Origin of the sequence: Parasaccharibacter apium, assembly GCF_002917995.1 — a bacterium.
Lineage (GTDB): Bacteria > Pseudomonadota > Alphaproteobacteria > Acetobacterales > Acetobacteraceae > Bombella > Bombella apis.
On the sequence record NZ_LMYH01000012.1, the window covers coordinates 115344 to 173014 of the forward strand.

The following is a 57671-nucleotide window of genomic DNA, read 5'->3' on the forward strand; positions in this document are numbered from 1 at the left end:
ACGACCACACGTTTTCTGTCCGTTCCAGAGCCGCTCATCGCCGCCTTACCTCACAATTCGTAAATACGCATAAAGCGAAACGGACTTGCTCCGCTTCGCTCTTTCAGAACGGAGCGGACTGATCCCCGACCAGCCCGTCCCGTCATCCAATCCCTACACCGGGAATCAGGCAGCTTTCTGCTTGGTGATATACTCGATGGCATCATTCACAGTAGCAATCTTCTCGGCGGCATCTTCCGGAATCTCGACGGAGAATGCTTCCTCGAAAGCCATGACCAGCTCGACCGTGTCCAGACTGTCAGCGCCCAGATCGTCGATGAAGGAAGCATCCGGCTTCACCTGGCTTTCTTCGACGCCCAAATGCTCGACGACGATCTTCTTCACCTTGTCAGCGATTTCGTTGCTCATCTGCCTTAAATCCTTGCTACCCCTACCGGGTGTTTCTAAGAAAAAAACCTGCCTGCCTGTCAGCTTCGGGACATCGGAATGCCCGGCAATGAAGCCATACTCTGAGCCTTTGCCAGGCCAAGCAGGCCGCGCTTAGCATGTTTTCCTGCAAACGCCAACTTTTTCAGACCATGGCCATCCCACCATTAACATGAAGCGTCGTGCCCGTCACCCATGCGGCCTCGTCCGAAGCAAGATAGACAACGGCTGCAGCAACATCCTCCGGGCGCCCCATACGGCCAAGCGGAATGTTACCCAGCAGCTTCTCCCGTACAGCTTCCGGCAGAACATCGGTCATCGCAGTCTCCACGAAGCCCGGTGCCACAACATTGACCGTCACACCACGGCGGCCTGCTTCCTGGGCCAGAGACTTGCTCATGCCCACCAGACCGGCCTTTGCAGCTGCATAATTGGCCTGCCCCGGATTGCCCGTTGTCCCCACAATGGAAGAAATGGAGATGATACGCCCGGTACGGCGCCGCTGCATCCCTTTCAGCGCAGCACGGGCCAGACGGAACGGACTTTCCAGATCGACTTTGAGCACCTGTGCCCAATCATCATCCTTCATCCGCACGGCCAACGTATCCCGTGTCAGCCCCGCATTGTTGACAAGAATATCCAGAGGCTGCCCTGCCACTTCCTCTGCACGGGCCACCAGAGCATCAGCCTGTGCATCATCCGACAGATTGGCCGTGACGACATGCACACGCTCACCACCCAGAGCCGCTGCCACATCCTGGAGGGCTCCCTCCCGTGTTCCGCTCAGCACGACAGTCGCACCACACTCATGCAGCTGACGGGCAATGGCCGCACCAATACCACCAGAAGCGCCGGTCACCAGAGCCAGCTTACCAGAAAGAGAAAACATCAGGACTACCCCCTTACAGGCTTTTCAGCATTGTTTCGATCTCTGCCGGAGTTCCAGCATGATCAGCCGCCAGATCAGGCACGATGCGACGCGCCAGCCCTGTCAGCACCTTCCCGGCACCCAGCTCATGCTGGCAGGTAACATCCTTGCCCGGCATGGAAAGTACAGTCTCCCGCCAGCGCACACGCCCGGTGATCTGCTGGCCCAGCAAGGTACGGATGTCATCAGGCTGAGAGACTGGTTCTGCCGTCACGTTGGCAATGACAGGAATGGCGGCAGGCCGGAACGCTGCCCCTGCCAGAGCCTCTTCCATCTCGGCGGCAGCCGGTGCCATCAGAGAAGAATGGAACGGGGCTGATACGGGCAGCTTCACCACACGGCGGATGCCTCTGTCCTTTGCCGCTGCCATGGCACGGTCCACCGCTGCCATATGCCCCGAAATGACGATCTGCCCACCACCATTGTCATTGGCGATTTCCAGAACATCACCTTCCGCACAGTCTGCACAGATCTCCTGCGCCACATCCGGCTCAACACCCAGAATGGCCGCCATGCCTCCCTGCCCTGCAGGCACGGCACGCTGCATCGCCTGGCCCCGCAGGCGGAGAAGGCGGGCACCCTCGGCAATCCCCATGACACCAGCTGCTGTCAGGGCAGCATATTCTCCCAGGGAATGGCCTGCCAGAAGCATGGCTTTCTCTTTCAGGGCAAAGCCCCCTTCATGTTCCAGCACCCGCACGGTCGCCATGGAAACTGCAAAAAGAGCCGGCTGGGTGTTCTCCGTTGCCGTCAGCTCGGCGGGATCCCCCTCAAAAATCAGCCGGGAAAGATTGGCCCCAAGAGCTTCATCCACCTCTTCAAACACGGCACGGGCAACAGGGAATGCCTTGTACAACTCCAGCCCCATCCCGACAGACTGGCTGCCCTGACCAGGAAACACAAACGCATGACGAGCCATGCAAACACCTCCAGCTTTCAGTTTATCAACGGTGATGACAAAAGAACGTCAGCGGGGAATCAACCGCCCGCGCTGCCATGATTCCGCAGCGTCTCCGGGGCCCATTCCATCAATGCTTACGGCGTAGTCAAGAGCGCTCATGACCTTGTTGCTCAGCATCATGATGGAGAGCTCATCCAGCATGTCTTCATCCACCTCCGCACGAAGCCCCTTGCGCAGAACAAGCCGGGCCGTCTGCACCTCGCCAGCAAGCAGGTCTCCATCAGGAAGACCCTCCAGCATCTCGACATGGAAAACGGCATGAGGCTGCCAGACAGCAACCAGAGGACAATCCCCTGCCTCTTCCGCCTGCTTCAACCGCGGGAAGACCTCTTCCGGCGCAACAACTTCAAGAGGGAGCTCCTTGAGGGCAGGACGCTGCTCAAAAGCTTTCTCCACAAACGGGCGTGCCTCGGCCGTGGTGAGAAGGGAGGTAAAGTCTGCAGCCTTCCAGCCAGCACCCTTCCCTGATTTTTTAAGGGCGGAAAACTGAAGTTCAGGATGATACAGGCTACCAATGGCTTCATGCCCATGAGACAGGATGACTTCATCCTGCGGGAACCATGCCGACACGAGAATATCGACCTCGCCATCGTCCAAAGCCTGTAAACGTTCATCCCGGCTCAGATCAGCATAGGCGACTTCCTCACCATTCGCCTCGATGACACGGGCCACGCCACTGGCACAGGCGGCATGCAACGCCGTGTAAAGATGACCAATAGTGAGATATGACATGAAACAGCCCCGCATGATGAAGAAACAGACCCGGGATAGCCATAGCCCGGCCGTTTGTGAAGCCCCGCCCCCATTTTTCCCTCAGGCAGGGGCTGGCTTCGCAGGACGATGGTCTGCTCCTGTTACCATATCTTGACCCGCTGCTCCGGCGGCAGATACAGCCTGTCTCCCGCTTTCACACCGAACACCTGATACCAGAGATCGATATTGTGAACCGGCATGTTCACCCGGCTGGCAGCTGGAGCATGCTCGTTGGAAAGAACCTGCCGTTTCAGGGCATCTGGCCTGTCCTTCTCACGCCAGACCTGCGCCCAGCCGAGAAACACTCTCTGGTCTCCCGTCCAGCCATGAAGAGGTGCCTCCGTCCGACCATGAAGGCTGTCATGATAGGCCTGCACCGCCAGATTCAGCCCCCCAAGGTCAGCAATATTTTCCCCCATGGTCATCCTGCCATTCACATGCAGGCCGGGAAAAACTTCCTCGGCATCATACTGGGCACCGAGTCTTTTCGCTCTTTCCTCAAAAGCCTGGGAAGACCGGCTGCTCCACCAGTCATGCAGGCGACCATGCTCGTCATAATGACGGCCCTGATCATCAAAACCATGGCTCATCTCATGACCAATGACCCCGCCAATGCCGCCATAATTGACGGCCATATCACCCGTGGGGTCAAAGAATGGCGGCTGGAGAATGGCCGCAGGGAAAACGATCTCGTTCTTTACCGGGTCATTATAGGCATTCACTGTCTGAGGCGTCATGTCCCATTCGTCCCGGTCCACGGGACGGTCGAGCTGGTCCAGACGATGATGCCAGTTGAAAGCGATGCCACGTGAGGCATTGCCATAGACATCGCCCGGGCGAATATCCAGTGCGGAGTAATCCCACCATTTGTGGGGATAGCCCACCTGCATGACAAAATGATCCAGCTTGACGAGCGCCGCCTGACGGGTCGGAGCATCCATCCATTCATTATGCTCCAGCCGCCAGCGGAAGGCCTTCTTCAGCTCCTGGACCAGCCCGGTGATCCGATCCTTCGCCTCAGGCGGGAAATAATGTTCTACATAGAGGCGCCCCAGCGCCCAGCCCATGGCCGTATTCGTAGCACGGACAGCACGCTTCCAGCGGTCGGGCTGGCGCTTCATGCCCATCAGAACCCGACCATTGAAATCAAAAGACGCATCTGAAAACTCACGAGAGAGATATGGCGCTGCATTGTCGGCCAGATGGAAAGACAGCCAGGCCTTGACCGTCCTCCCGTCAGCCCCGGCAATGATCCGGGCCATCTCCGCAATGGATTCCGGTTCACGCACATCGATCACACGCTCCATCAGACCTGCCTCTGGCACCCCCATGGTCCGCAGGTAAGTGACCCAATCCACATCGGGCGCCAGACCAACCAGCTCTTTTACCATCATCGGATTGAACATCTTCACGGGGTCCCGTGTCTGATCACGGGGAGTTTCCACCTTCGCCAGTGCCGTTTCCAGAGCCACAACAGCTGAGGCGTCATTGTCCGGATCAGGCCAGTCCAGCAGTTCCAACATTCTGGCAACATGAGCCCGGTAGGCATTTTTCTGCGGGGCCAGGGCAGGATTGCTGTAATAGCTGATGTCAGGCAGCCCAAGACCCCCACTGATGCCAATACTCATGCCCTGATCCAGCATCAGCATGTACTGTGTCGGATCCTTCTGGTTCTGTTCAATATCCAGAGCAAAAGGGCTGTACATGAGGGAGCTGGCCGAAAGACCGAACAGACGGGCCAAGGATGCCCTGTCATTCATCTCCCGTATCTGGCCCAGCTCCACCTCAAGCGGATCGCCACCTTTGGCATTAACAGTCTTCTGATCGAGAAAGCTGCTATAAAAGGTTGCCAGCTTGCTGCGTTCGTCTCCCACCTCCGCATACGGTAGCAAGGCCTCCAGAAGCGCTTTTTGCCTTACCTGAGACAGTTCAGCGAGAATATGGAAAGGCCCGTAACTGCTCATGTCGTCAGGAATCTTCAGCTGACCGATATAATGGCCGTTGGCATAGGTAAAGAAATCCTGCCCTGGCGGAGTGGCCGGATCCATTCCTGCCTGATCAAACCCCCAGCCATTCCTGTAGGCCTGAGGCGTCTGGGTCTGTGCGTGGCCAGCTGCCCCTGCGGCAAGCCCGGCCCCGATCACCATGAGCATGCTGCACTGTTTCAAGACGGTACGGAATGATGGAATTTTCATGAAAACATCCATTGTTGAAAAAAGGGTATGAAACAGCTCAGGCCTGCTGAAGCTGACGGGCGAACGACCTCTGCTTCCAAGAGATCAGGGCATGCATCCCCTTCGCAAGCCACCGCTGCATGCGGGAATGGGGTGTCAGGCCCGATGTCTTCAAAATCATGGCCGTGACACGGTCCAGATGCTTCTGCTGGTAGAAGGACAGGGCCCGGGCCATGTAGGCAGCAATACAGTTCTTGTGATCATAAAAACGGAATTTCTCACTGTTCGTGATGTAAAAGGCTGTTGCAAGTTCGTCATCCTCACTTTCCATCACACGGCTCAGGGCAATCCGCAGACGGAACCAGCGCCCCAGCTTCTCACGTTCCAGATAACGATGCATATTGTCATAAAACAGTTTGAAATGACGGTATTCATCAGCAGCGATCTGCTTGCAGACTGCCTTCAGAACGGGCTCATCCGTAGCGTCAGCCAGTGCCGTATAGAAAGAGGATGTTCCCGTTTCCACCATGCAGCGGGCAATCAGCTCCCCCGTACGAGACCCCCTGATGGATGAGGACACGTCCGTATCTATCCTGTAAGCGTCCCGATATCGCTCAAAAGCTTTGGCGTAATCCCAGTCCGGGTCTGCCAGCATGGCCCATTTCCCAAGGGCATCTCCATGCTGGACCTCTTCTTCCGCCCAGTTCTGTGCGGCATCCCGGAAACCGGAATCGTCATGGAAAACATTCCTGAGGTAACAGGTATAGTCCCGTGCATTCCGCTCCACCACAGAAGCTGCCTTCACAAGAGCAAGGATATCAGGGTTCACCTTCGTCGCGTCAAAGGCGGCCCAGTCCATCTGATCAATCTGCCAATGTTTCATAAAGACACCCTGCATTTTCCGAAATGACGTTAACCCTTCATGCATCTATCATACTTTTCGGATGGCATAGCGTCCATCTTTTGGGTAGGTGTATGCAGCCAACTCTGGAGACAAAAGCTAGATGACTGAACAGACCTGCCCCTCGCCTCAGAAGGTCACGCTCCGGCACGACTGGGCTCGCGAAGAAGCAGAAGCCCTTCTTGCGCTGCCCTTCCCGGAGCTGATCTTTCAGGCACAGCTGGCACACCGGCAATTTTTTGACCCCACAAAGGTACAGATATCAACCCTGCTCTCCATAAAGAGCGGCGGTTGCCCGGAAGACTGCTCCTACTGTCCGCAGAGCGCCCACCACGACAAGCGCATGGCCGCTGAAAAGCTCATGCCGCTGGAGCGTGTCATCGCCGATGCCAGACGCTCGAAGGAAGCCGGTGCCGGGCGGTTCTGCATGGGCGCTGCATGGCGTGCCCCGAAGGACCGTGACCTGGATGCTGTCTGCCGCATGGTTGAGGAGGTCAAGGCTCTCGGACTGGAGACCTGCCTGACCATAGGGATGCTCACGCCCAGCCAGTCTGCCCGCCTGAAAGAGGCCGGTCTGGACTATTACAATCATAATCTTGATACGTCAGAAGATTTCTACGGCAAGATCATCACCACACGGACCTATCAGGAACGTCTGGATACTCTGGCCAATGTGCGTGATGCCGGCATCAAGGTCTGCTGCGGCGGGATCATCGGCATGGGTGAAGACACGCAGGACCGTGCCGGCCTGCTGACGACACTGGCCAATCTGCCGACCCACCCGGAAAGTGTTCCCATCAACCTGCTCGTCCGCGTGGAGGGCACTCCGCTGGCTGATGAAGAGGCCGTGGATCCGATCACCTTCGCCCGCGTGATTGCAACAGCCCGCATCATGATGCCAGCCAGTCACGTCCGTCTGGCAGCGGGACGTGAAAACATGTCCGAATCAACACATGCACTCTGTTTTCTGGCAGGAGCCAACTCCATTTTCTGGGGGGAAAAGCTGCTCACGACGCCCAATCCGGCACAGAACAGGGACACAGAGCTTCTGGCCATGCTGGGCATGAGCCCCATGATGCAGAAAACGGCAACAGCCTGATCTGACCCCACCATGGATGCGCTCCAGAACGGTTTCCGGAGCGCATCCACCTGACCAGACAGGCAGCGAGCTTACAGGCTGGTCTGCTGCTTCCGGGCACTATCCCTGAAACGCTGCATGACACGCCCAGCAGCCTGCTCCTTCCCCATGGCACGAAGAGCTTTGGCCTCCAGCAGCAGAGCCCGACGCATGGCTTCGTAATCCATGTCTTCCCTGCGTATTTTCACCAGCCCCTCGGCAGACTCTGCCGCTGGCTGCCAATCCCTGTTCAGGATCAGACGCAGGGTAAGAAGTTCTTTCAGGTTGGCCTGGTCCTTGTCATTCCTGCTGGGAGCAAGAGCGGTGATGGCCTCCTCCAGCCCAGCCCGATCAAACTGCGCAGCTGCTGCCAGACCACCCAACGCATAAGCGCTGAAACGTATCCGATCATCCGGACTGGTCCTGGCCAGCTTCGCCTCATCACCCGCATGCTGCCAATATGTCTGGGCATAAAAGACAGATGCCCGTACGAGATGCAGATCAGCCTGCCGTCCGCCAGTCCAGCCCCTCACCATCAATGCTTCAGACACCCGGCGTAATGTCTCCAGACTCGCCTGATAGTCTTTCAGACGCAGCTCGCTGGTAGCCAGGTTGAAACCGGCATCATGGATGGCCTGAACATCATCAATCAGAAACGCCCGCTCCAGAGCATCTGCGTAATGCTGCCTCGCCTGTTGGATATAGCCAAGACTGAACACACTGTCGGCAGCATCCATTCTTGTGGCGTAGCGCTGGTCTTCCCACTCACCGGGACCGCTGGAACAACCTGAGAGAAGCCCGGCGGAGAGGGAAAGAGAGATGATGACATTGCAAAATTTCATGGTCTCACCTCACGGGCCGGGAGCCTACGGTCAGGCCGGTGCCTGTTTTTGCCGCCACCACCGCCCAGCAACCACAAACCCCGCAGCTGATCACTCAGCTTGCGCAGGCTGTCTGCCGTAGCCTCAGCTTCAGCCAGAACGGCGGGAAGCTGCTCCGTGGCATCAGCCACATTACGGACGCTCCGCTGCACTTCCGGGCCGGAATCTTTCAACCCCTTGGTCAGGCCGTGCACATTCTGCATCACGCCATTGGCTTCATTCAGCGTAATCTGCAACTTCTGTTCCAGTGGCTGCACAGCCTCAATGGCCTTGTTCAATGAAACCAGGATCGTATTTACACGCTGGGCCGTTTCCTCATTGGTCAGCAGGGCACCAGCTGTCCCCTTACCTGCATGAAGGTCCACCATGATGTCCTTGGCCTGCTTCGTGATCTCTTCCACATTATCCATGGCAGGAAGCAATCTGGCCCGCAGATCTATCAGGGTCTGGACAATCATATCCGCAGGGTTGGGTTCCACGCTGGTATTCAACACGGCATAGTCCCAGTTGAGCGGCTCTCCCTGCCCACGGGTGATTTCAATATATCCCGCACCCGCCACGACAAGGCGACGTTTGATGGTAGCAATGCTGTCACTGCGAATATAGCGCTCGAAATGGGGTTCGATCGTTCCTTCCGCATACATACGGCCTGATTCATTGAGGTCCAGCCGCCGGATTTCCCCTACACGGACCCCCATGACTTCAATGTCATTATTGACAGCCAACCCCGCCACACCACTTTCCGGCAGCACGAAATGCAGACGCCCTGCCGGTGTCAGCCACTGCTTGAGAAAACCGGCCTCGACCAGAACAGCTGTCAGGATGACAAGAGCCAGCAGAACAAGCAGCCCGACCCACTCATCCACGAAAGAGCTCCTGAACAGAGGAGCTGCCAGACCGGAACGCCGACGTAAACGTAAAGGACGCATCACATATCTCTCACTTTACGAGACCATTACTACCGAGGCGAAAACGCTGCATGCCGGGCCCGGCATAACCAGCCCAGGCGGAACGCTCCGAACCGATCCACACGACCGCACAGCCCCGCTCCCGTGCAGCTGTCAGTTCTGTCAGAAAAGCATTGTACAGCTCGACCGGTCCCCCAAGACTGATAGGATTTTCCAACAGAAGCAAGGACGGCCTGTTCATGAAGGTTCGCACATATTCCGAGCGTTTCCTGTCCAGCGGGGAGAGTTTTTCAGGCAGCTGCGTTGGCAGGCCGGGCATGCCGAATGACTGGGCCAGCTGGACGGCCTCCACCACCAGTCTGTCATAAGAGGCACGACTGTGATGCAGGCTAGGCCAGAGAATGTTCATATGCATCTCGTACAGGTCAATCCAGCCACTGTCCTCGGTAATGCGACCGATACGCCCCCGCAGTGCCTGCGCCCGTCTTTCATCCAGCTCCGCCCAGTTCAGCCCCATGCAGCTGACCGTTCCCTGTCCCCTGCCTGTCCTCGCATCCTGCCTGACGGGCAGAAGCCCTGCGCAGAAATCCGTAAACTGCGACGCCCTGAAACTGTCACGACACTCCACGAACACACATTCACCGGGTGCCAGTGCCAGATTGTATTTTACTGAAGGCAACCCTGTGGAATCAGACACCGGAACAGCATCATCCAGCTTCAGGACAAAACCATAATCCCCTTCTGAAAGAGTTGTGCCTTCCACCGTCAGAAGCTCCCCAGAATGACGTCGATCACCACATTGATGACCAGAATGGACATGATGCCACGCGCAAAGCCCCGTGGCATGAAGGTTGTCAGATTGTCCTCTGCCGTCACATCCATGCCAGACAGACAGCAGCACAGACCGACACAGGCCCCGCTCAGAAGAAATTTCAGAGGAATCCCGATATAATCACCCGGCTGCATGCTGTTGATCACATCGAAAATGAAAGACCAGATGGATGACGTGACGATCCCTTTCATCCAGCAGGCCACATACCCCATGCCCAAAGCGATGACGCTGAAAAAGGTACCCAGCGTGACCCCGCCCACCGTCGTCGCAATGGTTCGTGGCACGACAAGTGCCAGAAACGGATCAATGCCCATGCCATTCAGGGTCTTGAGCCGCCCGCTGGTTGTCAGAGTGCCCATTTCCGTCAGCATCAACATGCCAGAACGTCCCAGAAGAATGACGCCGACGAGAATGGGCGCAATTTCCCGCAGCAGGACGCTGGAGAGAAGGCTTCCGGTCATCTGCGACATGCCAGCAAAACCCAGCCAGTAAACAGCCTGCGAAACCAGCCCCAACCCCGTGATGACGGCCACCACCACTACGCTGAAAAAACCGCTACCTACCAGCTGACGCAGATTGCGACGAAACTCGATGATGACCGTCCGACGCCATGAGCTGGGGTGCAGCATCTCATAGACGACCCCCCATGCAGCCCCGATCATGATGAGAAAGAACCGGGGCTGGGACCGGGCAAAACGGCCCAGCATGGCCAGGCCACTATTAATGACGGCAAAGCGCTCGGAGAAATTCATGATCCCCCTGCCGCCGTGTTCTCACTCCTGCCTGCCAGAATGTAGCTGTTGGAGATCCCATTGTTGGGCAGGAAAAACTCTCCCCTCAGACGGAACAGGAAAATGCCCTGCAGGGCCTGATAGGCTCGCTCTGAGACCTGTATCTGCCCCCCATCAGGAGCATTGTGGGCCAAGGCTTCTGCCATGGTGAGCCCCTCTCCCCACAGATTGAAGATGTCCCGTCTCTCCCCAAAATAGGCAACAAGGACAGGCCCGACGTCAATCCCGATACGGAACATGAGCTGCGTGTTCATCTGGGCAATGACCATCAGGCAGGCTTCCCTGATTCCGATGGCTGCCTCTGCAAGATGGACGGCCCCCTCCGCATCAACGTTCTGGGAACAGCTGCCCAGGAAAATGAACCGATTCCCCGCCACCTGGGCCGAAAACAGACCACGCTCCCTGGCAATGCCTTCGATCTTCCCGCCAAGTTCGGCCACCAGTTCCAGCATGGCCTGGGCAGCATCGCGGTTGGAAGAATAAGCCTCGGAAAATTCCAGAACCATGATGGGCACCGTCGGATACAGGCCGGGCATGGGCGGTGTCCTGTCGGTTTCCTCTTCCGGATGAATGAGAAAGCCCTCGACAATACGCATCTGGGGTCTGGGGGACCGGCCAGCAGAATCGGCCATGGTGACAGGCCCGCCCTGAGCCTGCGCCGCCTTTTTCTCTTCCTCCTGAACATGACCGAAACGGACAGCCAGAATCGAAGCGATCAGACCAATAACACGGTCCGCCTCACCCAGCTGGTAGGGGTCCTCCAGCATAATGGCGCCCACCGGCCGGTGCTCTTCCATCACAGGCATGAAGAAGAGATGTCTGGCTCCGATCATCCGCATGACCACACGCTGAAGGCTCTGGAAACGCTGATCCTCCTCCGCATCTGGCAGATCAACGGCATGGCCGCTTTCCAGACATTCAAAGACGCCAGAGTGACCGTTTCTGGTCAGCTCCATGCCCGAACCGTGAGCATCCCTGCCACGGTCGAACATGTCCTCACACAGCAGCCTGTCCCCATCAGCCAGCAGCCGCCAGATGCTGGCCCGGCGTGCTACGGCACGTTCGGCCAGAGCCTCGCAGAAATAAGGCTGTTCCTGCTCTGGATCGAGCAGACCTTCCATGTTGGTGATCTTCAGAAGGACCGCATTGTCTTCCTTCTTTTTTTCATCAAGCACATTCAGGCCGGTCTGCAACCGTTCAACCCGCCGTCCCTGATAGATCAGCCCCATGGCGAGAATCAGCGCCAGCCCGACAATCACAACAGAAAAATAAACCGCCTGTTTCTGCACGGCATGTGTAAAACTGGCAAAGTCACTTTCAGGTGCATTCAGCAGCAGCACCCACGACCTCTTGGCCAGCGGCATGGCAGAGGCAATGGTAACATAGTTCTGTCCCCTAGCATGGACCATGCCCGTACCATCTCCCATGACACGAAACACATTGAGCGCCCGGACGAACACCGGCTGTGTCTTGGGGTCCAGATGGACATTCTCCGCATCGAAACCTGGCTTGCCGACATCCAGCATGTTATGGCCCGCAATCACATGACCACTCAGATCCACGATCACAGCCTGTCCGCTCTTGCCGACCTTGAGGCTGTTCACGAAGCGTGTCAGCTGATTCAATGAAATGCTGATGGCAAAAACGACGTGCCGTCCATCCAGTGTCCTGAAGGCCATGGAGGCCGTGACGATGAACTGATGCGTCGAGAGATAAGGATAAGGGTCGGTCCAGAACAGGCGCCGGTCCGGTGTCCTGTCCTCAAACCGGAGAGCCCCCTTGTACCAGGGACGCAGCCGTGGATCATACCCTTCGGCAGAAAGCCTGTCCGTAGAGATGAAGCGCCCATCCTTGTCGGTGACCCTATGGCGGTAATAAGGGGCCCCGTCTTCTTCCTGAAGAGTCGTTTCCTCGTACTGCCCTTCCCGCCGGGCAGACATCCAGAAATGCCCCTGATCATCAGCCAGATAGAAACTGTCCACATGCGGAATGCCCCGCAGGACAGAGCGCCCCAACGACATGAAGGCACTGGCATTCGCCTTCATGTCATCACTGGCCAGCATTCCACTAGCCATGAAGGAAATACCCGTCGCCGGAGAGAGATAATGGCTGACTTCTTCCGTAATATAACGCTGCTGGCTTTTGAGCAGATTCCGCGAAAGGGTGATCGCCCCCTCCCGCATGGTCCTGTACGTGTAGAGCGTGACAACTCCGATGGTCATGATGACCAGGATCACGCCAAGGATTGGCCCTATGAACTGAAAAAGCTGCCAGCGCCGCCCTGTCGTATCAATGGCGGGATCTATGATCTCATCTGTCGGCAAGGCTCTAGAATCCCCCTCGGTCATCCGGTATCCCGAAATGATACCTTTTATGCCATGCTGGAATAGGGCGAAGGTCCCTTTTCTTTTGCCACCACTATCATGCGGACACTGATGAAGCGCAACCATCTTTCACGCCGTTCTGTCATTTCACTCACAGGAAATGAACGGACCAGCTTTCTGAACGGCCTCATAACCAATGATGTACAGTCCCTTTCACAAAACGGGACCGCATGGGCCGCCATGCTCAATGCTCAGGGACGCATACAGACGCTCTTCTTCCTATGGAAAACTGAAGAGGCTCTCCTTCTCGACCTCCCGGAGACTGAAACGGACTCCCTCCTGAAAACCCTGCGTCGCTTCAGACTGAGAGCAGACGTACACATGGAACGGATGGACGCCACCATCCTGACAGGAGCGCCGGAAACCCCACGGCCGGACGGGGCACTCATCCATGCTGCAGACCCCCGGCATCCAGCACTGGGCTGGCGGGCCATCATTCCAGGCTCTCCCGCCAATGATGAAGCCGTCCAGCAGAGAGAAGCCGACGCCCTGCTTGCCCGGCGCCTTCAAACCGGTATTCCGGGAGATGAGGATATCGTCCCCGGCCAGACACTGGTGCTGGAGGCCAACATGGACCACCTCCATGGCGTATCATGGACCAAAGGCTGCTACCTGGGGCAGGAGGTCACCGCTCGGACCCATTATCGGGGGCTCATCAAGAAACGGCTGCTGCCGGTACGGTCTACCGATGGCCAGCCCCTACCCAATGAGGGCGCTGTGACACTGGACGGACAGGAGGTCGGTGAGCTCAGGTCACATGCCGGTCAGCACGGGCTTGCCCTGCTGCACCGTCGGGCCTGGAACACCAGCGGGCTACAGCTGGACGACCACCCCATCACGCTGGACTGGCCTGACTGGCTCCCCAGAGATACGGAACAGACCCAAGAAAAGGACTCCTGACATGCCTTGGCAGCCTATCACCGATCCTACCCTGACAACCCTGCTGGATGAAGTTCATTTCAACAGCCGGGGCCTCATCAGCGCCATCGCACAGGATGAAAACGGCGAAGTTCTCATGCTGGCCTGGATGAACCGGGAGGCCCTGGCCGAAACATTGGCAACAGGGCGGGTCTGCTACTATTCCCGCAGCCGGAACACACTCTGGCGCAAAGGAGAAAGCTCCGGGCAGGAACAGCACCTTCTTGCCGCCGCTCTGGACTGTGATGCGGACTGTCTGCTCCTGACCGTCCAGCAGAAAGGCGTTGCCTGCCATACGGGTCGCCGCAGCTGCTTTTATCAGTCCCTCACCCCTGTCGGCTGTGTAGAGCTGACCAGCCCGGCCATTGCTCCTGAAGAACTTTACAGCACGAAAAAATCATCCTGATACAGAAAAGCCCTTTCCGACCCGAAGGTGGAAAGGGCTTCAGCCATGCCATAATCATGAATGATCAGAGCAGGCCTTCGGCATGATGTTTGAGATGGTCCTGTATGAAACTCTGCACGAACCAGTAAGAATGGTCATACCCCTCATGCCGCCGCAGTGTCAGGGACTGCCCAGCCGCCTTTGCCGCCTGTTCCAGCCGCTCCGGCTGCAAACGGGACAGGAATTCGTCATCCAGTCCCTGATCGACCAGCAGCGTGCCCGGATGGGTCATGCCGGCCTCCAGAAGAAGGCAAGGATCGTACTGCGCCCACTCGGCCTCGTGCCCGCCAAAATAGGCATCCGTCACCTTATGCCCCCAATCCACCTGCGAGGGTGAAGAAATGGGAGCAAAAGCTGACACAGTCTGCCACGCTCCAGCATCACCAAGCGCCACAGCCAGAGCCCCCATGCCTCCCATGGAATGACCCATGATTCCACGGCGTCCGGCCATGATGGGAAAATGCTCTTCCACCAGAGCAGGCAGCTCCCGGCGCACATAGGAGCCCATGCGATAATGGGCCGCCCATGGGTCTGTCGTGGCATCGACATAATAGCCGGCACCCGTGCCCAGATCATAGGCATCATCTTCCCCGGCCACGTCTGCACCCCGTGGGGATGTATCCGGCGCCACCAGGGCAAGGCCATGGTCCGCCGCATGACGGATGGCGTTGCTCTTGATGAGGAACGTCTCCTGCGTGCAGGTCAGGCCCGCCAGAACATGAATGGCAGGCACACGATCACCAGCAAGCGCCTTTGCCGGAAGGAAAATGCTGACACGGGCCGGTAACCCAAGTTCCTGCGACTGGTGGGAGAGGAAGTGTACCTCCCCTCCACAGCAGGGATGACGCTCAATCAGTGTGAATGGATTCCTGCCCATCATAGCCCGTAATTCACAATGTTGCGGATGCCTTCGCCACGCTCCATCATCTCGAAGCCCTGGTTGATGTCATCCAGTTTCATCTCATGGGTGATGAGATCATCAATGTTGATGCGCCCTTCCATGTACCAGTCCACGATCTTCGGAACGTCAGTCCGGCCACGGGCCCCCCCGAAGGCAGAGCCGATCCAGCGGCGACCTGTCACGAGCTGGAAAGGCCGCGTGCTGATTTCCTGCCCTGCACCGGCCACGCCAATCACGCAGGACACACCCCAGCCGCGATGGGCACTTTCCAGCGCCTGACGCATCAGGCTGACATTACCCACACACTCGAACGTATAGTCGGCGCCGCCCCCCGTCAGTTCGATGAGATGACCAACAAGATCACCATTCTCTCCCAGATCCTTGGGATTGACGAAATCCGTCATGCCGAATTTACGGGCAATGGCCTCACGCTCGGGGTTGATGTCGACGCCGATGATGCGGTTTGCCCCGACCATTTTGGCTCCCTGAATGACATTCAGGCCGATTCCGCCCAGACCGAACACCGCCACGGTGGAGCCGGCCTCGACCTTGGCCGTGAACAGCACGGCACCAATGCCGGTCGTCACGCCGCAGCCGATGTAGCAGACCTTGTCGAACGGAGCATCAGAACGGATCTTTGCCAGAGCAATTTCCGGCATGACCGTGAAATTGGCGAATGTGGAACAGCCCATATAATGGTGGACCGGCTTTCCCCTGTAAGAGAACCGTGTCGTGCCATCCGGCATCAGGCCTCTGCCCTGCGTACTGCGGATGGACGTGCACAGGTTGGTCTTGCGGGAAAGGCATGACGGACACTCACGACATTCCGGGGTGTAAAGGGGAATGACATGATCACCAGGCTTGAGGTGCTTCACCCCGGCACCGACCTCACGGACAATCCCGGCTCCCTCATGCCCCAGAATGGACGGAAACAGACCTTCAGGATCCTTGCCGGAAAGCGTGTATTTATCCGTATGACACAGCCCCGTGGCCATGATCTCCACCAGCACTTCCCCATCCCGGGGACCTTCCAGCTGGACGGTATCAACAACCAGCGGTTTGCCTGCTTCAAGAGCGATTGCGGCGCGAACGTCCATTTTCATTACCCCTTATTAATTCTGTCTGTCGCTGTTTCTGCGGCCCGAATTGTGCCACAGAATGAACGGGCTTCAAGCCCTGACATATTCACCACTCGCCATGTGAGGAATCTGCCACCTTGATCATCAAACGCCGCTACGGACTTTCCATACTCTTCCGGGAGATACTCCCCCCTCTGGTCATCCTCACAGGATGGGACTGCGTGGTGGTCATCCTGTTCCAGATATTCCATCAGGAATGGATGGAACAGCCCGCCCTTCCCTTTTCTCTCATGGGGTCAGCCCTGGCCATTTTTCTGGGAATCCGCAACAACGCCGCCTATGCCCGCTGGTGGGAAGCCCGCACCCTGTGGGGCGCCATCACCAACAACTGCCGCTCTTTCGGGCGAGAACTGGAGTCCCTGCTCGGAGGGCAGCCCAGCCTGGCCCGGGCCATGGCAGCCTATCCCTATATCCTGAAATCCTCACTGAGCGGCAACGAGCCGGACAGCGCCATCCAGGGCCTGCTGGATGCGGACACCTACCGATTTGTCTTCTCCTGCACAAATCCGGCCAATGCCCTGCTTTACAGAATCGGCCAGAAGGTCCGTACCCTGGTTGAGGAACGGCACATAGACGGAGCCGTACATGGTACGGTGGACCGTATCCTCTCCGACCTCGCCAATGCCCAGGGCGGACTGGAACGCATCCGCAACACGCCCCTGCCCGTGCAGTATTCACTTCTGCCAAAAGTCATCACGCATCTCTTCTGCATCCTGCTGCCCCTGTCCGCCGTGCAGACCCTGGGCTGGATCACCCCGCTGGGCTCCAGCATCATTGGCGTGCTCTTCCAGATGCTGGACCGAAGCGGGCAGAACCTTCAGGAGCCTTTCAAGATCAGCCCCCATTCCCTGCCCATGCTGACAATGAGCCGCACGATCGAGCGGGACCTGCTCCAGCCACTGGGCATGGAATATCATCCATTGCCACAGCCCCGCTTCGGGCAGATGCCATGACAGACACCCATGGAAGACCAGTTTCAGGTTCTGCAAGACATATTCCCGTTTTTCTGCTATCCTCCCCGCCATGAACAACAGCTTCAGAATGTCCCAGAAGGGTGGTGTTACTGACGAGATGGCCCGCGCCGCCGCCGAGCACACTGCCCGTCAGAAAGACCCAGAGCAGGAAAAGAATCCTTTCCGCGAGGGTGATGCCATCGTTTACGCCGCCCACGGCGTAGGCCGGGTTGACCGTATCGGCGAAGAAGAGATCGCCGACACGAAGATCGAAATGATCCAGATTTCTTTCCCCGGCAACCAGATGACACTGCGTATCCCGCTTGCCAAGGCCCGCAAATCCGGCCTGCGCAAGATCGCCACGCGCGAGATCGTGGACAAGGCCATGTCCGTCATCAAGGGCAAGCCGCATGTCAGCCGTGGCATGTGGGCTCGCCGCGCCGTAGCCTACCAGGAAAAGATCAACTCCGGTGATCTTGTCCAGATTGCGGAGGTTCTGCGTGACCTGCGCCGCAATGTGGACAGCCTTGACGGCAGCTTTTCCGAACGTAAACTTTTCGAAGCCGCTCAGGAACGTTTCGTCGCCGAGCTGGCTGTACTTGAGAACAAGGATCCGGCCAAGGTTCTTGAAGATCTGACCCAGACCATGAAGAACGCCTGATCCCTCATCCCCTCCCTCAGACCTGTCTCTCCGGGAGGGGTGCTTCCTCCAGAACCCTGACGGGAAAGGTTAGAGGTTATGTCCACAACTTCATCAAAGCGTTTTGCAGGGCAGAAGGTCCTGATTACCGGCGCCTCCCAGGGAATCGGTGAGGCTGCTGCGCAGTATTTCGCCAGACACGGGGCACAGGTAGCCATTAACGGACGCAAGGAAGACAAGCTGCGGACCGTTCTGGAAACCCTCCCAAAAGTGGCTGGCGGCGAGCATGTCATCGCTGCCGGTGACATCTCCAGTGAAGAAGCTGTCGAAAGTGTTTTCCAAAAGAGCATTGAAGGCATGGGGGGCCTTGATATCCTCATCTGCAATGCAGGCTATCAGATTCCCTCTCCCTCCGAAGACGTGAAACTGGCCGATTTTGAAGGTGTCATGGCCGTGAACGTGACAGGCGTCATGCTCTGTTGCCGTGCGGCCCTGCGCTATTGGCTGAAAACCGGCGTGAAGGGGCGAACCGTTGTTAACTCCTCCGTCCACCAGCTGATCCCCAAGCCTCATTATCTGGGCTATTCAGCTTCCAAAGGTGCCGTGGGCAACATCGTCCGTACCCTGGCTCTGGAATATGCCTCCCGTGGAATACGGTTCAACATCGTCGCACCCGGCGCCATCGTTACGCCGATCAACGATGCCTGGGTGAACGATCCCAAGCAGTATGAAGCAGTTGCCAGCCACATCCCTATGAAACGTCCCGGCAACAGCGACGAAATCGCTACGGCCATGGGCTTCCTTGCCTCTGAGGAAAGCAGCTACATCACGGGCCAGACACTCTATGTCGATGGTGGCCTGACCCTTTATGGAGATTTTGAACACAACTGGTCATCATAAGACCAGAGACGGCTCCGGCGCAGATGTTCCGCCGGGGCCGTCTGCCTTTCACCTGTCATCCGATCCTGCTGGAACGGCCACGTCCTGCCGTTCAAAAGCGGCAGCGATCCTCAACTCAACTTCATCGCTGACATACGGAATGAACATCCTGACGCCAAAATCGCTGCGTCTGATGGTCGCTGTCGCATCAAAACCGACCGTATATTTCTTGTCGAGCATATTGACGCCCGCCCCAAGGAAATGAACACGCAGCGTCTCAGGATGCGTGATGCCGTGCAGTGTCAGGTTGCCCGATACTAGGGCGTCATTCGGTCCCGTCTGTTTGACACTGACAGAAACAAACTCAGCCTTGGGAAACTGGCCCGCCGCCAGCCATTCGCTCCCTTTCAGCTCCTCCATCAGTTTGCTGTTTGTCGTCAGGACAGAAGACACCGGCACGGAAACGGAAAGGCTGGAGGCTTCCGGCTGGCGGGGATCCAGCCGAAGCACACCAGAAGCCCCGGAGAAAAGCCCTTCAAACACGGAAAAACCGAAATGCAGCACGGTAAAGCTGACCTGCGTATGCTGGGGCTCGACCCTGTAATATCCCGGCTGGATCTGGGATGCATCCGTCACGACCTGTGCAGACGCCACTGCCGGAACCGAGCAGGAAAGAGCAATGGCCGTAAAAACAGACCGTAATGAGAAACGCATGGCAGGTCCTTCCCCTGTAAAAACGTGTGGCAGACTGAAGCCTCTGCCTCTTTTCTCTACAGGAGCAGGCTCTAATAATCTATCCCATAGGAGAGCCCGACGCTGGAGCCCGGATCATTCTCCGGAGTTGTAAAGCCTGTCACCTGTCCACCAGTGCCGACTGTCGTGTTCAGCTGCAACCGTTTTGTCAGATCAACCTTGACCTGCGCCTGCGCCCCCTTGCCGGACAGACCTTCCTTGGCACCGACATAGACACCCTTCATCACATATTTGCCTGCCTCCACACTGGCAGCCCCCTTGCCCACGCTGTTGCCCCCACCAATGGCCAGATGGTCCAGCCCCAGCGTACTGCGGACCTTGCCCATCGGGTCAAAAGCAGAGCCACCACCAATCTGCACGATCGCCAACCCCAGAGATGCCAGCTGAGTTGAAGAAAGAGAGTTTCTGTCCGTCCCGAAAAGCAGGATGGAGAGGACCTCATCACGCGGACGGCTCGGATTGGAGACAAAATCAATCTTCGGATCACTCGCATAACCACGCACGAGCAGGCTTGCCAGAGTCCCATTGGCGTTGCGGTCCGCTCTGAAATCGATTGTCGGATCAAGCCGGTGGGCCGCACCACCGCCAGTAAAGCCAACCTGCCCATGTGTGAAATTGAGATTGATCCCCGCCAGGTTGAAATTGCCCCTCTTCAGATTGATCCCGCCTGTCAGCAGGGGTGCCGTACTCACACCACCTATGTGCAGCTTGCCCTGCATCTCGGCAAACAGGCCATGCCCCCTGACGAACAGTCTGCCAGGAGAGATGAAATCAATATTCAGCCCCACGACCAGTTTCGGCTCCGGTCGGGGAGCCTCCCTGGCCTCTTCCGGTGTGATGATCTCCAGTTGCGGCACCGAAGCCGGCATGGAATCAGGCAGGGTGATCGAAGCCTCCGGCACCGTGATGTCACCCTCGACATCAAGCCTGGTCGTAGCCTGACCATGAATATGCAGATGACTGTTGATAAGCTCCGTCAACATGTCACTCTGTATCGGCTGGGCCTTCTCCATGAGGAACTCCAGGTCAACCGGCAGACCAGGCCGCAGGACACCCACCTGCCCTTTCATCCCCAATGTTCCCCGCCCCGCCCGGGCCGTGACATGATCCAGAACCAGCGTATCCCCATGAGCCATGAGCACGGCATCAATGGCCTGAAGATGCACCCCCTGAGCATAATGGTCGAACGAACCGCCATGCAGCTGCACACTCCCATCGATGCTGGGCTGCTTCATGGGACCTCTGATGCCAAGGTCGAGGCTCATCTGCCCACCGGCCGCCATGCCATCTGTCCCCAGAAACGCATTGGCAACCGACAGGACCAGCCGCCCTTTTGCAGCAAGGTCCATATCCCCTGCTGGCGACAGCGGCACACGGCCTGTCACCAGCAGGGCCATCGGCTCACCGGCACGCAGCTCCGTCCGCAGCTGGGCCTGTTTCCCATTCAGATCAGCCTGAACATGCAGTCGTCCCGCCGGGAAGGACGCCGTCGGCTCACTCATCAGGCGCAGGTCTGTCCCATCCAGCGTAATCCGGCCCGCTGGAGCTGCCAGACTGCCCTTCAATCTCGCTGAAGCAGCGAATTCACCTGCGGCATGAAGAGACGGAACAAATGGCTCTGCCAGGGCAGGTGTGACATGCTCCAGGCTGGCTTCAAGAGCCATCTCTGGCTTGAGACTACCATTCAGCATTACCCGTGCGGCAACACCATGAGGAGGCTGGACTTCAAGAGTCAGGTGGTCAACCGCCATGGCTGGCCCGTAATGCACAGTCACCGGCCGCAGGAGACGAAGGGTTTCACCTTTCAGAACAGCAGACAATCTGCCCAGCTTCACGGCCTGCCCCGGAATGTCAGCCTGCGCCAGAAGCCCAAAACGGGCCGGAGCTTGCATGACATGCTCAAAAAGACCATCAGCCTGAATCCCCAAGGCTGTCTGTGGTCCTTTCACCCGCATCTTCAGGCTACCCGTCATGTCATTGACCTGCAGACCAGAAAGCTGGAAAGACATGTCCGCCACCGGGTCTTCCTGAAGATGCTGAAGCTCACCCTTCAGGCTCGCCATTTTCACGGCATAGCCATTCGTATGAAACTGGCCATCCAGCGCCAGAGTCAGGCGGTCAGGCGCTGGAGCTCCCGCAAGCCCTTTCTCCACCCCCGGTACCGTATGCAGACCCAGCTGGAGATGCCCGGCCATTGGCCGCCCCAGAAGACGGCTGAAACCATCCAGCCGGGCGATCCTCAACTCCACATCACCCCACGGGATGCGCTGCCCGGTCGGCAGAGCCAGGGCGGCCCGCCCCTGAAGATCCTTCCACGCCAGAGTATCAAGGTCGGCCACGACCTCGCCATCATCCTTGCGGGCAAACGTCATGTGCAGCTTCAGGGGCGCACGGTCCAGCGTGCCCTGCATCTGCACTGTCCCCTGCGGCCGGGAGGGAAGATGGGCCAGGTCCAGATGGATATCCACCGGCGCCACGGGCAGGGAAACACCAGGATGCACAACCCCCAGCATTCCTGCCAGATGGGCCTGTGTGGCAAGGTCCGTCACCGATCCTTCCACTCTGGTCTCCAGCGTGGCCTGCCCTCGCAGGGCCTCATGCAATGCGGACAGATCAGACAGGGCCAACCTGAGCGAGGCAGACACTACCTGCTGTGGGTCCAGCTGGCCTTTCCCTTCCAGCCGGAACGCTTTCCCTCCCAGAAAGAGCTGGTCCAGCTGGAGCAGACCCGCCCTGTCCCGCTTCGCCTGAAGACGCAAGGCTCCCTGATCTCCGACCAGGGCCACTGCCTGTGCCGGGCCTTCCTTCAGGCCAAAATGCCCCTCCAGACGGGCCGTCATGTTGCCCGGTGCCCCCAGAGGAACGCTGAAGGCCCCACCAGCATGGAACGATCCGGCCATCTTCTGGCCGAGCAGAGCAGCAAGTTCCGGCAACCGACCCACATCCAGCTGCATGTGTCCGTCCAGAACCGAAGTCATCGTTCCCGTAACATTCAGCCGTACCGCATCATGTTCCAGATGCACCTCATAGGGCCTGTCCACCCGATAGGGCTGCACTGTTGCTGCAAGAACCAGCGGAGCCTCCGCCAGCATGGCCGGGGCTTTTCCAGGTACCCGGACACCATCAAAACGTGCGGACAGGGAAAGCCTGCTTTCCCTGTTCTGCCCTCTGATGACCTTCCTGAACGTCATGGCATCCCGTGCCAGAAGGGCCTGCAGGCCACCTCCCTGCCCATCAAGCTGGAGATGCAGATGCCCTGCCCCGGCCCCTGCTGCCATCAGATTCACGCCATCAAGCCGGATAGTGCCATGAGGGTCCAGCATGGCGCCATCCAGAGCGGCAGCCAGATCAAGCTTCTCCCACCCCATACCGGGCAGAACCGTCATGGACGGCGCATGGACATCCAGTGTCAGGTCATTCTTCAGATGGACAAGGTCGAGACGACCTTTCAGCAGGGCCGTCAGGGGGCTGTCCTGCTGGGTAGCAGCCCGGACATCCAGCTTTACGGCCAGTGCCCTGTAAGGCCCATGCAGGGAGAGATCAACCGAAAGAGGATCAAACACGGCCAGCCCGCCCGGCGAGGCTGCAAATCCCTGAGCATCTTCATCATAATGCAGCTGGCCATGTGTCCTGTGCCGCCAGGTTTGCAGATCAACCAGAAGATGGGCCGGCCTGTCGAGACGCTCTGCCTTCACCCAGAGCCGTAGGGCCGGCATTTTCTTGAATGAAGGCATACGGGCCAGCGCACTGAGGCTTTCCAGCCGGGCCTTGCCTTCAATCTTCAGACTGGCCGCCTGCCCGAACACAGTCGGCCCGACTGTCAGCAGGGAAAGGCCCAGATGATCGACCCGCACCCCCCAGTCTGGCAGACCAGTTGAAGGTTTTTCCTGCGCCTTCGGGGCCGGTGGGAAAGCAGGATTGCGGACATAGGCCAGCTGCTCCGCAGAGAGGTGCCGCACATGGACCTGCTTGTGCAGCAGGGACAACAGGCCGAGCCGGAGGTCCGCATTCCGCCCTTCCAGCCATATGCCCTGCGGGTCCCGCAGAACCACATGAGACAGCGCCAGATGCCAGGGCAGAATCCCTTCCATCCCCTCGACCTGAACCATGCCGCCTGACCACTCTGGCAATTTCTGCTCCACGAACCGTTTTGCCGGTGGCAGATTGATACCCACCAGCAGCACGGCCACCAGCAGGCACACACATCCCAGAAAGACGACGGCGTAACGGAGAATCCTGCGTCCCAGCGCCAGCATCAGAAAGTCTCCCCAAGGCCCAGATAGAGTTCCCACTTGTCACCACGGTTCGGCCGGTTGATCGGCATGGCCACATCCACACGAACAGGGCCGATCGGCGTGAAGTACCGGACACCCCCGCCACAACCGACACGCAGTCTCCCATGACCAGGCATGGACTTGCCACTGACCTGGCCTGCATCCACAAAGGCCGCCAGACCGAAATTCTTTGGCAGACGCTGCCGGAACTCCACTGTCCCGGCATCCATGCTCGTCCCGCCTATGGCATATTTGGTCGTTCCATACTGAGGCCCGACCCCCTGATAGCGGAAACCACGGATGGACCCCGGCCCTCCCGCATACAGACGCTGATCCGGCGGAAGATTCCAGGTGGAAGCCCCCTGGATCGACCCTATCATGACACGCATGGCAATGACGCTGGAGCCGGGCCTGGTCAGCCCCAGACGGGCCAGATCGAAATAGGTGGAAGCCTGCATGTTCATGGGAATGAAGAACGAGGTCTTGTGCTCCAGGGAAACAGATGGCGTCACACCCAGCGAAACACGGAAACCATGCGTCGCCGGTTCAATGGGGCTTGAGCGATGCGTCCCGTCATAATCCAGCTTGATGGGAACAGAAGCAATGAAATACTCCGCCTTCCTGCCAAACTGGCGGATATGTTCCTGCTCCAGCGTCATGCCTACACTGCCGGAAAAATCCTTCCACAAGGGGCGTTCCACACGCCCCTGAACCAGAAAAGCCGTCTGCCGGTAGGAATAAAGAAGCTGACGTATGGCTTCGATCCGGAGGTCAAGCGACTGGCTGCGCTGAAGGAAATCCGGCTTCATGAAATCCACATACCCGTCATAGCCAAGGCCCTGCTGGGCTGTTCCACCCAGCCCCGTGGCCATGGCAGCAACACGCAGCTGCTCACCACGGCCCAGCAGGTTCCTGTGCAGCCATGAAACGCCGGCACGCCCGCCAAGATCGGTCGAATAACCGACATCACCTGTCAGACGGTGTCGTTTGCCTTCGCTGAAATCAAAATCGATTGGCAGCGCCCCCTCCACTCCAGGAGGCAGAGGCTGTTCCGCCATTTTCTTCCCAGCCGACTTTTTCCCACCGGGGGCAGGTTTCTGACTGGGTAGGGGCAATACCTTGTCCCCATTCTTCTGTATGACCGAAGCAAACAGCCCCGTACTCCCCAGATCGAGACGTGCCTGCTCCAGCACGGACGGTTGATACAGCTGCCCCTCCCTGAGCAACATGCGGCGTCGGACATAATCCGGCTTCACACGCTCCAGCCCCTTCAGCGTCATGGGGCCAATGACCAGTTTGGGGCCCCGCTTCATCCTGATCTGCACATCGATCTGCTTCCGCTCCGGATGCAGGATGGCCTGAGGCGCCTGCACGTCGGAAAGCCCGTAGCCTTCTTCCTGAAGATATGTCAGCAGGCGGCCCTGTATGGCCAGCACATCCTCTGCAACAGCAGGGGCTCCCTCCTTCAGCCCCAGGCTGCTGCGCTCCCCCTCCGAGAGAGAAAGAACCTGCCGTACGGAAGGCTGGTCCGCCTTTTCCTGTTTCCCATCCGCAGCCTTGCCAGCCGCCCCCTGGCCATCACCATCTTCCCCGACAATGATGATCCGCCCAACCGTGAACTGCTCTCCCAATACAGCTCCCAGATGGATCGTGACCGCCTCTCCCGGCTGCACGGACGCCAGAAAACCAGCCAGATCCGGCGCACGGCCATCCACGGTCCTGCCTCCTCCGGCCTCCACACTGATCCTCACATGCCCGCCATAATAACCACGCGACTGCAACGCCCCCTGCACCCGCTCATAATCAGCCCTTATCCGGCCAGCGAGAGCATATGGACCAACACTGCGTGTAGCCTGAAGACTGACCAGCTGGGACGCTGCCGCCATGCCATCCGTGACGGCCTTGTCATCAACCGGTTCAATCTTTGTCGTGTAAGGCAGGGCGTGCCGCACCAGTTCGTGCACGACAGGCATACTGTCCTCACCCCATACCGGCATGGTCTCCCACCCCAGCACCACCACACACAACAGTAGCGTTGCAATACGCTCCGACCGTTTCCCCATCCTGCCTGCCAAATGATGACTCGTCATTTTTCCCGCTGATTCAACCAGTTCCGGCATATATTCCAGAACACTGGCTGTTCCGGCCCCTTATGACAGACAGTTCTGTTCTAAAAAAGTTTCTGTTCTGTCATATGAAGCATTCTTCACTGTCACGACAGGAAGATCGCCCTATCCTGCTGATAAAGATTGTCTCTCTTCCATAAAATGCCTATCTAGACGACTATGTCTGTTGCAGAGCCTCACCCAACAAAAAAACGAAAGAGCCATCGGCCGGTTTTCGACCCGGACCGTCTTTTTACCGAGCAGAACCGTGCCTTGCAGGATACATTCACGGACCGTCTGCGGGCCCGCCTGCGGGCTGGTGCCCTGCTGGCCTGGGCTGCTGCCGGGTGCGTCGGGCAGGGGTCGTGCCTGCTCATGCCCGGCAAAATGTTCCGCCGGTTCCCTCTCTTTTTCTGGAGCGTGGCCTGCCGCATCCTCAACCTGAAAGTCCGCACGATCGGAGAGCGGGCGGGGTCCCTCACGCCACGGGCTGATGGACGACGGGTCATCTACGTGGCCAACCACTGCTCATGGCTGGACGTGCTGGTGTTGGGGAAAGTTCTTCCGGCCTTCTTCATCGCCAAACAGGAAGTCCGCCACTGGCCCGTCATCGGCTATCTGACCTTCCTTGGCCGGACAATTTACATCAACCGCAACCGGCAGGAAGCCGGACAGGATGTCGAAAACGTCATCAACCAACTGCGCAAAGGGTATGACATCGCCTTTTTCCCGGAGGGTACGACCTCCAAAGGCAATGGTCTGCTGCCTTTCATGTCGTCACTCTTTGCCATTGCGAAACCAGTCCGCCGCCCCAGTGACCCGGCCACTGACGATCACCCCTCCTGCATCATCCAGCCCGTCACGGTGGCTTATGACCAGCTGGAGGGCCTGCCCGTAGGGCGGCACAGACGGTCTTTCGTCTTTTCGTGGTTCGGAGACATGGATTTTGGCCCCCATCTGATGGGCCTTGGCAAGTGGCGCTCCATGCGGGCCACTGTCGTGTTCCACCCTCCCATCAAGCCGGAGGATTACCCGTCCCGCAAGGCCCTCTCCAATGCTGCACGGGCCGCCATCGAACAGGGCAGCGAAGACCTGCGGCAGAACCGTCTGCAGGATATCACCCCTTCCACCCGCTCATGACCTGCTTCTTTCTTTCATAGCCCGCTGATTCACGGACAGACTGCGATCATCATGCAAGAACAGATTTCCACCTCCCCATCACGGGGCCTGCACATCATCACATGGGGCTGTCAGATGAATGTCTATGACAGCGCCCGTATGGCGGATGTTCTGCGTCCGTTGGGTTACAGCCCGGTGGACCTGCCCGACAATGCGGACATGATCATCCTCAATACCTGCCATATCCGTGAGCGGGCGGCCGAGAAGGTCTTCTCGGAACTGGGGCGGCTGCGCCAGATCCGTGAGGCCCGCAAGCTGGAGGGGAAAGAGACCCTCATCGCTGTCGCAGGATGCGTGGCACAGGCAGAAGGCAAGGAGCTTCTGGCCCGGGCCCCCTATGTGGACCTCGTGCTTGGCCCGCAGACATACCATCGCCTCCCGGAGATGGTCGCCCGCATCGCCCGTGCCGGTGGCAGCGTGATTGATACGGATTTCCCCGTTGAATCCAAATTCGACCTCCTTCCGGAGGAAGCCGCCCCGCAGAATGAAGGCAACCTGACCGCTTTTCTCACAATCCAGGAAGGCTGTGACAAATTCTGCTCCTTCTGCGTGGTCCCCTACACCCGCGGGGCCGAGACAAGCCGCCCTGTCGCCTCCATCCTGGCCGAAGCCGAACGGCTCGTCGCCAGTGGTGTCAAGGAAATCACCCTGCTGGGACAGAACGTGAATGCCTTCCATGGCGACTGGAACGGCGGCACGGCCTCCCTGCCGGAACTGGCCGCCCTCCTGCATGAAAAGATTCCAGCGCTCAAACGTCTGCGTTACATAACGTCCCATCCCAGGGATATGGAGCAGGCACTGATAGATGCCCACCGGAGCAATCCCATTTTCATGCCGTACCTCCACCTGCCAGTCCAGAGCGGGTCCGACAAGGTGCTGAAAGCCATGAACCGTGGCCATACGGCTGATGAATACCGGGAGATCATCAGACGTCTGAGAGAGGCCCGTCCTGACATAGCCCTGACATCCGACTTCATCGTCGGTCACCCCGGCGAAACAGATGAGGATTTTGAAGCCACCATGCAGCTGGTGCGAGATGTACGATTCGCCAGTGCCTACAGCTTCAAATACTCCCAGCGCCCCGGCACGCCTGCTGCTGGACAGCCTTTCCAGGTAGCTGAAAATGTGAAGGAAAAACGGCTTGCAGCCCTTCAGGCTCTTCTGCGAGAACAGCAGGATGCATTCAATGCTTCCCTTGTCGGTACGGTTCAGGATGTTCTCGTCACAGGCCACGGTCGCAAGCCGGGGCAACTCAACGGACGATCACCCTATCTTCAGCCTGTCCATTTTGAGGGCTCCCCCTCCCTGATCGGCGAGATCGTCAAGGTTCGCATTACAGCGCCCTTCACCAATTCCCTTGGTGGCCACCTTCATGAACAGGAAAGCACAGCCATTTGAGCCGCTCCGCCCCAGCGTCCTTTTCCTCCGGTCAGGAAGGACACCGCACGACGACACTCCGCTTCGAGGACAATCATCGCCTGCAGAAAGTCCTCGGGGACCATGACCGTCACCTCATCCGGCTGGAACAGGGAACCGGCACGAGACTGGTCTGCCGCGGCAACCGTGTGGCCATTTCCGGAGAGACGGATGCCGTCAATCGGGCGCAGGCCGTCCTCCAGGCGCTCTACCAGCAGGCTGGCAAAGGCGTGACACTGGATGGAGACCAGGTTGATGGCGTCATCAGGCTGACAGCCCTGCCATCCCATCGCCGCAGCCCACGCCGCCCCACAGCTGAAGAAACTGCTCCACCCATGGATGCTTCCTCACTGGACAATCTCCCGCATATCCAGACAAAACGTGGAGCCATTGCTCCCCGCTCCCCCGGACAGAGCGCCTACATGAAGGCTCTGGCCAGCAAAGAGCTTGTCTTCGGCCTTGGGCCTGCGGGTACAGGCAAGACCTATCTGGCCGTGGCACAGGCCGTTGCCATGTTCCAGGCAGGACAGGTGGATCGCATCATCCTCTCCCGCCCTGCCGTTGAAGCCGGAGAAAGACTTGGGTTCCTGCCCGGCGACATGCGGGAAAAGATCGACCCCTATCTGCGCCCCCTTTACGATGCCCTCCACGACATGATGCCCGGTGACCAGGTCTCACGCCGCATGGCCAGTGGAGAAATCGAAGTGGCGCCACTGGCCTTCATGCGGGGACGGACACTGGCCCATGCCTATGTCATTCTTGACGAGGCCCAGAACACCACCCCTGCCCAGATGAAAATGTTCCTGACCCGCATGGGGGCTGGTACCCGCATGGCCATTACGGGCGACCTGAGCCAGATAGACCTGCCGCGCGGTGTGACATCCGGCCTGCGGGACGCCGTGGCCACGCTGGAAGGGGTCAAAGGCATTGCTGTCTGCCCGCTCACGGCAGCCGATGTTGTCCGCCACCCCCTTGTCGCCCGCATCGTCGAAGCCTACGATCAGAAGGGTATCGATGCAGCGGCCAACCCCTACCACTCCTACCGGACAGATGATGAAACGCCCCGTTACTCCCCACGCTGAGGTTCTGGTTTCTGATCCACGCTGGCGGGCTGCATTGGGAGATGTGGAGCGGCTTGTCCGACAATCCTGCCAGATGACCCAGCGCTATGGGAATGTCTTCCCTCAAGGCAGGCCGGGCCCTTCATTCGTCTTTACGGACGACCGCCACATCCAGCGGCTCAATGCGCAGTTCCGCAGCAAGAACAAGCCAACGAATGTCCTGACATTCGAGCCCCCTGCTCCCATGCTGGGTGGAGACATCATCCTTGCTTACCAGACCATGCACCGGGAGGCGTTACAGGCCCGCAAGAGCCTCCGGGCCCATACGGCACATCTGATCGTTCATGGCCTGCTCCATCTGGCCGGACATGACCATCATCATCCCGGTGAAGCCCGGCAGATGGAAGGGCTGGAAACTTTCATTCTCTGCCGGATGGGGTTCGGCGACCCATGGAGGCCACGCCCTCACTCCCGCCGCTGATCCCTGAAAAACCGTCACATTTTTCTTCCGCCCGCAAACAGGAACGTTCCGCACCCGATGAAACTTTTCCACCGCAAGGCACGCACAAAGACCATAAGGCAGCATATTGCTGACCTCGTCCGGGAAGCCGCCAGTCTGGGGAAGACCAATCCTGACTCTCCCGAGCTGGACAGGCAGGAACGGGCGCTCATCATGAACGTACTGCGCCTGCGTACCATCACCGCTGATGACGTCATGATCCCCCGGGCCGACATCATCGCCATGTCGGATGATCTCTCCTTTGATGAGGCTCTGGGGCTGATGCGGGAGGAAAACCACTCCCGAATGCCCGTCTACCATGATGAGCTGGATGACATCGTCGGGATGATCCACGTCAAGGACCTTGTCGCCCATATCGGTACGAAAGAACCTTTCAACCTGCGTTCCCTTCTCCGCCAGCCTCTGCTCGTCGCACCCAGCATCCCGGTGCTGGACCTCCAGCTCCAGATGCGTCAGCGCCGTACCCACATGGCGCTTGTCATTGATGAATATGGCAGCATCGATGGCCTTGTGACTATTGAAGACCTCATCGAAACCATTGTTGGCGACATCTCTGATGAACATGACGAGCCGGTCACCACACCATGGTTCAACCGTCCCGATGGCACGATCGACCTTGATGCCCGGCTACCCGTCAAGGAGCTGGAAGAGCGCCTTGGCCCTGTTCTGACACGGGAGGAACGGGAGGCAGAAATCGAAACTGTCGGTGGTCTTGTCTTCCATCTGGCCGAGCATGTCCCGGCCCGTGATGAAGTGCTGGTTCATCCCAGCGGGCTGGAGTTCCGGGTGATCGATTCCGATGCCCGGCATATCCTGACCTTGCGGATGCGTGTCCCTGCCCACCTGCGGCGGCAGCCGGAAACGGCGGACGGGCAGACACCCTCCACCGGCCCATCCTCTTGACGGTACCACCTCTCTTGCCGTTCATGACAGGATGAACCGTTGACCGATACCGCACCGTAGCCTTCCCCCCAGAACAAAGGAGCCGTCATGACCTCCCACCACCCATTTTCACGCCGTCATTTTCTGACCAGTGGTTCTGCCCTGCTGGCAACCGGGCTGACTGCCGGCACCCTCCTTGCCCAGAGTCCCGCTCTGGCACAGACACAGGCTGCCGCACCGAAAGACCCCCGCCTCTCTCCCCGCATCATCGGTGATGCCAAGGCTCCCGTGCTCGTTCAGGAATGGTTCTCCCTGACCTGCACCCACTGCGCCCATTTTGCGACGGACATCTTCCCCCAGGTCAAGGAACAGTTCATCGATACCGGGAAGATCCGTTATCAGTTCCACGATTTCCCACTGGATCAGGTTGCCATGATTGCTGCCATGGTGGCACGCTCCCTGCCTGAAGAACGTTACCTACCCTTCATCAGCTCCCTCTTCTCCCGCCAGATGCAGTGGGCCTTCTCTGGTGGAGACCCCGTTGCCCACCTCAAGCAGGAGGCTGCCCTGGCCGGAATTGCCCCGGATGAATTCGACAGGATCAGCAAGGACATGACCTTCGGGCAGGAACTGTATCAGCTGACCCAGCAGGACGGACAGACCTACGACATCAAGGGAACACCCTACTTCCGCTTCAACAGCACACCATTCGCTCAGGACCCTGAGACCGTGGAGAAATTTGCCGAGCTCGTCAGCAAGGCCTGATCCCCTCTTCCGCTTTCCTCCATCGCCACAGTCCACACGGGGTTCAATGACACAGCACAAGGCGATCACGACCCGCCTCGATATTGTCGGCTTCAAAAGCTTTGCTGATGAGGTCCATCTGGACATCCTGCCGGGCCTGACCGGCATTGTCGGCCCCAATGGCTGCGGCAAATCCAACATTGTCGAGGCCCTGCGCTGGACGATGGGGGAAAGCTCCGCCCGTGCCCTACGTGGTGGAGAGAGCGATGACCTCATCTTTGCCGGGACAGGCAGCCGCCCGGCCCGCAATCTGGCCCGTGTCACCCTCCATCTTGGTGCGGCTGCCGGTCTTGCGCCGCCGCCCTTCCAGCAATCGGAAGAGCTGGAAGTCTCCCGTCAGGCAGAACGTGGTGCGGGCAGCACCTACCGCATCAACAATCGTGTCATGCGGGCCAAAGACGTACAGACCATCTTTGCGGACCTGTCCTCCGGTGCCCGCAGCTCATCCATCATCAGCCAGAACCGTGTCAGCCAGCTCATCGCTGCCAAACCGGAAGAGCGTCGCCTCCTGCTGGAGGAAGCCGCCGGGATCACCGGCCTGCATGTCCGCCGCCGGGACGCTGAGCTGAAACTGCGTCAGGCTGAAAGCAATCTGGAACGGGCCGAAGAGCATCGCAGAACGCTGGACCAGCAGCTCAGCAGCCTCTCCACCCAGTCCGAACAGGCCCGACGCTACCGGCAGGCATCAGAGGATATACGCCAGCATGAACGGTCTCTGCTCATCCTTCAACATGCCAGAGCCGAAGAGCTCGTCCAGAGCCGCCGGACCGCTCTGGAAAAAGCCAAAGAAGCCCTGGCCAGAAATGAGCAGGCTCTTCTGGATGCCAAAAAGCATGTCGAACTACAGGCAGAAAAACGCCAGCAGGAAAGCGAAGCCCTGGCCACGCTCCGCCAGCGGCTGGAGCAGTACCGCATCCATGTCGGCGTAGCAGAAGCTGCCCTCCAGCACATGCAGCAGGCCTCGGCCGACCATGCCAGACAGCGGGCCCAGCTGGAAGATGATCTGGCCCGACAGAAAAAAGAGCTGAGCCAGCTGGAAGAACAGCAGGCTCAGACCCGGCTGGCACTGGAACAGATCATGGACCAGCAACGGGCCACCGCCACGAAGCTCCCTGCGCTGGAAGAGACGATCACGGCCCTGCAACAGACAGAAGTCACCCAGCGGGCCGACCATGCTGCGCTGTCATCCCGTTATCAGGATGGAACACTCCAGTATGAACGGCTCCAGAGCCGCCAGCAGGAGCTGGCACGTCAGATTGCTGATGACAGGGAAAACCTCAACCATCTGGAAATCGAACTTCAGGCCATCGAACAGGACTGCACCCGGGAAGCAATTGCTGATCAGCTGCGCCAGCAGGTCTCCGCCAGCATGGAGGAAGCCAGCAGCTGCGAACGCAACGCCCGGGAGGCCGAAGCTCATTTTCAGGAACAGAGGCTTCTCACCGACCGCACACAGCGTGATCTGCATGAAGCCAGAACCCGGCTTGAACAGCTGCAACAGCGTGAAAAAGAACTGACCCAGGCAGTGACCAGGCAGCAGTCCCGTCTGGAAACGGAACGAACCCAGAAGCAGGAAATCAGACACGGCCTGCTTGACAAGACCGCAGAAGAGCGGTTTCAGGCAGCCTGTCAGACCACACGGACACTGGCAGAACAGACCGCCCTTGCTGAAAAAGGTCTGATACAGAAGCGTGAACAGGCAGAGCAGCTCTGGCTCAGCGAGCAGGCTGCGCTGGAAAAATGCCAGCAGCGCCGCGAATTTCTGCAACAGGACGTCAAACGCCTGACCGAACAGCTGGCAGACCAGCAGGCACGCTCCACAGCAGCGCAGGCCGCTCTGAAGGACGCCCTTGACCGTGCGATCAGCATCGAAGAGCTCGATGGCGCACGGACCCGTCTCAACATGCTGGCAAAGCAGATCAACTCCCGCCTCGAAGCCATCACCCAGACCGAAGAACAGCACAATGCTCTTCTGGAACAGGAAAAAGAGGCACGGCAGGCCCTGCAACAGATCGAAACGGACCGGCTGCGTTACCAGAGCGAGCATGAAGGGCTGCAAAGCACCCTGCAAGGCAGTCTCCTCGCCATCCCCCATCCCGTACTGGAACAGCTGGAAATCCCGGACGCCCTCATCAGGGCCGTTGCAAGCGCCCTGACAGATGGGCTGGAAGCGTCTCTCCCCCCTGAGGGAGAACCCCTGACTGATACGCCACGGCAATGGCGCTCTCTGCCCCCGCTTGGGAAACAGACACCAGCAGTCAAGGCACTGGCGGCCCTGCCCAGTCTGGCATCCCTTATCAATATACCGGCTCCACTTGAGCGGGCTTTCCGGGCCATTTTCCTGCTGGAAAAGACTGAAGACGGCCCTGCCCTCCACCACTATCTTCAGCCTGGTCAGGCCCTCGTCACAAAAGAAGGGGGCCTCTGGCGCTGGGATGGTTTCATCCGCCAGCCCAACACGCCCACGGCAGAAATGGTACGCCTCCAGCAGGCACAGGCCCTCAAGAAGACCGCCGCCGCCATTCAGACACTCGACCAGCAGCACGCTGTCCAGAAAGCTGCCGCCGACACACTGCACACACAGTGTGAAACACTGGCACAGGCACTGGCAGAACAGCGCCAGTCTGCCCAAAACGAACGTGACGAACAGGCACGGCAGAAGCACCAGCTGGAAGGGCTTACGGAACGCCATGCCTTCCAGCAGGAGCAGATCTCCCTTCTCCAACAGGAAGCCTCCGGCCATGAGGCACAGCAGAACCGGACAAAGTCACAGCTTGCTGCGGTACAGTCAGAGCTGAAGGCCCTTCCCGTTTCAGACAAGGCCGTCTCCGACGCTGCGGCAGTACTCCAGACCATCCGGGATGAAGAACAGTCAGCCCGACTGGCCTCTGAAGAGGCCCGCTCCCAACACCAGAAAGCTGAAAACGAGCGACAACAGGCCCTGTTCAGGAACGATGCCCTGAAGAAACAGCTCGCTGAACGGACACAGACCATCGACCAGCTGGAGCAGGACATCAGGGAGCTAAGCGGACAGAAACAGACCGTACTGGACACACAGGCAAAGATCGACCTTCCAGCTCTTCAGTCGGCTCTGAAAACAGCAGAAGACGCACTCCATCATGCCCGACAGGCCGCAGCAGAGGCCATACAAAAGGCCGAAACAGTCCGCAAAGAGGCCACACGACAGGAACAGGCCCTTCAGGAGCGAAGCCGCCTTCTGGCTGGCCTGCAAGCCCGGCGGGAAAGCCTCCAGCAGCAGATCCAGACCCTGAAAATCACTCTGGAAAAACGCCTGACTGATGAGGCAGCCTGCCAGAAAAATCAGTCCGATCTGCCGGACATCGCCATTCTGAAAGAAGAACTCGACCGGACGAAGGCCGGGCTGACCAGCACCACGGATGCCCTTCAGCAGCACCGGGCAGACCATAACACCCTGTCGCAGACTCTTTCCCTGCTAAAAGAACGACACGGGCATCTGCTGACGGACAGCCAGAAACAGGCCGACCGGCATGCCCAGCTCCAGACCCTCATCAAGGACCTGACGGACCGCCACGCAGCCCTGATGACGGCCACCCCGGAGCAGGCGGAAGACAGCAGCCTTGCCCGCCATGAAGAGCAGCTCCAGCAGGATATGGAAACGCTCAGAACGCTGGAAGAAGAAGAGAAGGTCTTCACCAGCCACCTGGCCCAGACCGAAGCCACCCTGCATGACCAGCAGGCCCTGCTGGACCACCACAAGGATGGCAGCAGCCGCTACCGTGAAGACACCATCCGGCTTGGTGAACGGGCCGAACAGGCAGAAGAGGCTCTGGCTCTCCTGCGCCATGATTCCCCCCTGCCAGACAATGCCGAAACCCCGGACACTGTTTCAGCCGATGCTGAACAGGCCCTGCGGCAGGCCCTGAAACGGGCCCTGAAGCGCCGTGATGATCTGGGCCCAGTCAATCTCTGTGCCGAAGACGAGTTCCAGACAGCCCAGAAAGAATCCGAACGAATCGCCCGGGAGCATCAGGACCTCTCAACCGCCATTGCCCGCCTGCGTGGCGGGGTCGGGGCGATCAACCGGGAAGGCCGACAGCGCCTCATGGCCGTCTTTGCGGACATCAATGAGCATTTCCAGAAGCTCTTCACCCGCATGTTTGGTGGAGGCAAGGCACATCTCCAGATGGTTGGCAGCGACGATCCGCTGGAGGCCGGGCTGGAAATATTTGCCCAGCCCCCCGGAAAGAAACTCTCAACCCTGTCTCTTCTCTCCGGCGGAGAGCAGGCTCTCACAGCCCTCTCGCTCATTTTTGCAGCCTTTCACTGCACGCCAGCTCCCATCTGCGTTCTGGATGAGGTTGATGCCCCCCTTGATGATGCCAATGTGGAGCGCTTCTGCACGCTCATCCGTGACATCACCAAAGAAACGGGCACCCGTTTTCTGGTCATCACCCATCACCAGCTGACCATGGCCCATATGGACCGTCTCTATGGGATCACCATGCAGGAACGGGGCGTGAGCCGCCTGCTCTCTGTCAATCTGGATGAAAGCATCCGCATGGTAAATGGTTGACCTTCTCCCATTATCATCAGACAATTAGTGCCCTTTAAGGCAACTGGAGGCTGAGTTTACAAAACCGTGAGCGATCGACCTATCTTTTCAGAACCACGGCTTGACGAATCGGTTTTATCCCGCATTCGCGAGCATGGTCTTCGCATTGTGGGAGACGTGCACGGTGATCTCAACGCTTTCCGCCATGCCATAGCCACAAAACGCTTCATCATCCAGCTGGGAGATCTCGTCGATCACGGGCCGGACAGTGCTGGCGTGCTGGAAACCATGCTGGACCTGCTGGAGACGCACAGGGGCATGTTCGTTCTCGGCAATCACGACCGCAAGTTGGGCCGAGCGTTGGAGGGGCGGCGGCTGCGCCGTGACCTCCCGCTGGAAACCACCCTGAAACAGATTCAGACCTCCACAGCCGAAGACCTCGCTAACCGTTCCCTCAAAGCCGTCGCTCAGGCACCGGCATGGCAGAGGCTGGGCAACATGCTCTTCGTTCATGGTGGGTTCCACACGGCCATGCTCTCCGGCCCCCCGCCACAGACAGGGCTTGCCGACATGTCCGCCCCTCTTTCACGGGCACTCTTCGGAGAAACGACAAGCCGCCTCCAGCCGGACGGGTATCCAGAACGACGCCTGAGCTGGATCAACCGTATTCCAGAAGGTATAACCGTTTATGTCGGGCATGACAGACGGTCCCTTGATGGCCGCCCACTGCACCGGACTGGCCGGCTGGGAGGAAAAGCCATTTTCATGGATCTCGGCGCCGGCAAAGGCGGCCATCTCGCATGGATTGACCTCAATGACCTCTAAAAATGACACATTGCCTGATCCAACTCGTCAGCTGACCGCTCTCCGCCAGCGTATCGACAATATCGATGCTGCCCTCATCTATATGCTGGCAGAACGTTTCCGCTGCACAGCCGATGTGGGGGCTCTAAAAGCCTCCTCCCACCTCCCTGCCTGCGACCCGGCCCGGGAGAAAGAGCAGCTGACCCGCCTGCATGCTCTGGCCCAGGATGCCGGATTGGACATTGACTTCACAAAAAAGTTCTTTGCCTTTCTTGTTGGGGAGGTCATTGCCAATCATAAAGCTATTGCTGCACAGTTTCAGGATACACCACAAAATCCCGTCCTGAATAAAGAATAGATTGATCCATTTTACCTATCATAAATATAAATTAACTTTATTTATCTATTTTTCTCCCATCCTGGATGGCCTCATAGTTACGACATGGTTTCTGCTAGACTGGAGATAATGTCGTGTCACCATCATCATCCTCCAGACCGAAGCAAGGATTGGCAAGCCTGGCGACTTACGCACTGGCGCTTCTGATCCTGCTTTTCGGCCTTTATTTTGTCATTTTCGGCTCATGGCTCATTCTGCTGGGTGGGTCCTGGTATTACACCCCCTGCGGACTCCTTCTCTGCATTTCCGGCATCTATCTCTTCCGCCAGAGTCCCACAGGAGCATGGAGCTATCTTCTCGCTTGGGCCCTGACAATTCCCTGGACGATCTATGAGGTCGGTTTCAATTTCTGGGGATGGTTGCCGCGCCTCTTCGGGCCCACCCTGCTGGCGGTTGCCGTTGTTGCCTGCCTGCCTCACCTTCTCCGCAACCAGAAGGAACACTACAATGCGTAACCAGTCTTACCTTCTCGGTATCCTTCTGGGTGGCACCATCCTTGGCACCTCGCTCCCGGTCCATGTGGCCCATGCCCAGATTCCTCCCTCGCTGGAAACCCCCGGCCCGGACAATGACAGCGAAGCGCAGACGAGCTCCAGCATCTACCACGACCCTGAGCCGGGTACCCCCCAGCCAACAGGCGTCAATGCCGCCAACCTGCCGGATATTGATGAGCTCCCCATCGACCAGCTCCCCCAGGCCGTCCCTCAGGAGAGTGCCAATCCCAAAGCTGAGGACTGGCCTGCCTATGGGCGTGATGACCAGGCGACACGCTATTCCCCGCTGACACAGATCACGCCGGAAAATGTCAGCAGACTGCAACGGGCGTTCATCTACCATACCGGCAGCCTCCCTCCCAAAGGGAAGGCCAACAAGTGGGCTGCAGAAACCACGCCGATCAAGGTGGGTGATTCCCTGTATCTCTGCTCCGCCACGAATGACATGATGCGTGTCGATGCCGCTACGGGGCAGGAAAAATGGCACTTCCATGCCCATGAAAGCTACGATGCCATTCCCTATACGGCGGCCTGCAAATCCGTCACCTACTACACATCATCCACCGCAGCGGATGGGCAGCCCTGCCATCACCGCATCATTGAATCGACACTGGACAACAGGCTGATTGCTGTTGATGCCGAAGATGGCAAGCTCTGCGAGACTTTTGGCCATGGCGGGCAGGTCAATCTCATGCAGGGCATGGGCTGGTCCGTCCCCGGTTTCGTGGCCATGACAACAGCTCCGCCCATCGTCAATGGCGTGATCGTTGTCAATCATGAAGTGCTTGATGGCCAGCGCCGCTGGGCACCATCAGGCGTCATCCGGGGATATGATGCCGAAAGTGGGAAGTTCCTCTGGGCTTGGGATGTCAATAATCCGGACAACCACCACCAGCCGGACAAGGACCATTATTACAGCCGTGGAACACCCAATTCTTGGGCGGCCATGACGGGCGACAATGCCCTGGGGCTGGTCTATGTGCCCACAGGCAACTCTGCGGTTGACTATTACAGCGCCATGCGCAGCGATGCGGAAAACAAGGTGTCATCCGCCGTGGTGGCGCTTGATGTCCGCACGGGCGAACCCCGTTGGGTCTTCCAGACCGTCCACAAGGATGTCTGGGATTACGACATTGGTTCCCAGGCAACGCTGTTCGACTATCATGCCGATGACGGAAGCATCATCCCGGCCCTCATCATGCCTACAAAACGGGGCCAGACCTTCATCCTCGACCGTCGGACAGGCAAGCCGCTGCCAGACTTCCCCGTCGTGGAAAAACCGGCTCCCAGCCCGGGCTTCGTCCAGGGTGATCCACGGGCTCCAACGCAGCCGTGGTCTGTCGGGGTTCCCCGTCTTGGCTTCCCGGAGCTGACAGAAGCCGCCACATGGGGCATCTCGCCACTGGACCAGCTGGCCTGCCGCATCAAATTCCGTCGGGCCCATTATGTCGGCGAGTTCACACCGCCTACCATCAAGCAGCCGTGGCTGGAATACCCTGGCTATAATGGGGGCAGTGACTGGGGCAGCATCTCCTATAACCCGCAGACGGGCATCATGCTGGCCAACTGGAGCAGCCTGCCCATGTATGACCAGCTCGTCAGCCGCAAGAAAGCTGACAAAATGGGGCTGATTCCCATTGATTCACCCCAGTTCAAAGCTGGCGCTGGTGGGGCTGAAGGTAACGGGGCACAGGCGCAGACGCCCTATGGAATTGTCGTCACCCCGTACTGGAACAGCTTCACCCAGATGATGTGCAATGTGCCACCCTACGGGATGGTCACCGCCATTGACCTCAAAGCGCACAAGGTCCTGTGGCAGAAGCCACTTGGTTCGGCCCGTGCCAATGGCCCGTGGGGTATCGCCTCGCACCTGCCGCTGACAATCGGTACGCCCAACAATGGCGGTCCTGTCATGACGGCTGGCGGTGTCGCCTTCATCGGAGCATCGACCGACAACCAGATCCACGCCATTGACCTCAAGACAGGCAAGACGCTCTGGACTGACGTGCTGCCCGGTGGGGGACAGGCCAACGCCATGACCTATGCCGTCAATGGTCGGCAATATGTCGCCATCATGGCCGGGGGGCATCACTTCATGCGCAGCCCGGTGTCTGATGCGCTGGTTGTCTATGCTCTGCCAGAGGCAGACAGCAAGTAACCTTGGGATCGTGCCGGTTGCATGAAAAAATCATGTAACCGGCATGTCCAGTGTATCAACCTGAGTTCCCTGACCAAATATATGGGTTGATCTCGTCAATCCGTTTTTATCCGAAACGTGTATCCCCATGGTTTCCTGATATTTTCTGGTCAACTGGAGATGGAACTGTGTCTTTTCTCTCTTATCCCAATGAAAAACCCAAAGGCGCAGATATAGCCATCTGGGCATTTGCCCTGCTGATTCTGCTTTTCGGGCTTTATTTCGTCATTTTCGGCTCATGGCTCATTCTGCTGGGTGGGTCCTGGTATTACACCCTCTGCGGACTGCTCCTCTGCCTCTCAGGCATCTATCTTTTCCGCCAGAGCCCTGTGGGTGCCTGGACCTATCTTCTCGCCTGGGCCCTGACAATTCCCTGGACGATCTACGAGGTCGGTTTCAATTTCTGGGGATGGCTGCCGCGCCTCTTCGGGCCCACCCTGCTGGCCATCGTGGTCGCTGCTTTTCTTCCCCGTCTCCTCCGCAACCAGAAAGTCACTCCCGATGCGTAATCAAGTCCGTCTTCTTGGTCTCCTTCTGGGAGGTACCATCCTCGGCACATCACTATCCGCCGTAAAAGCCCAGGAGGCCGCCTCCCCCAGCACGTCTCACGAGACGGCACCTGCGGAGGAAACGGTTTCCACCATCTATCATCCCCCTGCTCCCAACACACCCCAGGCCACAGGCGTCAATGCCGCCAACCTGCCGGATATTGATGAGCTCCCCATCGACCAGCTTCCCCAGGCCGTCCCTCAGGAGAGTGCCAATCCCAAAGCTGAGGACTGGCCTGCCTATGGGCGGGACGACCGGGCCACACGCTATTCCCCGCTGACCCAGATCACACCGGAGAATGTCAGCAGGCTGCAACGGGCGTTCGTCTACCATACCGGAGTCCTGCAACCAAAAGGCAAACTGAATCGACTGGCGCCGGAAACGGCCCCCATCAAGGTGGGTGATTCCCTGTATCTCTGCTCCGCCACGAATGACATGATGCGTGTCGATGCCGCTACGGGGCAGGAAAAATGGCACTTCCATGCCCATGAAAGCTACGATGCCATTCCCTTCACCTCTGCCTGCAAATCCGTCACCTATTACACGTCATCCACCGCAGCGGATGGGCAGACCTGCCATAACCGCATCATTGAGGCCACGCTGGACAACCGGATGATCGCCGTTGATGCCGAAGATGGCAAACCGTGCGAGGCCTTTGGCCATGGCGGGCAGGTCAATCTCATGCAGGGCATGGGCTGGTCCGTGCCCCGTTTTGTTGGGGTGACCAGTCCGGTTCCCATCATCAATGGCGTGATCGTGGTCAATCATGAAGTGCTGGACGGTCAGCGCCGCTGGGCACCATCAGGCGTCATCCGGGGATATGATGCCGAAAGTGGGAAGTTCCTCTGGGCTTGGGATGTCAATAATCCGGACAACCACCACCAGCCGGACAAGGACCATTATTACAGCCGTGGAACACCCAATTCATGGACGGCCATGACGGGCGACAATGCCCTGGGGCTGGTCTATGTCCCCATGGGCAATTCCTCGGCTGACTATTACAGCGCCATGCGCAGCGATGCGGAAAACAAGGTGTCATCCGCCGTAGTGGCGCTTGATGTCCGCACGGGTGAACCCCGGTGGGTCTTCCAGACCGTCCACAAGGATGTCTGGGATTACGACATTGGTTCCCAGGCAACGCTGTTCGACTATCATGCCGATGACGGAAGCATCATCCCGGCCCTCATCATGCCTACAAAACGGGGCCAGACCTTCATCCTCGACCGTCGGACAGGCAAGCCGCTGCCAGACTTCCCCGTCGTGGAAAAACCGGCCCCCGCCGGTGTCATGAAGGATGATCCCCGTACGCCAACGCAGCCGTGGTCTGTCGGGGTTCCCCGCCTCGGTTTTCCAGACCTGAAGGAATCGGACATGTGGGGCGTCTCGCCGCTGGACCAGCTGGCCTGCCGCATCAAGTTCCGTCGGGCCAGTTATGTTGGCGAGTTCACACCCCCTTCCCTCAAAAAGCCATGGATTGAATCCCCCGGCTATAATGGGGGCAGTGACTGGGGCAGCATCTCCTATAACCCGCAGACGGGTATCATGCTGGCCAACTGGAACAATGTTCCCATGTACAACCAGCTTGTGAACCGCAAAACGGCGGACCAGCTGCGACTGATCCCTGTGGATGTTCCCGAATACACGCCACGCCATGGCATGACAGCCGGCAATGCCGCCCAGGCTGAGACGCCGTATGGCACTCTGGTTGGTCCCTTCTGGAACGAATTCACGAGGGTAATGTGCAACGCACCTCCCTACGGCATGCTCACCGCCATTGATCTCAAGGCACACAAGGTTCTGTGGCAGCGGCCCTTCGGCTCGGCCCGTGCCAATGGTCCCTGGGGGCTGCCGACAGGTCTGCCCATCGAAATCGGCACGCCAAACAATGGCGGGTCTGTCATGACGGCTGGCGGTGTGGCCTTCATCGGGGCGTCAACCGACAACCAGATTCACGCCGTCGACCTCAAGACAGGCAAGACACTCTGGACGGACGTGCTGCCCGGTGGAGGACAGGCCAACGCCATGACCTATGCCGTCAATGGTCGGCAATATGTCGCCATCATGGCCGGGGGGCACCACCTCATGGGGACACCTGTTTCCGATCAGCTGGTTGTCTATACCCTGCCAGAGCAGGCAACAAAATGATCTGCTCCCTCTGGCTGTCTGCTTCTCCGGACAGCCAGAGGGCCTGAGAGATTTGATCAAAACTGAAAATATCAAAAAAGCGGAGAGCCATCCGGCACCCCGCTTCATCATGTGTCTCTGGCCCAAAGAGCGAAGGACTGCACCAGGCCATGTTGTGGCTTCAATGTGGCCTGGTTGGAGGGCAGTTACAACCACGCGTAGGCGCAGCCGAACGCCGGACGATGTGATGATCTATCCACTCCGAGACGAGCAGCCGGGCTTCTGGCAGGGACGATTCTGGATGATGGATGCGATACAGGGTTGTGCAGGCAGCAAAAATACTCATCTCGCTTTGCCCCATATCATGCAGCTCCTGATAAGCTGTAATTACGGCGCGTTCGCATTTGCGACCAATGTGCCCGGTGTCGATTTTCATATCCCATAACCCCTACGATACCCTGTTTTCCCCAGGAAAAACCTCCATCAGGAAAGGCGGGCCACTATCATCAGCCCTACCAATAACAGAATAAAGCGTCACCAATAAGAGAATGGGCAAAAAAGACATCTTTGCCCTACCCCTCCTTCCTTCTAACGGGTAGATGTCTCCAAAGGAACCATTTTTCGAGATTACGGAGAGAATAATGCCTGCATCTGGCACAGCATCAAATCTGGGCATCCGCCCCACACAGTGGGACCGTGATGCTGCGCTGACAACGGCGCGCATTCTTCTGGAAATCAAAGCCATCAACTTCCGGCCCAGCGAGCCTTACACGCTGACATCCGGCTGGAAATCCCCCGTCTATATCGACTGCCGCAAGATCATCTTCTTCCCCCGCGCCCGCAAGAAACTGATGGAACTGGCCGTTGAAAAAATTGGCCGCCACATCGGCTATGAAAGCATTGATGCTGTCGTGGGCGGTGAGACGGCAGGTATTCCCTTCTCCGCCTGGATTGCTGACCGGCTGATGACACCAATGGCCTATGTACGCAAGAAGCCTAAAGGCTTTGGCCGCAATGCACAGATTGAAGGTGACGTGCCAGAGGGCATGCGCACCCTGCTGGTAGAGGACCTGACAACAGACGGCGCCTCCAAGATCCGTTTTGCCAATGCCCTGCGTGAAGCAGGTGCCATCGTGGATCACACCTTTGTTGTCTTCTTTTACGGCGTCTTCCCCGGCGCCCAGAAAACCCTTCAGGACATGGGCATCAGCCTGCATGCACTCTGCACCTGGTGGGATGTACTGGAAGCCTGCGCCGATGGCCAATATTTCTCTGCCGAAGACAGCGCAGAAGTTCGCCGCTTCCTTGAGGACCCATGCAGCTGGTCCAAAGCCCATGGCGGTGTCGGCAGCGCAGAAGAAGCACTTGCCTTCAAACGGGGCTGACCGTTTCACACCCAGCCTGAAAAGGACGATGAAAGGAGGGCAACCTTTCTCTCCTTTTCAGGCCCCACCATCACGTCTCAGCGGATACGCCCATGCCTGCACCATCCTCTCCCCGCATTCTGGTCTTTGATTCAGGCATCGGCGGGCTGGGTGTTGTTCAGGCACTGCGCAGTCTGGCCCCTTCCCTGACAATAGACTACCTCGCCGATACGGCCCTGTTTCCCTATGGGGAACAGCCGGATGATATCCTGCGGGAGCGCATTGCCGACCTCGTCTGCAAGTCTTGCGATACACTGGAACCGGCTCTGGCCATCATTGCCTGCAACACGGCCAGCACCCTGGCACTGCCCATATTACGGGAGCGGCTCGATCTGCCTGTCGTAGGCTGTGTCCCGCCCATCCGCTGGGCCGGACGGGTCTCTGCCAGCCGCACCATCGGTCTGCTGGCTACAAGCGCCACGGCACGACGCCCCTATCTCAAACAGCTTCATGACGAATTTGCTGCCGATTGCCGACTGCTCATACATGGCTCCCGCCATCTGGCCAATCTGGCCGAGCGGGCTTTTCGGGGCGAGCAGCCGGATCCGGCTGAAGTGCAGCAGGAACTCGCATGCCTCTTTCAGCAGCCCGGTGGAAATGACATTGACGCTGTTGGGCTGGGCTGCACGCACTATACGTTTCTGCTACCCTACTTCCAGCGCCTTGGCCCTGCGGGCATCATGTGGCTGGACCCCGCCCCCGCCGTCGCCCAGCAGGCCCTCCGGCGGTTATGTGATGTAACGGAAGCCTCGCTTCCCGCCAGCCCGTCCAGCCCGGCGGACCGCTTCTTCCTGACAGCTCATCCACAGAACGGAGAGGAGCTTGCCAGAAACATCGCCTGGCTGGGATTCGCCAATGGCTGGGACGTTTTTTCTTAACGGGCCCGCTCGACCGTATAAAGCACCGTCTCACGCAACAGATTTTTCAACCCGCTCTCCGGGAAACAGGACAACGCCTCCACGGCCTGCGCCGCATAATCCCGGGCCTTTTCAATCGTCTTACGGATGGCATCCCTCCGGGCAATGATCTCCAGAGCATGAGGCAGATCAGCCTCTGTCTGCTCATTATCCTCGATCACACGTTTCCAGAACTGGCGTTCTTCCTCCGTACCCTGCTCATAAGCAGCCAGCACCGGGAGCGTGATCTTCCCTTCACGGAAATCATCCCCGACCGTCTTCCCCAGCACCTGCTGATCCGCTGCATAATCCAGCGCATCATCCACAAGCTGGAAGGCCATACCCAGGCTGGTTCCGTACTGCTCCAGCGCCAGCTCAGCCTCACGACCGTGCCCGGCCACGACGGCGCCTACCCGACAGGCCGCCGCAAACAGGGCCGCCGTCTTGCCATGGATGACCTCCAGATAACGCTCTATCGGGGTAGAAAGATCATTCTGGGTGGACATCTGGAGAACTTCACCTTCAGCAATCGTTGCCGAAGCAGCTGAAAGAATGGCCATGACCTCCAGCGATCCATCCGCCGTCATGAGCTGGAACGAGCGGGCAAACAGGAAGTCCCCCACCAGCACGGAAGCCTTGTTGCCAAAAAGGGCATTGGCAGAGGCCATGCCACGCCGCAGCGTGCTTTCATCCACCACATCATCATGCAGCAGCGTTGCTGTATGGATGAACTCCACACAGGCCGCCAGGCCGATATGGCGTGTTTCCCCCTCCTTCTCCCCATAACCACAAAGACGGGCAGAAGCGAGCGTCAGCAATGGACGCAGCCTCTTTCCACCAGCCGCCACGAGATGCGCTCCCAGCTGGGGAATCAACGGAACAGAGCTCTGCATCCTGTCAATGATGGCCTGATTGCAGGCTGTCATGTCATCGGCCAGATAGGCGGAAAGGGCCTTCAGGGCATCTTCCCCTTTGACCTCTCTACCCGCAGCCTCACCGCCAGATACAGTGTTGGGCTCTGATGAGGAAGAAACCAAAACGCACAACTCCAGTTCTCCCTGCTCCAGCACGCTGGAGCAGACAGTCTCGGGCGGCTGCCTTTCCTCCGGGATACGTCTTCTCAGAACGTATGGCCGGGCAGAACGCAGCCCATACCCCTATTAGAAAATACTTCCGTCCATATGAGCAGCAAAGCAGGCCCGGTCAAGACAGCCCTATCATAAACCATTCAGATAACGGGTAATTTCCCTGCTTTCCTCTCAGGAGAACACACCACTTTCGAAGGCATCTTCCCACGTACCCTGCGTGGAAGCACGGGAATATTCAGTCGCACGATTCTCGAAGAAATTCGTATGTTCCACCGCATTGAGCATGTCATCCACCCATGGCAGCGGATTTTCCTCGATGCCATAGATCGGGTCCAGACCAAGCTGGATCAGCCGGCGATCAGCAATGAAGCGGATGTAGCGCTCCACCTGCCCGGCAGACAGGCCCTCCACAGGCCCCATTTCGAAGGCCAGTTCGATGAAGGCATCCTCGTGGGCGACTGTCTGACGGCAGATTTCCACCAGTTCAGCCCGGAATTCTTCCGTCCAGAGTTCCGGATTTTCCCGAATGAAGGTGCGGAAAAGCCGGATCATGGAGAGGCAGTGCAGCGTTTCATCACGCACGGACCATGAAACGATCTGTCCCATCCCCTTCAGCTTGTTGAAGCGGGGGAAATTCAGCAAAATGGCAAAAGACGCAAACAGCTGGAGACCCTCCATGAAGGCTCCGAAGGCTGCCATCGTCTTGGCAACATCCCGCTTGCTGTTGATGTTGAAGGACTGCATGAAATCATACTTGTCCTTCATTTCCTTGTATTTCAGGAAGGCGGAATACTCCGTCTCCGGCATCCCGATCGTATCCAGCAGGTGGGAATAGGCCGCAATATGGATGGTCTCGATGTTTGAGAAACAGGAGAGCATCATGAGGACTTCGGTTGGCTTGAAGACCTGACTGTAATACTTCATGTAGGCGGAGTTCACTTCCACGTCCGCCTGCGTGAAAAAGCGGAAAATCTGCGTGACGAGATTCTGCTCGGCCTCTGAAAGTTTACGGTGCCAGTCCTTCACATCCTCGGCCAGCGGAACTTCCTCCGGCAGCCAGTGCAGACGCTGCTGGGTCAACCAGGCATCATAGGCCCAAGGGTAGCGGAATGGCTTGTAAACCGGGTTTTCAACCAGAAGATTGGCCTGCTCGGCCGCTTCCGGGGCCGGCGGCAATGGAGTGCCATCTGTCATCTCGCGAAACCTTTTTCCCTTGAGACACAGCCCTTCCAGGCTGAATCCCTCCAATATCCAAAGATGAGGCCATGCCGGGCAGGCCCCACCTCACACCCTCCGCCTTACTGGCAGGAGAGACATTCCTCATAACTCCCGGCACCACTCTCCGCATGGCGTGGCGTAGCCTGCGGAAGATGATCGTCATCCCCCTCCATGATGTCACGCTTCACGGCAACATTGGACACCGTATCGGCCCTCTGGATGGAAAGGGAGCGGCAATAATACAGCGATTTGACGCCCTTCTTCCATGCCTCGTAATGGATGCGGACAAGGTCACGCTTGTGCACATCCGCCGGCAGGAACAGATTGACCGACTGCGACTGACAGATGAACGGAGCACGGTCGGCAGCATGCTCAATCACCCAGCGCTGGTCAATCTCGAAGGCTGTTCTGAAAACATCCTTCTCATCCTGTGTCAGGAAATCGAGATGCTGTACGGACCCCTTGCTCAATGTGATGGAGGACCAGACCTCATCCGTATCCCGCCCATACTTCTGGAGCAGCTTCGCCAGATGGCGGTTCCGCACCGTGAAGGAGCCGGACAGTGTCTTCTGGAGAAACACGTTGGCACTGATGGGATCAATCCCCGGGCTGGCATTGCCCGCAATGATGGAAATGGACGCTGTCGGCGCCACGGCCATCCTGTTGGAGAACCGTTCCTGAAAACCATATTCTTCGGCATCCGGACACGGGCCCCGTGTCTTTGCCAGCTCGCGGGATGCCTCAGCCGTCTGCTTCGAGATATGCTCAAAGAACTTCTTGTTCCACACCTTCGCCATGACACTACCAAAGGGCACCATCCTGGACTGAAGGAAGGAATGGAAACCCATCACACCCAACCCGACCGACCGCTCCCGCATGGCGGCATAACGGGCATGGGCCATGTCATCCGGCGCATTGTCGATGAAGTCCTGCAACACATTGTCGAGGAACAGCATCACATCCTTGATGAAGTGCGGGTCATCTTTCCATTCATCCCAATATTCCAGATTCAGGGATGAAAGACAGCAGACAGCCGTACGGGTCTTGCCATGATGGTCAATCCCCGTCGGCAGGGTGATCTCGGCACAGAGGTTGGAGGTCTTCACCTCCAGCCCTGCCAGCCTGTGATGTTCCGGCCGGGCACGGTTCACCGTGTCCGAAAACACGATGTAGGGCTCGCCCTGTTCCATGCGTGCTGTCAGAAGGCGTATCCACAGGCCACGGGCCGACACCTTGCGAATGACGCTATGATCCTTGGGGGAAACGAGTGGCCATTCCTCATCACCCGCCACGGCCCGCATGAAATCGTCCGTCAGCAGCACACCATGATGCAGATTGAGGGCCTTGCGGTTGGGATCACCACCAGTGGGACGGCGCATCTCGATGAATTCTTCAATCTCGGGATGCCAGATAGGCAGATAAACTGCAGCGGAACCACGCCGCAGGCTGCCCTGGCTGATGGCGAGCGTCAGGCTGTCCATCACCCGAATGAAGGGGATCACACCGGATGTTTTACCATTCCGGCCGATATTCTCCCCGATAGACCGCAGATTGCCCCAATAGGAACCAATCCCCCCTCCTTTGGCAGCCAGCCAGACATTCTCATTCCAGAGCCCGACAATCCCCTCGAGACTGTCCTCCGATTCATTGAGAAAACAGGAAATCGGAAGACCACGATTCGTCCCGCCGTTGGAAAGAACAGGTGTGGCTGGCATGAACCAGTGCTGGGACATGTAATCGTAAATACGCTGTGCATGCCCCTCATCAGCTCCATACCGGGATGCCACGCGCGCAAACAGCCCCTGATATGTCTCACCTTCCAGCAGGTAGCGGTCATCCAGAGTGGCACGACCGAAGTCTGTCAGGCGCTCGTCACGTTCCGGCGTCGTCCGCACAGGCGGATGCCCCGGCAGCTGAACAACATTGGGGAAGAGCTCGGGTTCTTCTGTCCCACCCAACGGGTGAGCGAACGTCTGCGCATCATGCATGGTCATGAATCGAGCCCCTCATTTCGGCATCATTTTCGGCTTAAACAGTCCTCCCATCTCCCATGGATGAAGGGCATATTTCAAGGCTTGTTTTTCGTCAGGTTTTATGCATTTTCGCATATATAGGGTTAACCCGTTCACAATGAACACTATATATTGTAACGAGCTCTCACCCTTCCTGCTGAATAACAACAGTTTTCAGAGCCACCCACATTGGGCATGGTTACGCAGCAACTGGTCCGCCAGGATGCAGGCCATCATGGCCTCGGCCACCGGTACGGCCCGGATGCCGATGCAGGGGTCATGCCGCCCCTTTGTCCGGACATCCACCGCCTCACCATCCCGCGTGATGCTCGGTACGGGCAGCAATATGGAGCTGGTTGGTTTGATCGCCATGCGGGCCACGATAGGCTGCCCCGTGGAGATACCCCCCAGAATACCCCCGGCGTGATTGCTGAGAAATACAGGCTCCATCGGATTATCGGAAGGACGGATGGGATCCGCATTTTCCTCGCCATGGAGGGCGGCAACCCCCATGCCATCACCAATCTCGACCGCTTTCACACCATTGATACCCATGAGGCCGCCAGCCAGTTCGGAGTCCAGCTTACCATAAACAGGCGCCCCCAGCCCGGCAGGAACGCCTTCCGCCACGACCTCCAGCGTCGCACCGATGGAGGATCCGGACTTTCTCACCTCTTCCAGCTGCTCGCTCCACGCCGGAACGATTCCCGCATCTGGAGAGAAGAACGGATTCCGTTCCACCTCATCCCAATCCCAGCGTTCCCTGTCCACGGACTGCCCACCAATACCCGTAAGGGCACCACGGATGAGCAGCTGCGGCCCGACAAGCTCCCGCAGGATGACCCGTGCCACGGCTCCCGCTGCGACACGCATGGCCGTCTCCCGTGCGGAAGACCGCCCGCCACCACGATAGTCACGGATGCCGTACTTCAGATCATAGGCAATATCTGCATGGCCAGGCCGATACTGCCGGGCAATCTCCCCATAATCCCGGGACCGCTGATCCGTATTCTCAATCATCAGGGAAATGGGGGTGCCCGTCGTCTGCCCCTCAAACACCCCGGAGAGAATCCGCACCTCATCCGGTTCACGCCGCTGCGTCGTGTAACGGGACTGGCCCGGCCGCCTTTTCTCCAGCCAGGGCTGAATGTCATCCTCCGACAGTTTCAGGCGTGGCGGACAGCCATCAATCACGCAGCCAATCGCTGGACCGTGGCTCTCTCCCCATGTCGTAACACGTAGCAGACGCCCAAAACTGTTTTCAGACATTATTCTTATTCCCCAGAGGAGAGGCTCATGTCGGGAGCTTCCGGGTTCTTCATGCCAATGATGTTGTAACCGCAATCCACGTGATGCACCTCACCCGTCACACCGCTGGAAAGATCTGACAGCAGATACAGGCCGGAACCACCGACATCCTTCAGGGACACATTGCGCTCCATCGGAGCATTGACCTGATTCCAGCGCAGAATGTAGCGGAAGTCCCCGATGCCATTGGCTGCCAGTGTCATGATCGGTCCGGCAGAAATGCCGTTCACACGGATATCATCACGACCCAGATCCACCGCCATGTAACGGACGGAGGCTTCAAGTGCTGCCTTGGCAACACCCATCACATTATAATGCGGCATGACACGCTCTGCCCCCAGATAGGTCAGGGTCAGCAGGGAGCCACCGGCATTCATCATGGCCGCAGCCCGACGGGCCACTGCCGTGAAAGAGAAGCAGGAAATATCCAGCGCCTGGAGGAAAGCCTCACGGGGGGTATCCACATAGCGCCCGCGCAGATACTGCTTGTCAGCCCAGCCAATGGCATGAACGACAAAGTCGATCTTGCCCCAGGCCTTCTCGACCTCATCGAACGTGGCATTGATGGCAGCGTCATCACTCACATCACAGGGCAGGACCATGGTGGACCCCACACTTTCTGCCAGCGGACGTACACGCTTGCCCAGAGCCTCACCCTGATAGGTGAAGGCGATTTCAGCCCCCTGGTCCGCACAGGCCTTGGCAATGGCCCAGGCAATGGAGTTCTTGTTTGCCACACCCATGACAACACCACGCTTGCCAGCCATGAGTGTTCCCTTGGCTGTTTCCTGCTGCGTGTGCGCTTCCGTTTCTGACATGGTCAGCCCCCTTGAGGATAATCTTGGATATATAATAAGTGGGTCATCTCGTCGCACAAGGCTGGCCACTCGGCAAGGCCCTCCCGTCACGAGGAAAACGTTTTTACGCTTCCCTCTGCGTTGTGCTGGGGAGATGATGCGAAAATGCACCACCCGTGCCGCATGGAACACGCAATGGGCCGTTACCCTTCCTTCACGCCTCTGGCCGCCCCCCTTCTCACAATATGGTCGCTGATCGGCCATGCCGCCATGCCATGGCTCCGCCGTCATGCCCGCAAAAGGCTGCAGCAGGGCAGGGAAAACAGAACCCGCCTGCCAGAACGTTTCGCCCGGGCAGGAATGCCCCGCCCCTCCCATGACGGACCGCTCCTTTGGGTTCATGCTGCCAGTGTGGGAGAAAGCCGGTGCATCCTGCCTGTTGTCAGTCAGCTTCTGGCAGACAGCCCAAAGCTGACCATCCTCATGACAACAGCCACCCTGACCGGTGGAGAAACGGTCGCCGCCCATCCGGCCAGTCACACGGGGCGGCTGATCCATCAGCTCATCCCCTATGATGCCCCGCATCTCCTTGAGCGTTTCATGGCATACTGGCAACCGATCGGGCTGGTTCTTACGGAAAGTGAACTCTGGCCGGGCCTGCTCTGCCTGAGCCGACAAAAAAAACTGCCTGTCATGCTGCTCAATGCGCGTCTCTCGCCCCGTTCTGCCGCACGCTGGCGGTGGGCATCACCCCTGCTGCGCCACCTCCTGGAAGCCTGCCACTGGATCATGCCCCGAAGCATGGATGATGCGCAGGCTTTTGCCCGATTCGGAATCGGGCCACTCCTGCCCCCGGCGGATCTGAAAGAAGATTCGCCCCCTCTGCCCTTTGATGCATCCGAGGCTGTCACCCTGCGCAGGCAACTTGAGGAACGCTCCATTTTTGTGGCGGCTTCCACGCATCCGGGCGAAGAAGAGATCATCATTGCAGCCGCCCGGCAGGCCAAAAAAGAACGCCCTGACCTGCTCACCGTCATCATCCCCCGTCATCCTGAAAGAGGCAAAGAACTGGCCCAGACCCATCAGGCTCCCTGCCGTTCCAAGGGACAGGTTCCTGGAGGTGGGGATGATGTATGGATCATCGACACGCTGGGAGAAGTCGGCCTCTTCTTTCAGCTTGCCGAGCGGGTCTTCATCGGCAATTCCCTTGTCCCACCCGGAGGAGGCCACAACCCTCTGGAATCCCTCCATTTCCGCCGCCCTACGGCCATCGGTCCATACATGCAGAACTGGACAGCACTCTGCGCCCGTCATGCAGGCTCACTCCATCCTGTTGAGCATCAGGAGGCACTCGCACGCTGGCTGAAAGCCCGCCATCTTCCCAGCCCCAGGCCCCCTCAGCAGAATCAGGCAGGCAGGCAGGCAATTCGCCTTATTAAGGACACAATTTTGACTAAAAAGGCATTTTGATGAAACTGACGGCCCCTTCTTTCTGGCAGACCCCTGCCCCGACCATGCTTTCCAATCTTCTTTTGCCTTTCAGTAAAGTGACGGGGTTCGTCGCCAGGCAACGTCAGACCCAGCCTTCACTCAGGCTGCCCGTTCCTGTTCTCTGCTGTGGAAACATCACCGTAGGCGGAACTGGCAAAACGCCCATGAGCCTCCATCTGCTCCAAAAGCTGATCCAGAGAGGACGGACTCCCCATGCCCTAACCCGTGGTCACGGTGGCCGGTCCAAAAAGACAGGACTGATCTCCCCCACACTGGACAGGGCCGTTGATGTCGGCGATGAAACCATCCTGCTGGCCCGCCTTGCCCCCACATGGCGAGGACCGGACCGCAGAGCCAATGCCCTGCGGGCCATCGAAGCAGGGGCAGACTGCCTGGTCATGGATGACGGTCTACAGGACCCTTCCCTCCACAAAGACCTCTCCCTGCTGGTCATTGACGGTCCGGCGGGGCTGGGCAACCAGCGCCTGCTTCCTGCCGGGCCATTGCGGGAATCACTTCCTGATCTCCTGCCCCGGCTACACGCCACTGTCATCCTCGGTGACGACCGCCAGCATATCGCCGGGCAGCTGCCTCCGTCCCTTCCTGTCCTGAAAGGAACCCTCTCCCCTGGCGCCGCCATCCAGAAGCTGCGGGGCTATCAGCTCATTGCCTTTGCCGGGATCGGTCGCCCCCAGAAATTCTTCTCCACCCTTCAGGATGCAGGCCTTACCCTGTTGCGGACTCTCACATTCCCTGACCATCACATCTACTCGGCCCGTGAACTGAAGAAACTGGCCCAGCTGGCCCATATGCCAGAGACCGTTCTGGTCACGACGGAAAAAGATTTTGTAAAACTGCCCCCACTCTTCCAGAATTTCGTGGTTAGCCTTGATGTTGAACCCCGATGGAGCAACCCTAGGCTGATGGATGAACTTCTTGACCACTTTCTGGCAGAGTAACTGCCCCTCTCATGTCCCGGCCCCGCACCCATGAAACATTATCTTGAGGCATGGGGCCTGAAGGGGCTTCTCTGGTTTGCCAGCAAGCTGCCTGCGGGTCTGTCTTCCCGTTTGGGAGGAACCGTGGCAGCTCTTGTCGGGCCGTGCCTTCCCTCATCCCGCATTGCCGACATCAACCTGCACCGTGCCTTTCCCACGATGGACCGAAAGACACGCCGGAGGCTCGTCAGAGGCTGCTGGTGGAACATTGGCAGCACATTGGGAGAACTCCCCCACCTTCCTGACCTGCCGGAAGGGGCTGCTACAGGTCCCGGCTGGCGTGTCCTGAATGATGAACTCCTGCACCAGGCCCGCAAAAGCGGGCGCCCTATCATTTTCTTTTCAGGCCATCTCGGCAACTGGGAACTCATGCCCCTGATTGTTGCCCGTTATGGCATGGCTTTTTCCCCTTTCTACCGTGCCCCCAACAACCCTCTGGTTGACCAGCTGCTCTGTCGGCTGCGACGCCACATTGTCGGCACACCCGTTTCATTCTTCCCAAAAGGGAAGCAGGGAGCACGGGATGCTGTCCGCCATCTCGCCAGAGGTGGATATCTTGGCGTGCTGGGGGACCAGAAAATGAACGATGGGATTGAGGTTTCCTTCTTCGGCCATCCTACCATGACAGCCCCGGCTGCTGCGGCCCTGGCCCTCAGATTCGATGCTCTGATCATTACAGGGCATGTCTGGCGGGAAGGCCCGGCCCGTCTGGTTCTGGAGGTGGGGTCCTGCCTTGACCCGAAAGATCATGCCAGCACAGCCCGTTCCCGCCATGACATGATTCGTCACCTGACCCAGCTCCTGAATGATGAGCTGGAACAATGGATTACGAAACGCCCGGAAAACTGGCTCTGGTTGCATCGGCGGTGGGCAAAATCCTGTTACCGGAATAAGAAAAAGTAAATTTTACCTAGCCATGCGTCCGAAACATGGTAGGATTGCAAAATGAGAACAAGATCATAGCAGCCAAGCCTTCCTGTTCAGTTTTCAGATAGCGCGCTTCGGCACCATGGGTTGTTCTGATTGTGATGCAGCAGGGGTTTCCCTGTTCCCATGAAGGAGATGCTGACATGGCTCAGAAAGCATTCCGCGTGGCAGAACACGCCACGGCCCCCTCTTCCAGCGCCCGGGAACATGCGGGCGGTGTTGTCGTCCCGTTCCGCCAGAAGCTCCTTTCCCATCATCGCCACTACCTGGCCACATGGCTCATTGCCAGCGAGAAAATGGGCATTCTTGATGCCTCCATTGAATCATCTCCAGACCAGCAGACAGCCGATCCCAGCCTGGTGGTCATCTGGGTTCGGGAAAATGCCGACCCTGCCTACCTCATCAGCCTGCGTGGTCCCGACTGGGTTCTCACGGACTGCCTGAGAGACAACGAGCTTGGCCGTTACCGGACCTTCTCCGAAGCACTTCATACCATCCGTCCCGTTCTGCCCCTGCATGCATCAGCCTGACATGACGTCCTGCTGAAGCGATTTTTCGTTCTACAGAAAAAGCCCGTCTGACATGCAGACGGGCTTTTTCCCATGGAAGCAGGCAAAAAGCCAAAACCTGTCAGGGTGTTGAGGACGTGCCGCTCCCAGCACCCGCATGACGGGATGGCGACCAGACCGCCACATCAGGAGCGGCCGGTTTCTTCCCAGCCTGAGCCTGTGCCGGTACTGCTCCAGCTGTCTGCTTTGCAGGTGACCATACGGCCATATCAGCCGATGCCGAGGCAGTCCCCCGCCCCGGCACGGCCGGCCCTACGGAAAGAGATGATGGCGATGTCAGATCACGGGAGGCTGGGACGATCAGCTGGCTGCCCCCACCCGGAGCAATCTGATAGATGCCCAGCGCCCGAATCATCCGGCCATCCGGACGCAGATGGAAGAGACCATTCACGCCCAGATAGCCTTCACGCTGGGTCAGTGTTGCCACATTCAGCTTGTTCTGGCGGATCAGGGCGCCAGCCAGAGCGGCCGCATCGTAGGCAAAATCTGCGACAGGAGAAGGCTTCTGCTGATAGGCATTCTGATAACTCTGCACATAGCCACTGCGCTGTTTCTCATCAAACGCCACATACCAGGCACCGCGCAGGTCCCCCAGTTTGGCGTCAAAGGAACGCCAGAGCATCGGACCAAGAATACGAACCTGAGGAACCAGAAGCTGGTTGTTCTTCAGCGCATCGATCACACGGGCCAGATCCAGCCCGGTATCACCCAGAAGCAGGGCATCAAATGGCGGCGGGCTGACCTCCGAAGGGGCCGAAGCGGTCTGATCCTTCTGGGCTGGCCGGGAGGAAGAAACCGTCATTTCATCACCCTCATTCAGAGGGTCAATGGCAGAAGGTCCGCTCTCCGCCGTGGCCGCCCCCTGTGCAGTACCGGCAGATGCAACCGGCCGACGGCTCAGCTGCGCCATTTTCTGCATGATGTCATTGATGTCACTGCTGTGGAACGTAATCTGCGGGACATCCAGCCCAGCCTCCTGACAGGCCAGGGTCAGCCCTTCCCCCATGGCGTGCCCCAGTGCCGTATCTGGCAGAAACGCAGCGAAACGTTTCCGTCCTTCTACCCGGGCAGCGTCAACAAGACGACGAACCTGCTGCTCTGGCGTCAGTCCCATGACCCAGACACCCGGTCTGGCCTGAGCCACATCACTGGTGAAAGCCAGCTCCGGCACATTCGCTGGCTGCAGGACAGAGGACACGGCCTGCGTATCACCTGCCGTAAGCGGCCCCAGAACAATACTGTCTCCGGCCTCCAGAGCCTGCTGGGCGGCATGGGCAGGCCCTGCTGGCTGGGCACTGTCAAATACATCCATGGGAGGAGGCTGGTTGTCCGGCAGAGCCAGCCGGGCCGCATCCCTCAGGCGCAGGCCGATGGCAGCATGAGGGCCACTCAACGGTACGATCAGCCCGACACGGGCCGGTTTTTCCACTGGCTGCGGAGCGGCTGCCACCGGGGCCAGTTTCCTTTCATGACCATTTTCCCCGGAGCAGGCTCCCAGAAACATGAAAATACCAACGGCCAATGCTGCCTGGCCGTTTCCTCTCTTGCCGCGCCCCTGCCCACCACGGCTATAAAGGCCAGAGCGGCTCATTGAGGATAACGATGTCTGAGAAACCATATACTCCCCCCGATCACGGAACATTTCCTTCTTCTACCGGGCAGCTCGTGCTGGTGGCAACGCCTGTCGGCAACCTCGCCGACATAAGCCAGCGTGCCCTTGATGCTTTAAGGACCGCTGATGCCATCCTGTGTGAAGATACCCGCGTTACCACAAAACTGCTGCGGCATTATGGCATAAGCAACCAGCTCTTCCCTCTCCACGACCATAATGAACAGGACCGCATCCCCGCCCTCATTGAGCGCCTCCAGCAGGGACAATGTCTGGCCCTGGTCTCTGATGCCGGTACACCCATTGTTTC

The 57671-nt window shown here is 58.4% G+C and carries 50 protein-coding genes (2 of these 50 cut by a window edge); 26 read left to right on the forward strand and 24 right to left on the reverse strand.

Annotated elements, in window-relative coordinates; translation table 11 throughout:
• The 7 genes from fabF to ASO19_RS05240 form a co-directional block, all read right to left on the reverse strand.
• Positions 1-38, reverse strand: the start of a protein-coding gene (gene fabF, locus ASO19_RS05210; protein ID WP_043560074.1) for a beta-ketoacyl-ACP synthase II. It extends 1246 nt beyond the left edge of the window; only the first 38 of its 1284 coding nucleotides appear in the window; it begins with the start codon at positions 36-38; its stop codon lies beyond the left edge, outside the window.
• 127 nt (positions 39-165) lie between these two features.
• Entirely contained in the window at positions 166-408 is a 243-nt protein-coding gene (locus ASO19_RS05215) for an acyl carrier protein (protein WP_043560073.1), read from the reverse strand.
• Between the two features lie 163 nt (positions 409-571).
• Positions 572-1315, reverse strand: coding sequence for a 3-oxoacyl-[acyl-carrier-protein] reductase (fabG, locus tag ASO19_RS05220; RefSeq protein ID WP_043560072.1), 744 nt, complete (start codon positions 1313-1315; stop codon positions 572-574).
• 13 nt (positions 1316-1328) lie between these two features.
• Complete coding sequence (gene fabD / locus ASO19_RS05225) at positions 1329-2273, reverse strand: ACP S-malonyltransferase (protein WP_103765550.1); 945 nt, start codon at positions 2271-2273, stop codon at positions 1329-1331.
• A 48-nt stretch (positions 2274-2321) separates the two neighbouring features.
• Positions 2322-3047, reverse strand: coding sequence for a glycine betaine ABC transporter substrate-binding protein (locus tag ASO19_RS05230; protein ID WP_043560070.1), 726 nt, complete (start codon positions 3045-3047; stop codon positions 2322-2324).
• Between the two features lie 122 nt (positions 3048-3169).
• A complete protein-coding gene (locus ASO19_RS05235; protein ID WP_181005203.1) occupies positions 3170-5263 on the reverse strand; it encodes a M13 family metallopeptidase in 2094 nt (697 codons plus the stop codon).
• Between the two features lie 37 nt (positions 5264-5300).
• Positions 5301-6125, reverse strand: a complete 825-nt coding sequence (locus ASO19_RS05240; protein WP_043561201.1) for an acyl-ACP desaturase — start codon at positions 6123-6125, stop codon at positions 5301-5303.
• Positions 6126-6246: 121 nt separating this feature from the next.
• Here ASO19_RS05240 and bioB point away from each other — a divergent pair, with 121 nt between their 5' ends.
• Positions 6247-7242: a biotin synthase BioB gene (gene bioB, locus ASO19_RS05245; protein ID WP_043560069.1), complete on the forward strand. Its 996-nt coding sequence runs from the start codon at positions 6247-6249 to the stop codon at positions 7240-7242.
• Between the two features lie 71 nt (positions 7243-7313).
• Here bioB and ASO19_RS05250 read toward each other — a convergent pair whose 3' ends face one another.
• Genes ASO19_RS05250 through ASO19_RS05270 form a run of 5 tightly spaced genes read right to left on the reverse strand, consistent with a single transcriptional unit; the run spans position 7314 to position 13020 of the window.
• Positions 7314-8102, reverse strand: a complete 789-nt coding sequence (locus tag ASO19_RS05250) for a hypothetical protein (protein WP_103765552.1) — start codon at positions 8100-8102, stop codon at positions 7314-7316.
• Positions 8099-9070, reverse strand: coding sequence for an MlaD family protein (locus ASO19_RS05255; protein WP_043560066.1), 972 nt, complete (start codon positions 9068-9070; stop codon positions 8099-8101). Before ASO19_RS05255 ends, ASO19_RS05250 begins: the two co-directional genes overlap by 4 nt.
• A gap of 10 nt (positions 9071-9080) precedes the next feature.
• A complete protein-coding gene (locus ASO19_RS05260) occupies positions 9081-9812 on the reverse strand; it encodes an ABC transporter ATP-binding protein (protein ID WP_081563177.1) in 732 nt (243 codons plus the stop codon).
• 2 nt (positions 9813-9814) lie between these two features.
• Entirely contained in the window at positions 9815-10633 is an 819-nt protein-coding gene (locus ASO19_RS05265; protein WP_154981426.1) for an MlaE family ABC transporter permease, read from the reverse strand.
• The gene (locus ASO19_RS05270) at positions 10630-13020 is read right to left on the reverse strand and encodes a cache domain-containing protein (protein ID WP_227449700.1); all 2391 of its coding nucleotides are present in this window, start codon (positions 13018-13020) and stop codon (positions 10630-10632) included. The genes ASO19_RS05265 and ASO19_RS05270 overlap by 4 nt, the downstream gene beginning before the upstream one ends.
• A gap of 87 nt (positions 13021-13107) precedes the next feature.
• Here ASO19_RS05270 and ygfZ point away from each other — a divergent pair, with 87 nt between their 5' ends.
• Together ygfZ and hisI are read left to right on the forward strand one after the other, a co-directional pair.
• The gene (gene ygfZ, locus ASO19_RS05275; protein WP_181005204.1) at positions 13108-13956 is read left to right on the forward strand and encodes a CAF17-like 4Fe-4S cluster assembly/insertion protein YgfZ; all 849 of its coding nucleotides are present in this window, start codon (positions 13108-13110) and stop codon (positions 13954-13956) included.
• 1 nt (position 13957) lies between these two features.
• Positions 13958-14380, forward strand: coding sequence for a phosphoribosyl-AMP cyclohydrolase (gene hisI / locus ASO19_RS05280; protein WP_103765554.1), 423 nt, complete (start codon positions 13958-13960; stop codon positions 14378-14380).
• Between the two features lie 64 nt (positions 14381-14444).
• Here the strand turns inward: hisI and fghA are convergent, their stop codons facing one another.
• The gene (gene fghA, locus ASO19_RS05285; RefSeq protein WP_373364567.1) at positions 14445-15296 is read right to left on the reverse strand and encodes an S-formylglutathione hydrolase; all 852 of its coding nucleotides are present in this window, start codon (positions 15294-15296) and stop codon (positions 14445-14447) included.
• Entirely contained in the window at positions 15296-16417 is a 1122-nt protein-coding gene (locus ASO19_RS05290) for an S-(hydroxymethyl)glutathione dehydrogenase/class III alcohol dehydrogenase (protein ID WP_103765555.1), read from the reverse strand. The genes fghA and ASO19_RS05290 overlap by 1 nt, the downstream gene beginning before the upstream one ends.
• A 119-nt stretch (positions 16418-16536) precedes the next feature.
• On the opposite strand from ASO19_RS05290, the gene ASO19_RS05295 reads away from it, so the two are divergent.
• The 3 genes from ASO19_RS05295 to ASO19_RS05305 all read left to right on the forward strand — a co-directional run bounded on the left by ASO19_RS05295 (position 16537) and on the right by ASO19_RS05305 (position 18952).
• Positions 16537-17412, forward strand: coding sequence for a bestrophin family protein (locus ASO19_RS05295; protein WP_103765556.1), 876 nt, complete (start codon positions 16537-16539; stop codon positions 17410-17412).
• Positions 17413-17500: 88 nt separating this feature from the next.
• A complete protein-coding gene (locus tag ASO19_RS05300) occupies positions 17501-18073 on the forward strand; it encodes a CarD family transcriptional regulator (protein ID WP_227431438.1) in 573 nt (190 codons plus the stop codon).
• A 78-nt stretch (positions 18074-18151) separates the two neighbouring features.
• Positions 18152-18952, forward strand: a complete 801-nt coding sequence (locus ASO19_RS05305) for an SDR family NAD(P)-dependent oxidoreductase (protein WP_081563181.1) — start codon at positions 18152-18154, stop codon at positions 18950-18952.
• 48 nt (positions 18953-19000) lie between these two features.
• Here ASO19_RS05305 and ASO19_RS05310 read toward each other — a convergent pair whose 3' ends face one another.
• From ASO19_RS05310 to ASO19_RS05320, 3 genes are all read right to left on the reverse strand, one after another.
• Positions 19001-19645, reverse strand: coding sequence for a YceI family protein (locus ASO19_RS05310; protein WP_043560048.1), 645 nt, complete (start codon positions 19643-19645; stop codon positions 19001-19003).
• Positions 19646-19716: 71 nt separating this feature from the next.
• Positions 19717-23940 carry a translocation/assembly module TamB domain-containing protein gene (locus ASO19_RS05315; RefSeq protein WP_103765557.1) on the reverse strand — a complete coding sequence of 1408 codons (4224 nt, stop codon included), beginning with the start codon at positions 23938-23940 and terminating at the stop codon, positions 19717-19719.
• Positions 23940-26048, reverse strand: coding sequence for an autotransporter assembly complex protein TamA (locus ASO19_RS05320; RefSeq protein ID WP_258036057.1), 2109 nt, complete (start codon positions 26046-26048; stop codon positions 23940-23942). Before ASO19_RS05320 ends, ASO19_RS05315 begins: the two co-directional genes overlap by 1 nt.
• A 195-nt stretch (positions 26049-26243) precedes the next feature.
• On the opposite strand from ASO19_RS05320, the gene ASO19_RS05325 reads away from it, so the two are divergent.
• The 13 genes from ASO19_RS05325 to ASO19_RS05385 all read left to right on the forward strand — a co-directional run bounded on the left by ASO19_RS05325 (position 26244) and on the right by ASO19_RS05385 (position 43045).
• Complete coding sequence (locus ASO19_RS05325) at positions 26244-27203, forward strand: lysophospholipid acyltransferase family protein (RefSeq protein WP_103765558.1); 960 nt, start codon at positions 26244-26246, stop codon at positions 27201-27203.
• Between the two features lie 51 nt (positions 27204-27254).
• Entirely contained in the window at positions 27255-28640 is a 1386-nt protein-coding gene (gene miaB / locus ASO19_RS05330) for a tRNA (N6-isopentenyl adenosine(37)-C2)-methylthiotransferase MiaB (protein ID WP_081563185.1), read from the forward strand.
• The gene (locus tag ASO19_RS05335; protein ID WP_103765559.1) at positions 28637-29740 is read left to right on the forward strand and encodes a PhoH family protein; all 1104 of its coding nucleotides are present in this window, start codon (positions 28637-28639) and stop codon (positions 29738-29740) included. Before miaB ends, ASO19_RS05335 begins: the two co-directional genes overlap by 4 nt.
• Positions 29709-30200: an rRNA maturation RNase YbeY gene (gene ybeY, locus ASO19_RS05340; protein ID WP_258036058.1), complete on the forward strand. Its 492-nt coding sequence runs from the start codon at positions 29709-29711 to the stop codon at positions 30198-30200. The genes ASO19_RS05335 and ybeY overlap by 32 nt, the downstream gene beginning before the upstream one ends.
• A 57-nt stretch (positions 30201-30257) precedes the next feature.
• The gene (locus tag ASO19_RS05345; protein ID WP_081563187.1) at positions 30258-31142 is read left to right on the forward strand and encodes a hemolysin family protein; all 885 of its coding nucleotides are present in this window, start codon (positions 30258-30260) and stop codon (positions 31140-31142) included.
• A gap of 87 nt (positions 31143-31229) precedes the next feature.
• Positions 31230-31886, forward strand: a complete 657-nt coding sequence (locus ASO19_RS05350) for a thioredoxin domain-containing protein (RefSeq protein ID WP_043560036.1) — start codon at positions 31230-31232, stop codon at positions 31884-31886.
• 46 nt (positions 31887-31932) lie between these two features.
• A complete protein-coding gene (locus ASO19_RS05355) occupies positions 31933-36480 on the forward strand; it encodes a coiled-coil domain-containing protein (protein WP_103765561.1) in 4548 nt (1515 codons plus the stop codon).
• Between the two features lie 147 nt (positions 36481-36627).
• Positions 36628-37284, forward strand: a complete 657-nt coding sequence (locus ASO19_RS05360) for a metallophosphoesterase (RefSeq protein ID WP_081563190.1) — start codon at positions 36628-36630, stop codon at positions 37282-37284.
• Positions 37274-37621, forward strand: coding sequence for a chorismate mutase (locus tag ASO19_RS05365; RefSeq protein WP_043560032.1), 348 nt, complete (start codon positions 37274-37276; stop codon positions 37619-37621). Before ASO19_RS05360 ends, ASO19_RS05365 begins: the two co-directional genes overlap by 11 nt.
• Before the next feature lie 113 nt (positions 37622-37734).
• Positions 37735-38115 carry a hypothetical protein gene (locus tag ASO19_RS05370; protein ID WP_052349052.1) on the forward strand — a complete coding sequence of 127 codons (381 nt, stop codon included), beginning with the start codon at positions 37735-37737 and terminating at the stop codon, positions 38113-38115.
• Positions 38108-40312, forward strand: coding sequence for a pyrroloquinoline quinone-dependent dehydrogenase (locus ASO19_RS05375; RefSeq protein WP_103765562.1), 2205 nt, complete (start codon positions 38108-38110; stop codon positions 40310-40312). The genes ASO19_RS05370 and ASO19_RS05375 overlap by 8 nt, the downstream gene beginning before the upstream one ends.
• 167 nt (positions 40313-40479) lie before the next feature.
• Entirely contained in the window at positions 40480-40860 is a 381-nt protein-coding gene (locus tag ASO19_RS05380) for a glycerol dehydrogenase (protein ID WP_227431441.1), read from the forward strand.
• Positions 40853-43045: a pyrroloquinoline quinone-dependent dehydrogenase gene (locus tag ASO19_RS05385; protein ID WP_103765563.1), complete on the forward strand. Its 2193-nt coding sequence runs from the start codon at positions 40853-40855 to the stop codon at positions 43043-43045. The genes ASO19_RS05380 and ASO19_RS05385 overlap by 8 nt, the downstream gene beginning before the upstream one ends.
• A 160-nt stretch (positions 43046-43205) precedes the next feature.
• Here ASO19_RS05385 and ASO19_RS09245 read toward each other — a convergent pair whose 3' ends face one another.
• Complete coding sequence (locus ASO19_RS09245; RefSeq protein WP_081563192.1) at positions 43206-43460, reverse strand: hypothetical protein; 255 nt, start codon at positions 43458-43460, stop codon at positions 43206-43208.
• Between the two features lie 205 nt (positions 43461-43665).
• Between ASO19_RS09245 and ASO19_RS05395 the strand changes: the two genes are divergently transcribed.
• Both ASO19_RS05395 and murI read left to right on the forward strand, forming a co-directional pair.
• On the forward strand, positions 43666-44409 hold the full coding sequence (locus tag ASO19_RS05395) for an orotate phosphoribosyltransferase (protein WP_052349051.1): 744 nt from the start codon (positions 43666-43668) through the stop codon (positions 44407-44409).
• Between the two features lie 92 nt (positions 44410-44501).
• Positions 44502-45326, forward strand: a complete 825-nt coding sequence (murI, locus tag ASO19_RS05400) for a glutamate racemase (RefSeq protein WP_103765564.1) — start codon at positions 44502-44504, stop codon at positions 45324-45326.
• Here murI and ASO19_RS05405 read toward each other — a convergent pair.
• The 5 genes from ASO19_RS05405 to fabI form a co-directional block, all read right to left on the reverse strand.
• On the reverse strand, positions 45323-46390 hold the full coding sequence (locus ASO19_RS05405) for a polyprenyl synthetase family protein (protein ID WP_373364575.1): 1068 nt from the start codon (positions 46388-46390) through the stop codon (positions 45323-45325). The genes murI and ASO19_RS05405 overlap by 4 nt on opposite strands.
• A gap of 213 nt (positions 46391-46603) precedes the next feature.
• Positions 46604-47626 (reverse strand): ribonucleotide-diphosphate reductase subunit beta, encoded by a 1023-nt coding sequence (locus tag ASO19_RS05410; protein WP_043560023.1) that lies wholly within the window; start codon positions 47624-47626, stop codon positions 46604-46606.
• 104 nt (positions 47627-47730) lie between these two features.
• Positions 47731-49638 carry a ribonucleoside-diphosphate reductase subunit alpha gene (locus ASO19_RS05415; RefSeq protein WP_373364576.1) on the reverse strand — a complete coding sequence of 636 codons (1908 nt, stop codon included), beginning with the start codon at positions 49636-49638 and terminating at the stop codon, positions 47731-47733.
• Between the two features lie 198 nt (positions 49639-49836).
• Positions 49837-50931 carry a chorismate synthase gene (aroC, locus tag ASO19_RS05420; protein ID WP_103765565.1) on the reverse strand — a complete coding sequence of 365 codons (1095 nt, stop codon included), beginning with the start codon at positions 50929-50931 and terminating at the stop codon, positions 49837-49839.
• 5 nt (positions 50932-50936) lie between these two features.
• Positions 50937-51788 (reverse strand): enoyl-ACP reductase FabI, encoded by an 852-nt coding sequence (gene fabI, locus ASO19_RS05425; protein ID WP_043560018.1) that lies wholly within the window; start codon positions 51786-51788, stop codon positions 50937-50939.
• A gap of 174 nt (positions 51789-51962) precedes the next feature.
• Between fabI and ASO19_RS05430 the strand changes: the two genes are divergently transcribed.
• The 4 genes from ASO19_RS05430 to ASO19_RS05445 all read left to right on the forward strand — a co-directional run bounded on the left by ASO19_RS05430 (position 51963) and on the right by ASO19_RS05445 (position 55713).
• Positions 51963-53237: a 3-deoxy-D-manno-octulosonic acid transferase gene (locus ASO19_RS05430; protein WP_181005205.1), complete on the forward strand. Its 1275-nt coding sequence runs from the start codon at positions 51963-51965 to the stop codon at positions 53235-53237.
• Entirely contained in the window at positions 53237-54217 is a 981-nt protein-coding gene (lpxK, locus tag ASO19_RS05435) for a tetraacyldisaccharide 4'-kinase (RefSeq protein ID WP_043560016.1), read from the forward strand. The genes ASO19_RS05430 and lpxK overlap by 1 nt, the downstream gene beginning before the upstream one ends.
• Positions 54218-54247: 30 nt before the next feature.
• Entirely contained in the window at positions 54248-55159 is a 912-nt protein-coding gene (locus ASO19_RS05440; RefSeq protein ID WP_103765567.1) for a lysophospholipid acyltransferase family protein, read from the forward strand.
• Between the two features lie 167 nt (positions 55160-55326).
• On the forward strand, positions 55327-55713 hold the full coding sequence (locus ASO19_RS05445) for a hypothetical protein (protein WP_258036091.1): 387 nt from the start codon (positions 55327-55329) through the stop codon (positions 55711-55713).
• 100 nt (positions 55714-55813) lie between these two features.
• On the opposite strand, the gene ASO19_RS05450 is transcribed toward ASO19_RS05445, so the two are convergent.
• On the reverse strand, positions 55814-57343 hold the full coding sequence (locus tag ASO19_RS05450; protein ID WP_258036092.1) for a penicillin-binding protein activator: 1530 nt from the start codon (positions 57341-57343) through the stop codon (positions 55814-55816).
• Between the two features lie 11 nt (positions 57344-57354).
• On the opposite strand from ASO19_RS05450, the gene rsmI reads away from it, so the two are divergent.
• Positions 57355-57671, forward strand: partial view of a 16S rRNA (cytidine(1402)-2'-O)-methyltransferase gene (gene rsmI, locus ASO19_RS05455; RefSeq protein WP_181005206.1) — the 5' end (the start) only. 583 nt of this gene lie beyond the right edge of the window; the window shows 317 of its 900 coding nt (coding positions 1-317); it begins with the start codon at positions 57355-57357; its stop codon lies off the right edge, out of view.

Coding starts and splice junctions, on each gene's coding strand:
- ASO19_RS05365 (WP_043560032.1), top strand. CDS start 37,274: ATGACCTCTAAAAATGACACATTGCCTGATCCAACTCGTCAGCTGACC.
- ASO19_RS05430 (WP_181005205.1), top strand. CDS start 51,963: ATGGGCCGTTACCCTTCCTTCACGCCTCTGGCCGCCCCCCTTCTCACA.
- fabI (WP_043560018.1), bottom strand. CDS start 51,788: ATGTCAGAAACGGAAGCGCACACGCAGCAGGAAACAGCCAAGGGAACA.
- ASO19_RS05230 (WP_043560070.1), bottom strand. CDS start 3,047: ATGTCATATCTCACTATTGGTCATCTTTACACGGCGTTGCATGCCGCC.
- ASO19_RS05350 (WP_043560036.1), top strand. CDS start 31,230: ATGACCTCCCACCACCCATTTTCACGCCGTCATTTTCTGACCAGTGGT.
- ygfZ (WP_181005204.1), top strand. CDS start 13,108: ATGAAGCGCAACCATCTTTCACGCCGTTCTGTCATTTCACTCACAGGA.
- ASO19_RS05355 (WP_103765561.1), top strand. CDS start 31,933: ATGACACAGCACAAGGCGATCACGACCCGCCTCGATATTGTCGGCTTC.
- aroC (WP_103765565.1), bottom strand. CDS start 50,931: ATGTCTGAAAACAGTTTTGGGCGTCTGCTACGTGTTACGACATGGGGA.
- ASO19_RS05310 (WP_043560048.1), bottom strand. CDS start 19,645: ATGCGTTTCTCATTACGGTCTGTTTTTACGGCCATTGCTCTTTCCTGC.
- fghA (WP_373364567.1), bottom strand. CDS start 15,296: ATGGGCAGGAATCCATTCACACTGATTGAGCGTCATCCCTGCTGTGGA.
- fabD (WP_103765550.1), bottom strand. CDS start 2,273: ATGGCTCGTCATGCGTTTGTGTTTCCTGGTCAGGGCAGCCAGTCTGTC.
- ASO19_RS05450 (WP_258036092.1), bottom strand. CDS start 57,343: ATGAGCCGCTCTGGCCTTTATAGCCGTGGTGGGCAGGGGCGCGGCAAG.
- ASO19_RS05290 (WP_103765555.1), bottom strand. CDS start 16,417: ATGGACGTTCGCGCCGCAATCGCTCTTGAAGCAGGCAAACCGCTGGTT.
- fabG (WP_043560072.1), bottom strand. CDS start 1,315: ATGTTTTCTCTTTCTGGTAAGCTGGCTCTGGTGACCGGCGCTTCTGGT.
- miaB (WP_081563185.1), top strand. CDS start 27,255: ATGCAAGAACAGATTTCCACCTCCCCATCACGGGGCCTGCACATCATC.
- ASO19_RS05345 (WP_081563187.1), top strand. CDS start 30,258: ATGAAACTTTTCCACCGCAAGGCACGCACAAAGACCATAAGGCAGCAT.
- ASO19_RS05255 (WP_043560066.1), bottom strand. CDS start 9,070: ATGCGTCCTTTACGTTTACGTCGGCGTTCCGGTCTGGCAGCTCCTCTG.
- ASO19_RS05385 (WP_103765563.1), top strand. CDS start 40,853: ATGCGTAATCAAGTCCGTCTTCTTGGTCTCCTTCTGGGAGGTACCATC.
- ASO19_RS05320 (WP_258036057.1), bottom strand. CDS start 26,048: ATGACGAGTCATCATTTGGCAGGCAGGATGGGGAAACGGTCGGAGCGT.
- ASO19_RS09245 (WP_081563192.1), bottom strand. CDS start 43,460: ATGAAAATCGACACCGGGCACATTGGTCGCAAATGCGAACGCGCCGTA.
- ASO19_RS05270 (WP_227449700.1), bottom strand. CDS start 13,020: ATGACCGAGGGGGATTCTAGAGCCTTGCCGACAGATGAGATCATAGAT.
- ASO19_RS05305 (WP_081563181.1), top strand. CDS start 18,152: ATGTCCACAACTTCATCAAAGCGTTTTGCAGGGCAGAAGGTCCTGATT.
- hisI (WP_103765554.1), top strand. CDS start 13,958: ATGCCTTGGCAGCCTATCACCGATCCTACCCTGACAACCCTGCTGGAT.
- ASO19_RS05410 (WP_043560023.1), bottom strand. CDS start 47,626: ATGACAGATGGCACTCCATTGCCGCCGGCCCCGGAAGCGGCCGAGCAG.
- ASO19_RS05240 (WP_043561201.1), bottom strand. CDS start 6,125: ATGAAACATTGGCAGATTGATCAGATGGACTGGGCCGCCTTTGACGCG.
- ASO19_RS05250 (WP_103765552.1), bottom strand. CDS start 8,102: ATGAAATTTTGCAATGTCATCATCTCTCTTTCCCTCTCCGCCGGGCTT.
- ASO19_RS05325 (WP_103765558.1), top strand. CDS start 26,244: ATGTCTGTTGCAGAGCCTCACCCAACAAAAAAACGAAAGAGCCATCGG.
- murI (WP_103765564.1), top strand. CDS start 44,502: ATGCCTGCACCATCCTCTCCCCGCATTCTGGTCTTTGATTCAGGCATC.
- ASO19_RS05235 (WP_181005203.1), bottom strand. CDS start 5,263: ATGAAAATTCCATCATTCCGTACCGTCTTGAAACAGTGCAGCATGCTC.
- ASO19_RS05415 (WP_373364576.1), bottom strand. CDS start 49,638: ATGCATGATGCGCAGACGTTCGCTCACCCGTTGGGTGGGACAGAAGAA.
- ASO19_RS05440 (WP_103765567.1), top strand. CDS start 54,248: ATGAAACATTATCTTGAGGCATGGGGCCTGAAGGGGCTTCTCTGGTTT.
- ASO19_RS05265 (WP_154981426.1), bottom strand. CDS start 10,633: ATGAATTTCTCCGAGCGCTTTGCCGTCATTAATAGTGGCCTGGCCATG.
- lpxK (WP_043560016.1), top strand. CDS start 53,237: ATGAAACTGACGGCCCCTTCTTTCTGGCAGACCCCTGCCCCGACCATG.
- ASO19_RS05375 (WP_103765562.1), top strand. CDS start 38,108: ATGCGTAACCAGTCTTACCTTCTCGGTATCCTTCTGGGTGGCACCATC.
- bioB (WP_043560069.1), top strand. CDS start 6,247: ATGACTGAACAGACCTGCCCCTCGCCTCAGAAGGTCACGCTCCGGCAC.
- ybeY (WP_258036058.1), top strand. CDS start 29,709: ATGATGAAACGCCCCGTTACTCCCCACGCTGAGGTTCTGGTTTCTGAT.
- ASO19_RS05445 (WP_258036091.1), top strand. CDS start 55,327: ATGGCTCAGAAAGCATTCCGCGTGGCAGAACACGCCACGGCCCCCTCT.
- ASO19_RS05300 (WP_227431438.1), top strand. CDS start 17,501: ATGTCCCAGAAGGGTGGTGTTACTGACGAGATGGCCCGCGCCGCCGCC.
- ASO19_RS05395 (WP_052349051.1), top strand. CDS start 43,666: ATGCCTGCATCTGGCACAGCATCAAATCTGGGCATCCGCCCCACACAG.
- ASO19_RS05215 (WP_043560073.1), bottom strand. CDS start 408: ATGAGCAACGAAATCGCTGACAAGGTGAAGAAGATCGTCGTCGAGCAT.
- ASO19_RS05315 (WP_103765557.1), bottom strand. CDS start 23,940: ATGCTGGCGCTGGGACGCAGGATTCTCCGTTACGCCGTCGTCTTTCTG.